This window comes from Paenibacillus sp. FSL H8-0283, assembly GCF_045040675.1.
GTDB classification, from domain to species: Bacteria; Bacillota; Bacilli; order Paenibacillales; family Paenibacillaceae; genus Paenibacillus; species Paenibacillus amylolyticus.
Genome location: NZ_CP150295.1, coordinates 2,937,856 through 2,995,526, shown reverse-complemented (window position 1 = coordinate 2,995,526; position 57,671 = coordinate 2,937,856). Strand labels below are relative to the sequence as shown.

48 protein-coding genes (2 of these 48 only partly in view) are annotated in these 57,671 nt (G+C 44.9%); 8 read left to right on the top strand and 40 right to left on the bottom strand.

Annotation, left to right across the window (positions count from 1 at the left end; translation table 11 throughout):
• Both MHI52_RS13655 and MHI52_RS13650 read right to left on the bottom strand, forming a co-directional pair.
• Window positions 1-3,521, bottom strand: the 5' portion of a protein-coding gene (locus MHI52_RS13655; RefSeq protein WP_405159202.1) for an S-layer homology domain-containing protein. It extends 1,681 nt beyond the left edge of the window; 3,521 of the gene's 5,202 nt are visible here — the first part of the coding sequence; its start codon is at window positions 3,519-3,521; its stop codon lies beyond the left edge, outside the window.
• A gap of 475 nt (window positions 3,522-3,996) precedes the next feature.
• Window positions 3,997-5,553: an ABC-F family ATP-binding cassette domain-containing protein gene (locus tag MHI52_RS13650; RefSeq protein ID WP_017688769.1), complete on the bottom strand. Its 1,557-nt coding sequence runs from the start codon at window positions 5,551-5,553 to the stop codon at window positions 3,997-3,999.
• Between the two features lie 197 nt (window positions 5,554-5,750).
• Here MHI52_RS13650 and MHI52_RS13645 point away from each other — a divergent pair, with 197 nt between their 5' ends.
• Entirely contained in the window at window positions 5,751-6,224 is a 474-nt protein-coding gene (locus MHI52_RS13645) for an SET domain-containing protein (protein ID WP_100528913.1), read from the top strand.
• Between the two features lie 230 nt (window positions 6,225-6,454).
• Here MHI52_RS13645 and MHI52_RS13640 read toward each other — a convergent pair whose 3' ends face one another.
• The 7 genes from MHI52_RS13640 to MHI52_RS13610 form a co-directional block, all read right to left on the bottom strand.
• Window positions 6,455-7,075, bottom strand: a complete 621-nt coding sequence (locus MHI52_RS13640) for a DUF1349 domain-containing protein (RefSeq protein WP_405159201.1) — start codon at window positions 7,073-7,075, stop codon at window positions 6,455-6,457.
• 45 nt (window positions 7,076-7,120) lie between these two features.
• Complete coding sequence (locus MHI52_RS13635) at window positions 7,121-8,467, bottom strand: dihydrolipoyl dehydrogenase family protein (protein WP_405159385.1); 1,347 nt, start codon at window positions 8,465-8,467, stop codon at window positions 7,121-7,123.
• 50 nt (window positions 8,468-8,517) lie between these two features.
• Window positions 8,518-10,032, bottom strand: a complete 1,515-nt coding sequence (opuFB, locus tag MHI52_RS13630; protein ID WP_405159200.1) for an osmoprotectant update ABC transporter permease/substrate-binding subunit OpuFB — start codon at window positions 10,030-10,032, stop codon at window positions 8,518-8,520.
• A complete protein-coding gene (locus MHI52_RS13625) occupies window positions 10,025-10,999 on the bottom strand; it encodes an ABC transporter ATP-binding protein (RefSeq protein ID WP_076249515.1) in 975 nt (324 codons plus the stop codon). The genes opuFB and MHI52_RS13625 overlap by 8 nt, the downstream gene beginning before the upstream one ends.
• Before the next feature lie 220 nt (window positions 11,000-11,219).
• The gene (locus MHI52_RS13620; RefSeq protein ID WP_340390335.1) at window positions 11,220-12,080 is read right to left on the bottom strand and encodes an ergot alkaloid biosynthesis protein; all 861 of its coding nucleotides are present in this window, start codon (window positions 12,078-12,080) and stop codon (window positions 11,220-11,222) included.
• Window positions 12,073-12,516 (bottom strand): nuclear transport factor 2 family protein, encoded by a 444-nt coding sequence (locus MHI52_RS13615; protein WP_340390333.1) that lies wholly within the window; start codon window positions 12,514-12,516, stop codon window positions 12,073-12,075. Before MHI52_RS13615 ends, MHI52_RS13620 begins: the two co-directional genes overlap by 8 nt.
• A gap of 132 nt (window positions 12,517-12,648) precedes the next feature.
• Window positions 12,649-13,233 (bottom strand): TetR/AcrR family transcriptional regulator, encoded by a 585-nt coding sequence (locus MHI52_RS13610; protein WP_339286625.1) that lies wholly within the window; start codon window positions 13,231-13,233, stop codon window positions 12,649-12,651.
• A 168-nt stretch (window positions 13,234-13,401) separates the two neighbouring features.
• Here MHI52_RS13610 and MHI52_RS13605 point away from each other — a divergent pair, with 168 nt between their 5' ends.
• The gene (locus tag MHI52_RS13605) at window positions 13,402-13,764 is read left to right on the top strand and encodes an iron-sulfur cluster biosynthesis family protein (RefSeq protein ID WP_076214772.1); all 363 of its coding nucleotides are present in this window, start codon (window positions 13,402-13,404) and stop codon (window positions 13,762-13,764) included.
• A gap of 415 nt (window positions 13,765-14,179) precedes the next feature.
• Entirely contained in the window at window positions 14,180-14,953 is a 774-nt protein-coding gene (locus MHI52_RS13600) for a D-alanyl-D-alanine carboxypeptidase family protein (protein ID WP_127545626.1), read from the top strand.
• 140 nt (window positions 14,954-15,093) lie between these two features.
• Here MHI52_RS13600 and MHI52_RS13595 read toward each other — a convergent pair whose 3' ends face one another.
• Complete coding sequence (locus MHI52_RS13595) at window positions 15,094-15,333, bottom strand: hypothetical protein (RefSeq protein ID WP_235193803.1); 240 nt, start codon at window positions 15,331-15,333, stop codon at window positions 15,094-15,096.
• A gap of 130 nt (window positions 15,334-15,463) precedes the next feature.
• On the opposite strand from MHI52_RS13595, the gene MHI52_RS13590 reads away from it, so the two are divergent.
• Window positions 15,464-16,096 carry a nitroreductase family protein gene (locus MHI52_RS13590; RefSeq protein ID WP_047842731.1) on the top strand — a complete coding sequence of 211 codons (633 nt, stop codon included), beginning with the start codon at window positions 15,464-15,466 and terminating at the stop codon, window positions 16,094-16,096.
• 269 nt (window positions 16,097-16,365) lie between these two features.
• Here MHI52_RS13590 and MHI52_RS13585 read toward each other — a convergent pair whose 3' ends face one another.
• Window positions 16,366-17,526: a leucine-rich repeat domain-containing protein gene (locus tag MHI52_RS13585; RefSeq protein ID WP_405159199.1), complete on the bottom strand. Its 1,161-nt coding sequence runs from the start codon at window positions 17,524-17,526 to the stop codon at window positions 16,366-16,368.
• Between the two features lie 166 nt (window positions 17,527-17,692).
• Between MHI52_RS13585 and MHI52_RS13580 the strand changes: the two genes are divergently transcribed.
• Entirely contained in the window at window positions 17,693-18,151 is a 459-nt protein-coding gene (locus tag MHI52_RS13580; protein ID WP_340982700.1) for a GyrI-like domain-containing protein, read from the top strand.
• Window positions 18,152-18,236: 85 nt separating this feature from the next.
• On the opposite strand, the gene MHI52_RS13575 is transcribed toward MHI52_RS13580, so the two are convergent.
• The 5 genes from MHI52_RS13575 to MHI52_RS13555 all read right to left on the bottom strand — a co-directional run bounded on the left by MHI52_RS13575 (window position 18,237) and on the right by MHI52_RS13555 (window position 24,248).
• Window positions 18,237-19,481, bottom strand: coding sequence for an aminopeptidase (locus tag MHI52_RS13575; protein WP_405159198.1), 1,245 nt, complete (start codon window positions 19,479-19,481; stop codon window positions 18,237-18,239).
• A 238-nt stretch (window positions 19,482-19,719) separates the two neighbouring features.
• Window positions 19,720-21,312: an acyl-CoA synthetase MbcS gene (gene mbcS / locus MHI52_RS13570; RefSeq protein ID WP_405159197.1), complete on the bottom strand. Its 1,593-nt coding sequence runs from the start codon at window positions 21,310-21,312 to the stop codon at window positions 19,720-19,722.
• Between the two features lie 497 nt (window positions 21,313-21,809).
• Window positions 21,810-22,448 (bottom strand): hypothetical protein, encoded by a 639-nt coding sequence (locus MHI52_RS13565; protein WP_405159196.1) that lies wholly within the window; start codon window positions 22,446-22,448, stop codon window positions 21,810-21,812.
• A 24-nt stretch (window positions 22,449-22,472) separates the two neighbouring features.
• Complete coding sequence (locus MHI52_RS13560; protein WP_405159195.1) at window positions 22,473-23,063, bottom strand: matrixin family metalloprotease; 591 nt, start codon at window positions 23,061-23,063, stop codon at window positions 22,473-22,475.
• A gap of 180 nt (window positions 23,064-23,243) precedes the next feature.
• Window positions 23,244-24,248: an aldo/keto reductase gene (locus MHI52_RS13555; protein ID WP_405159194.1), complete on the bottom strand. Its 1,005-nt coding sequence runs from the start codon at window positions 24,246-24,248 to the stop codon at window positions 23,244-23,246.
• Between the two features lie 201 nt (window positions 24,249-24,449).
• On the opposite strand from MHI52_RS13555, the gene MHI52_RS13550 reads away from it, so the two are divergent.
• Window positions 24,450-25,295 carry an AraC family ligand binding domain-containing protein gene (locus MHI52_RS13550; protein ID WP_353883748.1) on the top strand — a complete coding sequence of 282 codons (846 nt, stop codon included), beginning with the start codon at window positions 24,450-24,452 and terminating at the stop codon, window positions 25,293-25,295.
• A gap of 69 nt (window positions 25,296-25,364) precedes the next feature.
• Here MHI52_RS13550 and MHI52_RS13545 read toward each other — a convergent pair whose 3' ends face one another.
• From MHI52_RS13545 to MHI52_RS13485, 13 genes are all read right to left on the bottom strand, one after another.
• Window positions 25,365-25,763 (bottom strand): Asp23/Gls24 family envelope stress response protein, encoded by a 399-nt coding sequence (locus tag MHI52_RS13545; RefSeq protein ID WP_076214747.1) that lies wholly within the window; start codon window positions 25,761-25,763, stop codon window positions 25,365-25,367.
• 28 nt (window positions 25,764-25,791) lie between these two features.
• Entirely contained in the window at window positions 25,792-26,871 is a 1,080-nt protein-coding gene (locus MHI52_RS13540) for an AI-2E family transporter (protein ID WP_076318067.1), read from the bottom strand.
• A 35-nt stretch (window positions 26,872-26,906) separates the two neighbouring features.
• Window positions 26,907-28,364: an ATP-binding protein gene (locus MHI52_RS13535; RefSeq protein ID WP_405159193.1), complete on the bottom strand. Its 1,458-nt coding sequence runs from the start codon at window positions 28,362-28,364 to the stop codon at window positions 26,907-26,909.
• Window positions 28,342-29,049 (bottom strand): response regulator transcription factor, encoded by a 708-nt coding sequence (locus MHI52_RS13530; protein WP_036608597.1) that lies wholly within the window; start codon window positions 29,047-29,049, stop codon window positions 28,342-28,344. Before MHI52_RS13530 ends, MHI52_RS13535 begins: the two co-directional genes overlap by 23 nt.
• Before the next feature lie 234 nt (window positions 29,050-29,283).
• A complete protein-coding gene (locus MHI52_RS13525) occupies window positions 29,284-30,729 on the bottom strand; it encodes a 4-hydroxyphenylacetate 3-hydroxylase family protein (protein ID WP_405159192.1) in 1,446 nt (481 codons plus the stop codon).
• 173 nt (window positions 30,730-30,902) lie between these two features.
• On the bottom strand, window positions 30,903-32,861 hold the full coding sequence (locus MHI52_RS13520) for an ABC transporter permease (protein WP_047842722.1): 1,959 nt from the start codon (window positions 32,859-32,861) through the stop codon (window positions 30,903-30,905).
• Window positions 32,836-33,606, bottom strand: a complete 771-nt coding sequence (locus tag MHI52_RS13515; RefSeq protein WP_405159191.1) for an ABC transporter ATP-binding protein — start codon at window positions 33,604-33,606, stop codon at window positions 32,836-32,838. The genes MHI52_RS13520 and MHI52_RS13515 overlap by 26 nt, the downstream gene beginning before the upstream one ends.
• Window positions 33,607-33,919: 313 nt before the next feature.
• Window positions 33,920-34,903 (bottom strand): sensor histidine kinase, encoded by a 984-nt coding sequence (locus tag MHI52_RS13510; RefSeq protein WP_405159190.1) that lies wholly within the window; start codon window positions 34,901-34,903, stop codon window positions 33,920-33,922.
• Window positions 34,900-35,604: a response regulator transcription factor gene (locus tag MHI52_RS13505; protein WP_047842720.1), complete on the bottom strand. Its 705-nt coding sequence runs from the start codon at window positions 35,602-35,604 to the stop codon at window positions 34,900-34,902. Before MHI52_RS13505 ends, MHI52_RS13510 begins: the two co-directional genes overlap by 4 nt.
• 41 nt (window positions 35,605-35,645) lie before the next feature.
• Window positions 35,646-36,962 carry a beta-N-acetylhexosaminidase gene (gene nagZ / locus MHI52_RS13500; protein ID WP_405159189.1) on the bottom strand — a complete coding sequence of 439 codons (1,317 nt, stop codon included), beginning with the start codon at window positions 36,960-36,962 and terminating at the stop codon, window positions 35,646-35,648.
• A gap of 398 nt (window positions 36,963-37,360) precedes the next feature.
• The gene (locus MHI52_RS13495; RefSeq protein ID WP_405159188.1) at window positions 37,361-38,464 is read right to left on the bottom strand and encodes an NADH:flavin oxidoreductase; all 1,104 of its coding nucleotides are present in this window, start codon (window positions 38,462-38,464) and stop codon (window positions 37,361-37,363) included.
• Window positions 38,465-38,796: 332 nt separating this feature from the next.
• Window positions 38,797-40,110 (bottom strand): hypothetical protein, encoded by a 1,314-nt coding sequence (locus tag MHI52_RS13490; RefSeq protein ID WP_339286614.1) that lies wholly within the window; start codon window positions 40,108-40,110, stop codon window positions 38,797-38,799.
• A gap of 181 nt (window positions 40,111-40,291) precedes the next feature.
• Entirely contained in the window at window positions 40,292-41,341 is a 1,050-nt protein-coding gene (locus MHI52_RS13485; RefSeq protein ID WP_076249528.1) for a 2,3-butanediol dehydrogenase, read from the bottom strand.
• A 386-nt stretch (window positions 41,342-41,727) separates the two neighbouring features.
• Between MHI52_RS13485 and MHI52_RS13480 the strand changes: the two genes are divergently transcribed.
• Window positions 41,728-42,765, top strand: coding sequence for a LacI family DNA-binding transcriptional regulator (locus MHI52_RS13480; protein WP_036670663.1), 1,038 nt, complete (start codon window positions 41,728-41,730; stop codon window positions 42,763-42,765).
• Between the two features lie 134 nt (window positions 42,766-42,899).
• Here the strand turns inward: MHI52_RS13480 and MHI52_RS13475 are convergent, their stop codons facing one another.
• On the bottom strand, window positions 42,900-43,868 hold the full coding sequence (locus MHI52_RS13475; protein WP_405159187.1) for a D-2-hydroxyacid dehydrogenase family protein: 969 nt from the start codon (window positions 43,866-43,868) through the stop codon (window positions 42,900-42,902).
• A gap of 80 nt (window positions 43,869-43,948) precedes the next feature.
• Window positions 43,949-44,530: a TetR/AcrR family transcriptional regulator gene (locus MHI52_RS13470; RefSeq protein ID WP_036670661.1), complete on the bottom strand. Its 582-nt coding sequence runs from the start codon at window positions 44,528-44,530 to the stop codon at window positions 43,949-43,951.
• A gap of 284 nt (window positions 44,531-44,814) precedes the next feature.
• Here MHI52_RS13470 and MHI52_RS13465 point away from each other — a divergent pair, with 284 nt between their 5' ends.
• Window positions 44,815-46,035 carry an MFS transporter gene (locus MHI52_RS13465; RefSeq protein WP_405159186.1) on the top strand — a complete coding sequence of 407 codons (1,221 nt, stop codon included), beginning with the start codon at window positions 44,815-44,817 and terminating at the stop codon, window positions 46,033-46,035.
• A 1-nt stretch (window position 46,036) separates the two neighbouring features.
• On the opposite strand, the gene MHI52_RS13460 is transcribed toward MHI52_RS13465, so the two are convergent.
• The 9 genes from MHI52_RS13460 to MHI52_RS13420 all read right to left on the bottom strand — a co-directional run.
• The gene (locus MHI52_RS13460; RefSeq protein WP_237175782.1) at window positions 46,037-46,198 is read right to left on the bottom strand and encodes a hypothetical protein; all 162 of its coding nucleotides are present in this window, start codon (window positions 46,196-46,198) and stop codon (window positions 46,037-46,039) included.
• A gap of 32 nt (window positions 46,199-46,230) precedes the next feature.
• Window positions 46,231-46,686 (bottom strand): SRPBCC family protein, encoded by a 456-nt coding sequence (locus MHI52_RS13455; protein WP_405159185.1) that lies wholly within the window; start codon window positions 46,684-46,686, stop codon window positions 46,231-46,233.
• 161 nt (window positions 46,687-46,847) lie between these two features.
• Window positions 46,848-47,933: an HD-GYP domain-containing protein gene (locus tag MHI52_RS13450; RefSeq protein WP_047842713.1), complete on the bottom strand. Its 1,086-nt coding sequence runs from the start codon at window positions 47,931-47,933 to the stop codon at window positions 46,848-46,850.
• A 283-nt stretch (window positions 47,934-48,216) separates the two neighbouring features.
• The gene (locus MHI52_RS13445; RefSeq protein ID WP_405159184.1) at window positions 48,217-50,052 is read right to left on the bottom strand and encodes a UbiD family decarboxylase; all 1,836 of its coding nucleotides are present in this window, start codon (window positions 50,050-50,052) and stop codon (window positions 48,217-48,219) included.
• A gap of 215 nt (window positions 50,053-50,267) precedes the next feature.
• The gene (locus MHI52_RS13440) at window positions 50,268-51,605 is read right to left on the bottom strand and encodes an ATP-binding protein (protein WP_405159183.1); all 1,338 of its coding nucleotides are present in this window, start codon (window positions 51,603-51,605) and stop codon (window positions 50,268-50,270) included.
• A gap of 2 nt (window positions 51,606-51,607) precedes the next feature.
• On the bottom strand, window positions 51,608-52,276 hold the full coding sequence (locus MHI52_RS13435; RefSeq protein ID WP_253507983.1) for a response regulator transcription factor: 669 nt from the start codon (window positions 52,274-52,276) through the stop codon (window positions 51,608-51,610).
• Window positions 52,277-52,305: 29 nt separating this feature from the next.
• Entirely contained in the window at window positions 52,306-54,270 is a 1,965-nt protein-coding gene (locus MHI52_RS13430; RefSeq protein WP_405159182.1) for an ATP-binding cassette domain-containing protein, read from the bottom strand.
• A gap of 385 nt (window positions 54,271-54,655) precedes the next feature.
• Window positions 54,656-56,608: an S-layer homology domain-containing protein gene (locus MHI52_RS13425; protein WP_405159181.1), complete on the bottom strand. Its 1,953-nt coding sequence runs from the start codon at window positions 56,606-56,608 to the stop codon at window positions 54,656-54,658.
• 90 nt (window positions 56,609-56,698) lie between these two features.
• Window positions 56,699-57,671 carry the 3' portion of a dockerin type I domain-containing protein gene (locus MHI52_RS13420; RefSeq protein ID WP_405159180.1) on the bottom strand. It continues 86 nt past the right edge of the window, so the window shows 973 of its 1,059 coding nt (coding positions 87-1,059); its start codon lies beyond the right edge, outside the window; it ends in the stop codon at window positions 56,699-56,701.

Genomic DNA, 57,671 nt, shown 5'->3' with positions numbered 1-57,671 from the left:
CCGGGGTTCAGTTCACTGTCCGTATACTCCCTTCCATTGCCGTTATAGACCACCTTATACTCTCCTTGCTCACGATCTGAGCGGTAGAGCTTGTAGCTTGCTGCACCAAGATGAGCATCCCAGCGAAGCGTTGCGCTCGTTGAATCTAACGCATCAGCATTAAGGCCAGCACTATCATTTGCAGGTGGCGCCGCGTCAGGTTTAACGATCATAATCCAGCTAATCATCGGGTCCTGCGATGCCGTATTGCGCACGGTCAACTCCAGCTTGTTGTCCGACACGCTGATGTCTTTGTGGGCTCTAACGCTGGCAGGTGTAAAAGAAACTGCACCGGTATTGGTGCCATTGATGATGAAATTCGCTCTGCGCGATGCATTGGTCCACGGATCGTTGAATCCGGCGTATACGTCGTATGTCCCGTTTGGCACATCAAATCTGTAGGTTAAGTCCGTGCCTTTAGGTGAATTGCTGACATTTCCACCGTTCAGATAACGTACGGTCGAGAATATATCCCCGCCATTCGAACCGGATGCCAGTGCATCTGCGCTGACATAACCCCAATTACGTCCCTCAGCCGGAGCGTACATCTGATCGGCCGTTCCCGGGTTGGCAAGCGTTCCTTTCATATAAGCACCCATGAGGCTGTAATCAGCCGTTTCGTAACCTCCGCTGTTCACGAAATATAGTGTATTCTCCGGAATGACGTTTACGTGAACTGCCTGCTTTTTGTTGTTATATTCCGGTGTGGTTACCTGTAATGTGAGCGGTCCTGGCTTAGCAAAATCTTCTGCCGTCATGGCCCGGTTATCAATCGTCCATACTGCTGGCGTTGATACCAGTGCTCCACCCTCGCGCACATTCAATGTTGTTGGCAGGGATGGGACTTTGCCTAGCGCCACGGCTTCTGGCAACGGATCAGCAATATCAACCTTGCCCATCGAATTCAGCAGATCAGGTGTCCAGCTGTTATACCACTTGATCGCGATGTCGGAGCCTATTCCAAACTCAATTGGCAAGAACACGTATTTTGCAGCATCATTCGAGAAATTGCCACCATTCCACGTATCCCCCACGTAAATGAATTTGCCTTTTTCCGGGTCGACCGGAATGACGGAAGTGGTCTGTGTGCCAAATGCTTTGCCTGGATCGGGATCACTCGGCAACGTACGCACGAACGGATTGGTCTGCGTTGACCACGGGCCAAAAATGTTATCCGCAACCGTCACTTTGTTTTCGTTAGGGGCCCAGCCAGAAGCTCCGGAAGTCAAAATATAATATTTCCCCTGATACTTGAACATCGCTGGTGCTTCGCGTTGCCCTCCCGGGAACACACGCACGTAATCGACGCCGTATTCCGCCTGATAGGTGGAATCTCGTACCGGATTGCCTTTGTCATCCGTTCGTCCTTCCTTATGCCACCCTGTTACGTCACTGTAGTCTTCATTCAGTTTGGAGATATAGAGCGTCAGGTTTTCTTCGCTGGAATAGATCAGATAGCCGGTGCCGTCATCATCCTTGAACAACGTCATATCACGTGCCATACCCTTATCGGTTGGGAAGAAATCTTTCTCCCCTTCGGGAGCTCTGTCCATCCGGTAACTCTTCTGATATACAAAAGGTCCTGTTGGAGAGTCACTGATAGCGTAGCCAGCCCGTGCTTTTCCGTAGTTCGCATTATTGTTGTACGGGTCCTTGTCTCCGTCCATATGAGCCCACATCACGTATTTCTTCGTTTTGTCGTTATAGATGACCTTAGGCCGCTCAATGATCCGTCCTTTGCGGATATCTGCCCAGATATCCACGCGGTCCTCACGCCCCGCATACAATTCGGAGATCAACGGGTCATTGTCAAAATCATCCATGGATTGAAGTGTCGTTAGAGCCATGCCTCGGTCCGTCCAGTTCATCAGATCCTTGGATGAATACACACGCACACCAACAGCTGGCCAGCCGCCCTTATGATATTCGCCATACCAGTAATACGTCTCCGTCTGTTCATCATAGAAAAAGCCAGCCCCATGCGCATCAATCGGCTTCCCGTCCAGATCTGGCCACAATTGTCCTGGTGTAATGCTTGTGCGAACTGTGGCAACACCCAGCGGTGCGGATGCTGGAGAAGTTATGCCATCCACGGTCGCCTGAATGATGTAGAAATATCCTGTGCCCATCGTCAGACCGCTATCGTTAAACGTGTTTTCAATGCCACTATAGACCTGTTGATACGTACCCGTAGCACTGGTTGCACGAGACACGGTATACGTTACATCAGATCCAGGCAAGACATTCCACCCCAGAGAGATTGATGTGTCCGTCACAGCTGTGGCAGCGAACTCTGCTGGAGAGTCAATGGAGTATGTCGTGGCTTCTGCAACAGTGAATGCTGACTCACCAGCTGCGTTATAGGCTGTTACGCGATAGCTGTAGCTGGTGCCCGGCTCAAGTGCATTATCCGTGAATGTGAGCCCTTTCCCTTCGTATATCTGCTCGTATTGCTCACTGCCAGATTCGGCCCGAACCACGCGATAACCAGTTGACTTGTCCACGGCGGGCCAAGATAGCTTCACACTCGTGGCATTGAGTGCTTCGGCCTTTAATTCGCCCGGAGCCTGTGGTGCTGCGGCTGTCGTCCGAACTTCCAGCGGAGCAGTCCATAATGATTCGGTTAGGCCTCCGTATTCATAAGCGAGCCTGTAATAATACACCGTATCCCCGCTCAATCCTTCATCCATGTGTTCCAAAGTTCCGGTACTGGTTACCAGAGAATAACCGCCTTCAGGCGTAGAGGAACGGTACAAGCGATAGGCTGATGCTCCCGCGATTTCAGACCATTGCAGTGAAACCGAAGAAGCCGTCTGCTCAGCAATAGAGAGCTGAATATCGTTCCCAGGCGGTTGCTCGGCAATGGTCACGTCATCTGCATGTACCGACTGCCACTTATTCCGAATGCCCACAGTACCTGACCCGTATGTAGGATCGACCAGATCAAATACCAACCGATCGGAGCCGTTTTCCGCGATATACCCGCGAATGGTGGTACCTGATAACACCACTTTGAGCGTGTACCATGTATCTTTGGCAAAAGCATAGTCCACCGTTTTCAAAGTTGTGTCTGATCCGTTCACCCGTTTGGAGAAAACGAGTTTATTATTGGGAACCTGCATTTGAAAATAGTAAAAGTTGCTCTTATCCTGAAACCGCGGCAATATTCCCGGATACCCCTGACCGGCTCCCGTGTAAAAGCGCATGGACACGGTCATGTCCGACATGGAGTCTCCAGTAGAGATGATGCCTTCATTGGTATCGCTCTGGAAAAGCGTAAAGTTGGACGCATCTGTCGGGTCAGCGAACACTTCCCAGTTGCCTGAGCTTACGTTCCACGCGGGTGATTCCGTGAAATTCCCATCCGAAAAATCGTCCTGCAACAACGTGGCGGGTATACTGCTCAGATCGGCATACGCCTTACTCGGTAGCATCAACGGTCCCGAAGACAGCGCAAGTGTTGCTGATAACATAAATATCATGGGTTTCCTGAGTTTATCCAATGTTCATTCTCTCCTTTGGCATGAAAGATGAAAGCATGGTTCATGTATGCGCGGTGTTGTTGTTCAGCCTATCCTCAGCAACCAGTGGTCAGTAACGAGCTTTTGTCCACCTCCTTATTTTAATGGAACCGGTTTCATTGGAGTGCAAAAAAAAGACCCTTCTTCCCTTCTAAGTGCAATGATACCCATACGGAATACCGTGTTTTCTTTGCCCCTATGCAGTGAAACAGGTTTTTAATATATAAATGTAATCGCTTTCCTGAATTATATTATTGCCTTATTCAAGCTGTCAACTGTGAATTGGGCTCAAACATTTTTCGTTAAAACCACGCAAAAAAGGCGCGAGTTCTGCCTGTTTTGCAAGCAAAATTCGCGCCTTTTCTCACGCTTCGAGCTTGTTCGCAAGCTCGCACATGATTCGTAATCAAAAGCGGACTTTTTGAACAACCTCTATTTAGAATACTTTTGTTGTCCACGACTCACAGTTCCACGTCTCCGTAACGACATCACGGTAGAATTCCGGTTCGTGGGAAATCAGAAGAATACTGCCTTTGTAAGCCTTGAGCGCACGTTTCAACTCTTCCTTGGCATCAACGTCCAGATGGTTCGTCGGCTCATCGAGCACAAGCAGGTTGGTTTCATTATTGATCAGCTTACAGAGACGCACTTTAGCTTTCTCGCCACCACTCAGTACAGCTACCTTGCTCTCAATGTGTTTTGTAGTCAAACCACATTTTGCAAGTGCAGCGCGCACCTCGAATTGGGTATAGGAAGGGAACTCCTGCCAGATCTCTTCAATACATGTATTGTAGTTGGCATCCTTCATCTCTTGCTGGAAGTAACCAATCTCCAGATGTTCACCACGTTGAACGGTTCCTTCCAGAGCTTGAATTTCACCCAGAATACTGCGCATCAGCGTTGTTTTACCGATTCCGTTCGCACCAACAAGGGCAATCTTCTGTCCGCGCTCCATACGCAGATCCAGTGGTCTGGACAACGGTTCGTTGTATCCAATTACAAGACCTTTGGTTTCGAAAATGAGCTTGCCGGATGTTCTTGCATCACGGAAGTTGAACTGCGGTTTCGGTTTCTCCTTGGCGATCTCGATGACATCCATCTTGTCGAGTTTCTTCTGTCTGGACATCGCCATATTACGTGTAGCAACACTTGCTTTGTTCCGCGCTACAAAATCCTTGAGGTCAGCAATCTCTTGTTGTTGGCGTTTGTACGCCGACTCCAGCTGCTGTTTTCTCATCTCATGCACTTCCTGGAAGTGATCATAATCGCCCACATAACGAGTTAGATTCTGGTTCTCCATGTGATAGATCAAGTTGATAACACTGTTCAGGAACGGAATATCGTGAGAGATCAGAATAAAAGCATTCTCATATTCCTGCAAATAACGTTTCAGCCATTCGATATGCAATTCATCCAGATAGTTCGTAGGCTCATCCAGGAGCAAAATATCGGGTTTTTCCAGCAGCAGCTTGGCAAGCAGTACTTTGGTACGTTGTCCACCACTCAGGTCATTGACGTCTTTATCCAGACCGATATCCGTCAGGCCCAGACCACGTGCAGTTTCATCCACTTTGGCATCGATCATGTAGAAATCCTGGTTTGTCAGCGTATCCTGAATCGTACCTACGTCTTCAAGCAGTTGTTCAAGCTCCTCCGGGGTAACATCGCCCATTTTGCCATACATATCATTCATTTCCTGTTCCATGTCAAACAAATACTGGAACGCGCCGCGAAGTACGTCACGGATCGATTGGCCTTTATTCAATACAGCATGCTGGTCCAGATAACCAACCCGCATCCGTTTGGACCACTCCACCTTGCCTTCATCCGGCTGAAGTTTTCCTGTGATAATGTTCATGAAGGTGGATTTACCTTCACCATTGGCCCCGATCAGACCAATATGTTCGCCCTTCAACAGGCGGAATGAAACGTCGTTAAAGATAGCACGGTCACCAAAACCGTGACTTAATTTTTCTACATTTAATATGCTCATTCATGACACCTTTTCTATATAGACTTAATTCTTTGTATATTATAAGCGTTATATCCTGCACAACTCAACGCCATATTAAAAATTATTCCACCTTTTTGTCTGAAATTTGCCTTATATGAAAGTATGGGTTAAAATTTTGCCTTAACGAATTACTATTATATAGAACGGAGCTCTTCGAAGAGCATCAGGTGAAGATTATGATTGAAGTGAAACAATCCAAGTTGGGTGATGGTGGTGAGTTTAACCGCGGGGTATTTGCTACCGTTGATATTGCCAAAGGAACGCTTATCCATCAGGCACCCGTTGTGCCTTACCCAAATGAAGATCATGAGCATGTCGAAAAAACGATTTTGGAAGATTACGTGTTCGAATATGGGGCGAATCATACCGCAATTCTGCTCGGTTACGGCAGTCTGATCAACCACTCTTATGAACCTAACGCTACTTACGATATCAATTTTGATAACCACACCTTTGACTTCTACGCGTATACAGACATCAAAGCTGGCGACGAAATCGTAATCAATTACAACGGTGAGGAAGACAGCATGGACCCGTTATGGTTCCTGGACGATTACGAGGAGCGTATGCTGGAGTTCAATAAGTCCAATGATGATGAGGGTGAAAAAGAGACTGAACCCCATTCCCTGGATACGGACACGAGTAAATAAACGTTAAACTCAAGTAAAGTTCGCAAGCACTCTGTTGTATGTGCGAAAAGAACTCACTGTACCCGGTGAATGATGAAATGAGTAACTGGAGACTTTTCACAGTCCAAAGTTTAAACACACAAATAAGCAAGTCCTCCGTTAATGGAAGACTTGCTTATTTGTGTTGTCTTGCTTTCTAAGCCAGATACACCTGTTCATGTTTTATTGTTTATCGTGCATCTTAACTTGTTTTAATCTGTAATCGGCGGATCTGTATGCAAGTCTTGATCGGGTGTCGTGGATCTCCACTTGGTAAAGGCTACCTCAAACCCTGCTCGCTTTGGTGAACACAGAAATGGACCTGCATGTTTGTTCGTTGGATAGGCAAACCGTGCAACCCGAATCGTACGCCAAGGATGCTCATCTGTGCGTGCACGAATGACAACAGCCTCATTACTGTAGGAGGCTCTGATTGTTACGATTCGTCCACCCCACTCTGGCACAGGAGAGAGTGACCAATCGGAATACGTATCCGTCACGACGGCTCCAACATGTGCCACACCATCATTGACCTCAACTCCGGCCTTGATCCATTGGTCTTCTCCGTACCATAACATTAATCCCGCCTGGTCATATAATTCGGTGAATGAGCTTAGATCAAACGATACCTCAATCGCTTCCGTTCCGTCCCATGGAGCAAGCATGGCGTGTCCATCCCGATGACAGAACCCGTAGAATGTGTTCTCCCAAAAGTCACTGCCTTCCCTAGCTTCCACAACGAAACGATCCCCATTCATCCGTGCAGCAACGGGTTCCTTAGTCCACTTGCCTTCATGAAGCCCAATAAAATCCGATGACATCGTTATTTTCATCCTTTCTTCCGTCCCAAAGGGGGGTTCATCCTCACTTCATCACTTCTAAATTAAAGAACCCAGATCCGATGCAGCAGTAGGATATGCAAAATTCATGGTGTTTAACTGATTGATAGTCAGATTGAACTGAATCGCCATTGCAAAAAGGTTAATCAATTCTTCTGTTTTGCTCCCGAGCACATGCGCGCCCAGAATACGCCCGGTTGATTTATCGATCACCACTTTGGCCATGGCAAATTTTTCATGAGTTCGCTTGTAAGTATACCATTTCGACATATCATTTACCTGCACCTCGTAGCCCTCTTTTTTGGCTTGTTCCGTGCTCATACCTACAGCTCCAAGGGCAGGGACAGTAAACACAATGGAAGGCATCACCTTATAATTAGGTTTGTGTTGATTTCCCTCCAACAAATTGAACGATACAGCCCGGGATTCCTGACCTGCTAACGGGGTTAAAGGCAACCCTTTAGTATCCGTTACATCGCCAGCAGCATACACTCTCGGATTACTTTCACTTTGCAAGTACTCGTTCACCGTAATCCCCTTTTTGCTGTAGCTGACGTTGGCTTTCTCCAATTCCAGCCCATCCACATTAGGAACACGCCCGGCTCCATGAACGACAAGTCCGCACTGCCACTGGTGATCTGCACCATTACGTGTGCCATGAACGACATAGGCGTTCCCCTCTTGCCGTATGGACTTCACCTCCGCGTTCAAGTGAACATGAATGCCGATCTCTTTTGATTTTTGCAACAAAGATTCTACAAGCTCCACATCAAACGACTTCAGAGGCTGTTCACTCCGATGCAGGATATGGACTTCCGTCCCGGCTCTGGCCGCAATATGCGCAAACTCAAATGCAATGTATCCGCCGCCTACCAGAACTAAACGATCCGGCAACTGTTCCAGATCCAGAAAGTCATCACTATATATAAGATGCTCCGAGCCCTCAATCTCAAGTGGCGCAGGTCTTGCACCGGTAGCAATCAGAATGTGTTTCCCATGGAGAACTTCTTCACCAACTCGAATATGATTTTCATCGACAAATGAAGCTTTACCATGGAACGTATCCATTCCGGCCTGTTTGAATTGATCTTCACTTGCTCTAGGTATGCTCTCGGTAAAGGTGCGTTTAAAGGCCATAAGTTCAGACCAGTTGATGGTCGCCTGTCCCTGAATTCCTTTCCCTTGCATCCGTTCATTCCAGTCAATCAGCTCAGCCGCTCCAGCCAGCACTTTCTTGGGATCACAGCCGCGCAGTGCACACGTTCCGCCGAACTCACGTTCATCAATTACAGCGATTTTCCAGCCAGCTTCAGCGCAACGGGTGATTACAGAACTTGCCGCGCTTCCTGTGCCAATCGCAATCAAGTCATACGTTTCTTGTGTCATCATGGTTCCTCCTCATCCTTTTGGTACATCTATTGCAGGGATGCCTGAAGTTACAGCAATCCAGCTTGTTTAAGGTATTCTCTTGCCACCTGTTCAGGATTCTCTCCCTCTACGTTCACGTCATAGTTCATTTGACGCATCTCGTCATCCGTAATTTTGCCAGCAAGCTGATTCAGCACCTCAACCAGTTGTGGATATTGATCTGCCGTTTCTTGACGAAGCATCGGCGCACCTTGATACGGTGGGAATAACTCCTGATCATCCTCCAGCACAACGAGTTCATACTGTCTCAACTCACTGTCTGTGGAGTAAGCATCAACGAGATTGATATCTCCGCGCTGAAGAGCACCATAGCGAAGCTTGGGTTCCATTGTTGCAACGTTCGGGAATTCAATCCCATACTTTTTCTGTATGCCAAGGTATCCGTCTTCCCGATCCGAGAATTCCAGCGTGAATCCTGCCTTTATCTGCTGTTCCACCGGTTTGAGATCCGAAATGGTCTTGAGATTGTATTGATCTGCGATGTTCTTTGGAACGGCCAACGTATACGTATTGTTGTAATCCATAGGGTTCAGCAGCACCATGTTGAACTGGCTCAGCATTCCATCTCTTGCTTGTTCGTAGACCTCTGTTCGATCCGTACTCACAGCCGTTTCCTTCATAAATTCGGAGATCGCTGTCCCCGTGAATTCGGGATAGATGTCAATATCACCCGACTTGAGTGCATTGAAAAGGAATGGTGTTTTGCCTAATCCGGGTTTTAGTTCAACGGTCAGGTCTGTATCTTTTTCGATTAACAATTTGTACATATTAATGAGAATTTCGGGTTCCGCCCCCAATTTCCCGGAAATGACGAGATCCTTCTGTCCACCACGTGCCACGAAGGGAATGGTAATCACAAGTATCGCGATTATTGCCAGCGAACCAAGGGTAACCAATGTTTTCTTAAAGGATAACCGCTGGAACTGACGTAATAGTACATCAAACAAAATCGCCAGCAATGCGGCCGGAATGGCTCCAAGGATGATCAATGCCGTATCGTTCCGATCAATGCCCAGCAAGATTAATGCACCCAAACCTCCTGCGCCAATCAAGGCGGCAAGTGTCGCCGTTCCTACAATAAGCACCATCGCAGTCCGAATTCCGGCCATAATAACAGGCATCGCCAGTGGCAGTTCCACTTTGATTAGACGTTGCCAACTATTCATGCCCATCGCATTCGCTGCTTCCACCATGGAAGGATCAACTTCGGATATGCCTGTGTACGTGTTGCGGAGTACGGGAAGCAGTGCATACACCACCAGTGCAATGATTGCAGGAAGTGTGCCTATGCCGAATAACGGAATGAGCAATCCGAGAAGCGCCAAGGACGGTATCGTCTGCAACACAGCTGTAACCCCGATAATTGGTTCAGCTACTTTTGGTTTGCGTGTAAGGTATATACCTAGCGGAATAGCGATGACGACAGCAAAGAACAATGCGATAAATGAGATCTGAATATGTTCCAGCAGAGCAGACAACAACTGACCTTTGCGCTCACTGAACACCTCCGTGAACCTACTCATGTCCTTCACCTCGTTCCTGTAACTGACCAGACCAGTATTTCATCAGATCAACTCGACTGATCTCGCCAATAATCTGGCGGTTACGTTCAACCAGCAGATGGTCATGGGAAGCCATGATATCAACTAATTCCGTTAACGTAATGGATACAGGAACGGCAGTTTTGGCTGATTTCGGCACATGACCCGGTGAGAGTGGTGACATGATGGATTCGAGATCAAAATCAGATTGTGAACTCGTATCGGTGTTAGGACTTCCAACAAATTCACGTACGAAGTCATTAGCTGGCTGTCGGATCAGTTCTTCCGGGGTGCCTACCTGCAAAACCTGTCCATCCTTCATAATGCAGATGCGATCCCCCAGCTTCATCGCTTCCTGAATATCATGGGTGACAAACACAATTGTTTTTTTCATCTGACGCTGGATATCCAGAATATCGTCCTGTAATTTCTCCCGACTCATTGGATCGAGTGCACTGAACGGTTCATCCATCAAAACTATCTCGGGATCGGCAGCGAGTGCACGCAACACACCAATTCTCTGCTGTTGTCCTCCGGATAACTCGGACGGTTTACGCTCACTGTATGTATCTCCGTGCAAACCAACCATGTCCAGTAACGTATGTACACGCTCCTTGATTTGATCTGACTTCCACTTTCGCAGTTCAGGAACAACTGCGATATTTTCGGCAATGGTCATATGCGGGAATAGTGCAATCTGTTGCAGTACATATCCGATATTCCAGCGCAACTCGTGAATGTTGTATTCATCGATTGGGCGTTCATTAATGCGCACTGTTCCATCTGTTCGTTCAATCAGGCGATTGATCATTTTGAGCATGGTGGTTTTGCCACATCCACTCGGACCAATCATGACGAACAATTCTCCCTTGTTAATGTTGAGGTTAACCTGACGCAAAGCCGTTGTTCCATCAGGATATTGTTTCGATACATTTTCGAACTGAATCATTCGCTCTCTTCGCCCCTTTATCTAGGGCGTGTTTCAGACACGCCCTAACATTCATCTTCATCTATTTCCCCAAAAGTGTGTTCGTATAATCACTGCTTTCCTTAGTGTCCCTTGTTAGGGAGAGATCCATATTCGAATCAACGATGTCAACATGCTTGTAGACATGCAAAAAGACGGGCACTAGGCACCGTCTTCTCATAATATGAAAATGTTTCTTCCATTATTTCCATACTTCCATATGATTCTGAATAAATTGCTCGAATGAAATCGGGTTATTCCCCGTTAATTTTTTCACCGTATCCGTCGTTTGATCTTCTCTCCCCTCCTCCCGGATAGGCACATCCAGTCCTGCGAGGGCAGCAGCGTATTCTTCTGACATTCCTGCGCGAATCATGCTGTTCCTCAATTCATCATCGGACAAAGATTCATGTTGAATGGACTGACCCAGTACATGGCTCAAGACGTCTGCAACCTGTCCATAGGACAACGTCTCCGGCCCTGTAATGATATGCTCCGTATTATGAGGAACAACATCTGTCAGAGCATGGAACGCAACTGCCGCGATATCATCTGCACTAACAAATCCAATTTTCCCTTCACCCGTAGCACTGTATATTTTCCCGAGTTGTTTCGTCGTCTCCCGATGCGGTCCCTCCGTAAAGTTCTCCATAAAATAGGAAGGCTGCAATACAGCCCACTCAGGAGCATGGGCTTTTATATACTGATGTACTTTGCCAAAAATAGGACCATTTCCATCAATTGAAGCACTGCCAAGCAAGACAAATCGCTTAATGCCGCTCCATAATGCTTCCTTGATGAATGGATTCATGACGTCTTCTGGGCTCATATCCATTGCTGGCACAACAAGGTACACCTGATTCACATTTTTCAGCGCCGGCGCATATGTCTCGGAATCATACCAATCAAAATAGACATAATTATCGGCAGAACCAGAAAGAGATGGTTTAGTTCTTCCTGCCAAACGCACCGGATAATGATGCTTTTGAAGTATGGCCCCAACACGGCTTCCTGTCTTTCCATTAGCTCCGGTAATAAGTGTCAACGGTTTATCATTAATCATGCTTGTTTCCTCCTAAGTCCGATTCGAGTACGACCATCGGATTCCAATAGTCTTTATAATGTGTAATTTTTCCATTAGAGTGGCTCACTACAGAGATGTACGTTTGGTTGTATGGCTTGCCTGTAACTAATGAACGCCCTTTACAAGTAAATTCAGCCACAAACTGTTGTTTCGTGGAATCAGCCAAGATCACCGGTTCAGAAAACTGCTGAATTTCAATCATCCCCAGTAAATTATGAAGATGATTCGTAATTGCGGCTTTGCCTTCCAGTTTCTGAGGATATCCTGCTGGTGCATATGGGAATTCGAAAATAGCGTCAGATGTATATAGCTCCAACCATTGTTCTAGTTTTCCCTCCAGTAGCAATTGAGTAAATCCATGCATGATCCGATACGGTATACTATTGCCCGCTTCCAACTGCTGAGATTGTGTCATCCTTATTTCCTCCTTCAGTTTGTTTCGTGTTCTTTTTCCAGACCAATCGGTCTATAATAGTCAAAAAATAAACGCCTTAAGCGTCCATTTTCAAGAAAACGTAAAGAATTCTTACTCGAATCATGTAAAACGCTAATCCAAAGCCCTTAGGGTCATCTGTACAAAATCTCGTAGCGCTTCTGCGCTTGCACCGCTCTTCGCTGTAAAGGTCAATGAGAGTCGGGAATAATTTAGAAAACGGGCAAGCCCGGGCAATTCTTCCTCAGCGTGCCTCAATTCGCCACTCCTCTGGCCTCGTAACAGCGCAGTATGGAAAACATCTTCCATTTGTTGGTTAGTGGTTTGAATAAAGACCGCGATTTCGTGATTTTGTGGTGCCTGTTCAACCGCGCTATTAATGATGAAACATTCATTACGACGTTCGTTGTCTGTCAACACGTTAACCGCTTCGTTGAACAACTCGGTCACGCCTTGCCTCACACTTGTGCATCCGTTTAATAGTCTGATCCCCGCCTCTGTCTTCTGCTGAATATAGAATTTAAGAGCAGAGACAAATAAATCATGTTTAGTTCCGTAGGTGTCATACAGGCTTTGCCGCGCAATGCCAAGTTCACTCAGCAGTAAGCTCAAAGATGTACCTTCATAACCGTACGCTCCAAATACAGACGTTGCTTTTCTTAGAACGCTCTCCGTGTCGAACTCCTTGGCTCTTCCCAATTTAAGACCTCACCTCCCTATTCATTAACTAAAGAATACCTTTTCCAGACTGATCAGTCAAGAAAATAAATGCTTTGATTTTTGCCAAAGTGGTATAATGGGAATAGAAGCTGAATGAATTCTTTTACCATTTACCAACCATGACCACATATAAAGGAGTGTACCTATATGTATATTCAAATTACAGATTTGGCTGCAAAACGATTGACGGAAAGCTTGAATGACCAACCCGGATATTTCAAAGTGATCTATGACTTGGAAGGTTGCGGATGTAACGGAGTTATCGCTATTATCATTGTTGATGAACTTGCGGCTCTCGACGCGCAGATTGAAACCAATCTGGTTCCGTTCTATGTTGATCCGAAGCAGCAGCTGAACCTAGAACAACACATGAAGCTGGATACGGAAGAAAATTATCCTTCTTTTAAACTAAGCAGTGATTCTGGTGTGCTCAGCGCCAACGTTCGCGTTCGTGACACCCGTGCAGTAACTGCAGGAAGCTCCGGTGGATCCGACGCCTGCATGCTGTAACACAGTCTCCAGCATGGATTAACAACACTCTCTTTACAACAAAAAGCCGTTGCATCTAATGCAACGGCTTTTTTACCGTTCTTTTCCTTATATGCCTCTATCAGAGTTGCAAAAAAGACTCTATAAAAGATGAACTAAACATTTACACGAAACGGAGAGGACAGAAAAAACCTGAAGAAACGAAGTGTTCGCCTTTATCCCAAGATTTTCACCATTATAAAATTGAATCAAAAAAATCAGGGGATAACAGCGATCGGAAGGTTGTTCTGTCATCGAAGTGGCAAGGTAAATATCCTCTAGTTAGATTTTATAGCAAACTTTGTTTACAACTCGGAAACAATTGGAGAACCTATGGATATAATCCTCTAGTATACTCGGTATATAGATTCATATATTCCGAGGAGGAACACACATCATGAAACCTTTTACTCGTAAATCCATCATATCTACAATTCTCGTAGGCTCTGTTGTAGCAGGTTCTGCATTTACTACGTTTCCCATCACTTCAAGCCTGAATCCCGTCGCGTCTGCTGCAAGCTCTAGCTTCACTCAATTTCTGCATGATAATGCACCTGGTCGTACGATCAAAACGATTAAAAATGTGGCAACTGTGACCAATGTGTCCAGTACAGTTGTGCTTGTCAATAAAAAGAGAAATCTGCCTTCAACTTATGCACCTCAAGATTTGGTTGTACCTAATATTCCTTTTAGCTTCTCAGGTTCCAGTCCGAAGAAACAGATGCGTAAAGTGGCCGCAACCGCGATAGAGAAATTATTTGCGGCTGCCAAAAAAGACGGCATCGATATCAAAGCGGTGTCTGGCTATCGCTCGTATGCGACTCAGAAATCAATCTTTGACCGTAATGCCAGCATCAAAGGCGAAGCTGTTGCCAATAAAACAAGTGCTCGGCCAGGACAAAGCGAACATCAGACCGGTCTAGCTATGGATATCTCCAGCGCTTCGGCTGGTTATGATCTTCAGCAAAGCTTTGGCAACACCAAAGAAGGCAAATGGCTGAAAGCCAATGCCCACAAGTACGGCTTCATCATCCGTTATGGCAAAGATCAGGAGAAATTGACTGGTTACTCCTATGAGCCATGGCATGTACGTTATGTCGGAGTATATATTGCTGGTGAGATTACCAACCAGAAACTTACGCTGGAGCAGTATTTGGAACGTGCCAAATAAGGCAAGTTTGAACCCAAAGCTTAGACAGTTATAATTATGTGTTTAGATAAAAGAAGCGTGACTATAGATAACATGACTGAAGGAGAAGATGGGGCCGCAACTGGCCCTCTTCTGCTTCAATTTTTCATTTACACACTTCATCATGTCCCAACGATTTTTCTAAAGACCAGTGGCAGTCTCTTCAGACCTTCTGTTCCAGCCCAAGAGCCTACTCCTGCAAGTATTACATTATGGCACAAATAAAGTGCGACATTGTACACGATAGGGCCTAGAATAATCTCCACGACTACAAAACGTTTTAACGTCGAAGATTGGATCACATATACCCGAAATTCATGAGGGTCATGTCCTCCCATATACCTTGCGATCAATGCTTTCATGAATCACCTCTAGTGTTTTATTTTAGCGTATGGCAGACGATCCTTGTCTTATTCTAAAATAATACTTACATAAAGTAACTAAGTGTGTTATAGTCGGTTCATAAATCATACATAAGCGAGGGAAACTACCATGAGTGAGTTGGAGAATCTAGTCAAAAACCGTAGATCGGCCGTTATTTTTGAAGAAGGAATTGAAATTTCGGATTTGGAACTGCAAGAAATGTTTGCCCTGAACAAATTTGCACCATCTGCCTTTAACCTGCAACACACGCACTATCTTGTGATTAAAGACGAGGAACAGAAAGAGAAAGTCTATGAGGCTTCCCAGCAATATAAGGTAAAAACAGCTTCTGCAGTCATCGTGGTATTGGGCGACGTCAACGCGCATCATCATATCCGCACGATTAACGAAGGCCTGCTGAACCTGGGCGCTCTTACTCCGTTCCAATACGAGCAGGAATCCCAAAGTGTCACCGAATTTTACGAATCTCGCGGCAGATTCTTCCAACGTGAGGATGCGATTCGCAATGCCAGCCTGTCTGCCATGCAATTGATGCTGATCGCTCAGGATCGCGGTTGGGATACTTGTCCAATGATTGGCTTTGACTCGGAAGAACTGCAACGGAGTCTGGAAATCCCTAACCATTACGTACCCGTTATGCTGATCACCATCGGCAAAAAGTCGGAAGCCAAACAGCGCCCACGCGGTTACCGTAAACCGATTAACGAATATGTTAGCTTTAACAAAATGCACGCTGAATAACATATAATATAACAAATTATATAAGTTGAACTAACATTTACACGATAACGGAGAGGACAGAAAAAACCTGAAAAAGCGAAGCGTTCGCCTAAAAGCTTTCTGAAAGAAAGCTGCATCGGAAGCAAACGCTATCCCCGGATTTTCCCCTTTAGAAAAGGAATGGAATTAAAATCTGGGGATAACAGCGATTGGAAGGTTGTTCTGTCATCGTAGTGTCAGTGTAAATAATCTTTAGTTCAACACAACAAAAAAGCCACGATCTCGTGGCTTTAATACGTTTCATAGATCAACGTATCCAACATGTGAAATTCATCGTCAAACTCCGCATATATGTACAGTCGACCAGCAGGTGTATCCCCCGCATCATAACCCAATCGGAAATATTGATCTCCCTGAAATTCTGCATCAGCCAAAATCAATGTATTGATATCTTCGTCCGGATGAGCCTCGGCAATGGTTTTAAGTGCCTGCTCACCTAGCATGTCCCACCGTTTCCACGTCTCTTCCATATATGGGGACAATATTTCCATCTCTGTCTTGGTTGAAACCTGTGCAGTGAATACCAGTTCTTTATCCTGAATAAGTAAGCTCATCTGATAGTTGGACATCGAGACGTCATACTGAAACAACCCCATACCCGGAACTTCATGATTGGATTCAAACATTAGATTATCTGCATACTGCAGTCTTTCCAGCTTGGGATTAGCGCTATAATCCAACTCGGTTAATTTGTTCTCGGAACAGTACAACTCTTTTAGTTGTACGTTATGGCGAATATCCAGCTTGCTAATATGGTTGTTAAAACAACGGATACTCTCTAAAACCATATTTGAACGAAAATCCAACTGTTTAATATGATTGTGGTTACAACGAAGTTCAATCAAGTTTGGACAACCGGTTACATCAAGTTCCAGCATGTAATTGTTGGCGCAATCAAGTCGCCGCAGTTGTTTATTGTGTTCAAGTTCAAGTGAGAAAAGAGCGTTATAACTGCAACTAAGTTCCTCCAACTGCTCAAGGGGCTCTGAAGCCAGCTCCGACAACATATTCCAATGACACTCCACCGTTATAAGTTTGGAATTATGAGAAAGATCCAATTTGCGAAGTCGATTAAAACTGCAATCCAGCACCTGCAAATCCGAATTGGAACGGAGGTCCAGTGTAAGAAGCTGATTCTCTCTGCAACGTAACGTCCTCAGCTTGTGATTCTGAGCCAGATCCAAACTGGTCAATTGATTATAGGCACAATCCAGCTCTTGAAGACCCCAGAAATACTCGATTCCATCAAGATTGCTAATATTGTGATTTGAGAGTTCTAATATCTCAACCTCACAAACGTCACTCTCCTGAATGAAATCCCGCTGCTCACAAAAACGATCCAACACAACTTTCCTGAAATGTTCATCCGTGAAGGCATAAGTAATATCCATGTCTAACGCCTCCCCCTCTCGTTTTGCTCTATTGGAACAGTCTTCCAACATATTATCACTATTCTATGAGTTTCGTCGCCGGGATTCAACAATTACCTAAGCAAATTCTTTTATACCATGTTAGCATCCAATATGTAAGAGAAATCGTACAGAGAGGAAGATTTTCATGGAAATGGTTATCGAAAACCTCCCATCGTATCGTATCGCCTATGTTCGACAAGTCGGTCCTTACGGTCCAGCCAATGCTCAAGCGATGAATACGCTGAAACAATGGGCAGACAAAAACCAACTGCTTCATGAATCAGCAATTTTATTCGGCATTCCACAAAATGACCCAACTACCACACCTCCTCAGAACTGCAGATATGATGCTTGTATTGTTATCACTGAATCTGAACGTCTGGAAGATGAGTTTGTTGAGATTGGCGAGTTATTAGGCGGAGATTATCTCATCTGTAAGGTGAGACATACGGCAGAAGCTATTCAGCAGGCATGGAATGTGATCATCCCTCATTTACAAACAAGTGGTTATCAGATGGACAACAAGCCGGTTATAGAAAGATATCGTTGGGAACTGCTTAATCAGCATTATTGCGAGATATGTGTACCTGTAAGACCCGTGTAATCCATGTTACGAGGAAAAAAAAGTGACTTCAAGTTGAAGTCACTTTTTCGTTCAGCACTATTACTGCTACTAACTAGATTAGAAATTAAAATGCCCAGTTGCCTTTACGGAATACCGGCTCGATTGTACCGTCTTGTAACTCACCATCGATATCCAGTTCAGCAGAACCGATCATGAAATCAACGTGAGTCAAGCTCACATTGCACTCATGCTTCAGTAACTCTTCATTCGACATGGTTGTGCCATCTTTCATGTTGAATGGATACGCACTTCCCACAGCCAAGTGGCAGGATGCATTTTCGTCAATACCCGTGTTGTAGAAAATACGATTCAGGTTGGAGATTGGGGAGTCATGTGGTACTAGTGCGACCTCACCCAGATAACGTGCTCCTTCATCGGTGGCAAACAGGTTCTTCAAATGCTCTTCACCGGATGCTGCCGTAAACGCTACAACCTGTCCATCCTTGAATGTGATTCTCATCTGGTCTACAAGTTGTCCGTTCAGGTTCAAAGGCATGGTACTGCTGACATATCCATTCACTCCGCTGCGTTTAGGCATGGTGAATACTTCTTCAGTTGGCATATTGGCAACGGTGTATACACCTTGTTTATTTTCGCTACCACCGCCACCCCAGATGTGGTTGTGGACCAATTCAATTTTCAAATCTGTACCTGGCGCACGGTAATGCAGGCTCTTATAGTTCTTTTTATTCAGGAGATCACTCATGGTATTCAGGGTATCCAGATGTTCTCTCCAATTTTGTACGGCGTCTCCGCCATCTACACGGTTCATTTTGAAGATCGTTTCCCACATCACGTTGATTCGGTCTTCTTCCGGGATGTCGGCAAATACTTTGTTCGCCCAAGCTTTGGTTGGGGCCTTGATCAGACACCAGCTAATTTCATGGTTGCGTGTGTATTTGGCATATCCGCGACGTGCGTGTGCAGCTGCCTTGGTAGCACGGGAAACGCTGTCGGAGTCAATTCCGTTATACAGTTCAGGATCTGGAACTTTGATCGTCAAGGTAGCGCCGCCTGCTTCCGCAAACTTCTCCATCATATCCGCTTTCCAGGCTGGATAGTAGTCAAAGCTGTCATTGGAACCATGTTCAAAACGACTGCGGGTAATGTTGTCATCATCGAAGTCCACTTGTACATAGTTTGCACCAGCCGCATAGGCTTTTTGCACAATCAGACGTGTGAATTCAAGCGTTTCGATCGGTGCAGTGACGAGCAGATCCTGTCCTTTTTGAATATTCACGCCAACTTTAACAACTAGTTCTGCGTATTGTTTCAATGACTTTTCAAAGGTCTGTTCAAATTGACTCATGGTTGTGTTCACTCCTGTTTCATATATTATGGCATGGTTTGCAAACTTGGGATCTGTTGAGTGGCCGTTACAGCGAAGGATCGTTCTTTAGATCGTCGTTGTCTCCAAATTTTCTTCATCGTATTTTTCAAAGGTTAAAATTCGGAGACAAATACGACCGCTTTCGCTTCTGTAGAATCGACTCCTTCTCTTTCACTACGTATGCTATTAATGTCCATCATTCGTTACCTAATCTCATTTAACCATTACGTTTTTCTTGTTCGCGCAGTTCGATCCGGCGGATTTTACCAGAGTTGGTCTTCGGCAGATCCGTGACAAATTCGATCTTGCGTGGATATTTATAAGGTGCTGTAATTTCCTTGACGTGGTGTTGCAGTTCACGCATCAGTTCCGGTGAAGCCAGTGAATCGTCTCTCAACACGACAAAAGCTTTGACAATATTGCCACGGATCTCATCCGGACTTGCAACCACCGCACATTCCTTCACACTGGCGTGTTTCATAAGTGCTTCTTCCACTTCAAATGGTCCAATCGTATAACCCGAACTGATGATGATATCGTCACTGCGACCTTCAAACCAGAAGTATCCTTCTTCGTCTTTGCGTGCACGGTCCCCTGTTACAAAATAATCGCCACGCTGACTCGCTTCCTTCCGTCCCTCATCCTGATAATAGGACCGGAACAAAGCTGGCATCTCTTTGTGTACCGCGATATCTCCTACTTCACCCGGAGGCACAGGTTGTCCCTCATCGTCAATAATTTCAATCAATCCAGGTGTAATCGACTGACCCATGGAGCCAATGCGTACAGGCGCATCTTTGAGACTGCCGATTAACAACGTGCTCTCGGTCTGTCCATATCCGTCTCGAATAGTCAGGTCGAAGTGACGCTGGAAGATTTCAATGACTTCCTGATTGAGCGGTTCGCCCGCTGAAACAGCACTGCGCAGATGAGACAGGTCATAATGTCCAAGATCATCGGCTTTGGCCATCAACCGATATTCCGTTGGTGTACAGCAAAGGACATTAATCTGATGTTCCTGCATCAGTTCCAGATAACGCTTGGGCTGGAATGATCCATTGTAGACCAGTCCAGTCGCGCCTCTTCCGAGTACCGACAGGAACGGGCTCCAGATCCATTTTTGCCAGCCAGGTGCAGCCGTTGCCCATACGGTATCCGAAGGTTGAATATCCAGCCATAATGAAGAAGCAATCCGCAGGTGGGCATATCCCCAACCGTGGCTATGTACAACTCCTTTGGGATTACCTGTTGTGCCCGAAGTATAAGCAAGGATGGCCGTATCATCACGATGAGTCTCCACCGCAACCATCTCTTCGGGTTGATTCTGCATTAACTGATGCACATTGACCCAACCTTCAGCAGGTACGCTAACTTCTCCATTCGGTGATGCCACGATTCGATGTGCCAGTGACGGCAGATCCGCGTCCATCTTTTCTACTTCTGAGGTCGTCTCGGACCATACAATAACAGCCCGCGCCTCAGAGTGACGCAGACGATATTCCAGATCTTTTGCCCGTAACATCTCGGAGGAAGGAATAACGGCAATCCCCAATTTCAGACAAGCAATATAAATGACATAGGCAATAATACGGCGTGGTACCATGACCAACACCCGATCACCCTTCTCTAATCCAAGTTCACGCAGACCTCCAGCAAGACGATTCGCCTGCTTAAACAAATCACCATACGTGATCTCTTCCAATTCTCGTTGATCGCTGAGCCATCTAAGTGCAATCCGGTCTGATGGATGATTCTCCATCTCGGATGTCAGGTTATAGCTTTCAGGCGAAATCCACTGTTCAAAGTTCAAATGGAGCCTCTCCTTCGTAGTTCAATTGTATAGCTTCTATATATTATACCCTAAATCCTAGGACCAGGTGCTATGATATAAAATGAATAGCAAAAATAGCCGCCATTATTGGCGACTATTTCAAAAACCTTCGTTCCACTAAACTGAAACTTACTTTTAGTCCTTCTTACTTGAAAGAATCAGTCTTATATGCAACATGATAATTATTATCAAAAAATATAACGAGCACGTCTTTGACTCTGCTATCCTTTACATAGAAGATGTCACTTCCTTGACCTGCAACATTAGATTCTCCATGATTCTGAGGAAAAGGCGAGACTTGTTTAGATATTTCTCCCACCTGATCACCGACTTTCGATGAATCATAATTGGGTCCTTCAATTAGATATAATTGTTCATCCCACATAAATGCCGCAGGGTAACTCTGGTCGGATTCATTCGCACAGGATGAAATGAGAATTAACAACGGGAATATAATAATACATATTTTCGTTAATTTATATATCATCATTCAATCTACTAATTAATTCTTCAACATTATATTTCGTTCCATTTTTGTCATAAACCGCTCCGTCAATAACTTTCAATACACTTTGAGGGCCCCATGATTTACCCACATGATTTGTAAATAATATAACCTCATCACCTTCATTTAATTCTCCTCCATCAGGAACAATTCTCAAATTCTCAGTTTCTCCTCCTTCTTCTTTATACAATATCGTTTGTTCTTCCATCGTCATTCGATATCCTGCACCAGCGATCTTCCCATCCATTTTAATTGGAGTAATAATTTTTACTGATATATCTGTATATAAATCTTCAACGTAGGTTACTTCCTCTTGCTTTGTGAAATCCAAATTGTAAGAAGACTGCTCACTAGAATTAGAAATTAGTTCATTATTGGTTTTTGGTAAATATATTTTTTCTGAAACCGTCTCCCCTCTGGCCTCCACTTTTCCATAAACAATGTTATCCGCTACCTTGGATAACTCATCTAAAGTGTAATTGGGATATGTAGCACTATACTCAATAGTAGGTTTAAATATTGAACTCGCTACTAGAAATCCTGACAAAATACTAATACCTAGAAATGAAATGGTGAACAAAGTATAAGTCACTTTTTTGTTTCTTTTCAATACAATCACCTCTTTCTTTATTTTTTAATACAAAGAGTTTTTAGCATCTTTATCGTATTGGGTTAAACTCCTTGCTTTTGTTTCATTTGTGAAAGAGTAATTATACATAGTATAGTCTTGATCCCCAGAGCTATGTTGAGAGTCAGCATCATGGCAGTGTGCTATACCCAGAGCATGCCCCAATTCATGAGTAGCAACACTTTGTATATCATATGCACCCGCAACAGCACCATCAGCGAATTCATACTTAGTATTAAATATTATATCTGCTCTAGTCATATAGGTTTTACCTGAAAAACTACCTGTAGTGGGAAACATTTTACCAATCCAGGTATCAGCTGGTCTATTGGATGCACTGATATCCCCTGTAGCATTAGTACTGCTGCTATTAAACTGAAATTGCTTTTTAGTGCTTACATCATTCCACGTATTCATACCCTTCTGAATAATTGTTTTCCAAGTGGGGTTTAAAATTGTATCATAACGAATCGGAGTTGAAGCAACATACCACGTATATCCCAAAGATCTAGCCAAAACATTCTGGGTTATTAAAAATGAAGATGTAAACAATAAAATCCCTGTTATAGTAACTAAAAATAAATTCTTTTTGTGCAAGTCAACCACCTCTTTCTTTTTTTCTCACAATAAACTTTTATTGTAATATTTGGAATAGGGATAAAGTCCCATCTCATTTAAAGATAATGCTCATTCAGCTTATTCCCTAAAATTCACATACTTTTAAAAACTCAATACTTCAAATTCAATAAAAAATGTATAACAGTCCAGACTGTCAATTTACCAAGGATAATTACCCATGCCGTCCAAAATGCTTTCGATCTCATTCAACTCTTCCGTTGTCAGGACAGGTGCCTGGAGGGCAGCCACGTTTTCTTCAATCTGGGACACACGGCTTGCACCAATCAATGCAGAAGTTACACGGTTACCGCGCAAGATCCAGTTCAGAGCCAGTTGGGAGATCGTCTGCCCTCTTCGCTCGGCAACCGCCTGAAGCGCATCGAACTTGGCAATCCGTTCGTCCGTGTGTGCTTCTTTTTTCAAATTGCCTGTTGGATTGGCTCGTTCTTCCTTGATTTTGTCGACATATTTATTGGTCAACTGACCGCGGCCGAGTGGACAGAATGCAATGGAACCTACGCCCTGCTCATCCAGTACGTCCTGCAAACCGTCTTCAATCCAGCGATTCAACATCGAGTAGTTTGGCTGATGAACCAGACATGGCGTACCCAGACGACGAAGAATGGTTACCGCTTCTTGCGTCTGTTCTGCATTATAATTGGATAAGCCCACATAGAGTGCCTTACCTTGCCGCACGATGTGATCCAATGCCGTCATCGTTTCTTCCAATGGCGTATCCGGATCTGGACGGTGATGATAGAAAATGTCTACATAATCCAGTCCCATCCGACCAAGACTTTGATCCAGACTGGCAATCAGGTTTTTGCGGGAGCCCCACTCGCCGTAAGGTCCATTCCACATATGGTAACCTGCCTTCGATGAGATAAGCAGTTCATCCCGGTAAGGACGCAGATGTTTTTTATAAATCACACCAAAGTTCTCTTCCGCTGATCCTGGAGGTGGACCATAGTTATTCGCCAGATCGAAATGGTTAATTCCGAGGTCAAAGGCACGCAAAATCATTTCTTCCTGAATATCCAATGTACGGTTGCCACCAAAGTTCTGCCATAATCCCAGCGCAATTTGTGGCAATCTGATTCCGGATTTGCCGGAACGTACATATTTCATCTCATCATATCGTTGTTCACTCGCAGTATAGGGCATCGTTATTCTCACTTTCCTGTAAGGTTTGTTGAATTCCTTTTCATCTTAGACATTTTCCTGGATAAACGATATGGCATTTCACTTTGAACATATGGAATAATGATTGTTATCTATATATACTAATGTTAAATAATTAATCTTTTCAGCTATGTAGTATGTTAAAATGCAAGATGAGACGAAATCGTACAGGAGTGAATACCCTTGATTACGTATATGTTCAAAAACAATCATTTTCAGGAGCTACAGCTCCTTCATTATGGTACGGAAGCATGTACACCAGGTCACCACTTTGGCCCTGCTATGCGAGACTATTACAAAATTCATTATATTTTGAATGGCAAAGGCACCTTCGAAGTTGGTGGCAAAACGTATACCCTGCACAAAGGACAAGGATTTCTGATTGTTCCGCATTCTGTCGTGCATTACGAAGCAGATCAGGATGATCCATGGGAATACAGCTGGGTTGCTTTTCAAGGCAGCAATAGTTCTTCCTTTTTACAGCAGGCCTGTCTGTCCGAGCATCACCCGATCTTTGAATTGGGTAATGAGGATGACGAGATGCGATCCTGCCTGCACCGAATGATCAATTCCCGCAATACGCATAAAGGCTGGGAGATTAGCATGACTGGTTTGCTGTATCAATTCTTCTCTATTTTGATTGATCAGGCTAATTCCGAGCATCTTCAACCGATGCAGGATTATTCGAAGGAAACGTACGTTACGCAGGTAATGGACTTCATTGAAATGAACTATGCCAATGCCATTACCGTTCAGTCCATCGCGGCCCATGTCGGTTTGCAGCGCAGTTATCTGTGCTCTCTGTTCAAGGATCAGATGGGAAGCAGTATTCAGTCGTATCTGGTCCATTATCGGATGCGCAGGGCAGCCGAACTGACGCTTGATCCCGGCCTGACCATTGGCGATATTGCCCGTTCTGTGGGCTACACCGATCAATTGCTTTTCTCCAAAATGTTCAAAAAAGTGATGGGCGAAGCACCCACCTATTATCGCAAACATAAAACAGCACCCTCCCAGTTAAGTTGTTAATTGGGAAGGTGCTGTTTTTGTTAATCGTTTATCCTTACAAACGTTATTCCTTACATTCTTTTCATTGGTTTATACCATCTCCGGCATGGATATGCCAACAACTTGCACTTTGATTTCATCTACCATGACGCCGGCTAATTGTTCTACAGCCTGTTGAACATTATGTTGAAGTTCACGGCAGACCTCGTGCATCTTGTTGCCATATTGAATGTTGATGCGCAGCTGGATGGTTGCCTGATCGTCTTTGACGTGTACGTCAATCCCTTTTTGCAGACTCTTGCCGCTGATACTCTTGGCAATCCCTTCAGTCAGTCCAACGGACATGGAAGATACGCCAGCCGTTGATTGAGCCGCCATCCCTACAATCTTGGACAGCACATCATTCGAAATATGAATGGTACCCATTTGAACAGATTGAGGTGCGATATATTCAGGTTCATTGTATTGTTTTTCGATAATTTCAGACATGTGCTCCACTCCTTCGAATAATTAAATTCTATGCATTCTGCCATTTGTCCTTAAAGAACATGTTATAGATTCGAACCAAAAGAATTTTAACGATCATATAAACCGGGATAATAATCAGGATGGCAATAATTCCACCCAGGTCGCCTGCACCCAACACCAGAATGATGGTCGTGAGCGGGTGAATATCCAGCTTTTTGCCGAATACGTACGGTGCAACCAGGTTGTCCTGAATCTGCTGAGCGACAAGAATAATAATCAGAGACCAGATGGCAACCGATGGTGATACCACGAGACCCATGATCACAATCGGGACGGACGACACAATCGCTCCGATAAACGGAACAAAATTCATGATGACCGCAATTACCGTGAGCAGTAATGCGTACGGCAGTCCAATGATGAGGAAACCGATATACATAAGTACACCCAGCGCCAGATTGACCAAAACTCTTCCCACGATAAAACCACTCAACGCCTGATCAATCTCAATTACAACATCACGGCTGTCATTTTGGAAACGTTTTGGAGCGATATGTGCCAATTTACGACCAAATTTCTCGCCTTGTAACAGCATATAGAACAAAAGGATCGGTAGTGTAAACAAGATGATCGCAAAACTGGAAACAAGTGAGAAGAATCCACTTACGTAGTTGGTCACAAAGTTAAATCCTTTGTTGATATACTCCGTGATCTGGGAGAAAGGTGTCGAGCCCTCAGGGAACAAGGCCTGAATGGCACCATTTTGCTCCAGCTCTCTCAGCTGGTCACTTAATGAATTAATTAAACTTGGTGCGTTATCGACCAGATTGAACAGTTGCTCACGTAACGAAGGCCATAAACCAATGATGAAGAACACTCCCAGAATAGCAATAACCAGATAGATTAGCAAAATACTTAGCGTGCGATTTATTTTCTTTTTCTCCATATAATTCACAAGCGGCCTTAGCAGATAATAAAAGAACACCGACAACATCATCGGCACGGTAATGACCGTGATCATGGTGACGAGCGGCTGAAAGATGAAGCTTACACGTGATAATAAATAGATATTAACCAATATCAGCGCCAGTGCAATACTGAACCGGACAAACGTATTTACTTTGAACAAAATATTTCCCCCCACATGGACATTTCTTCTCTTATTTAATTTGGAATCTCAATGCTAAACACGGTGGTTTCTCGCCCACGCCGGGAAAGGATCAGCCGTCCGCCCATTTTCTCCGTATTACGTCGTGCGATGGACAAACCAAGTCCGGTGCCTCCGGTCGCTGTCCGCGCCTCATCCCCTCGTACAAACGGGTCAAAGATCGTTGACCATAGTTCTTGAGGTATACCCACTCCGTTATCTGCCACCTCTATCACCACATGGGTATGAAGCGGAATGAGTTCGACGCGCAGTTCGGTCCCGATTGGATTATAAGACAGAGCATTGGTAATCAGATTCTGAATGACTCTGGATAACAGCTCCGGATCGTACCTCGCGTAGATCACCTCATCAGGAACAAGTACATGAAGGACAAACTGTTTCTGTTCAATCTCCCCATAGGTATCTGCCATAATCTCGCGCAGGAATTCTCCAATCTCTCTTCTCTGAATATGCATGCGAAAATCGGGCGAATCCACCTTGAGCAGCTCCAGCATATTCTGTATCATGCGTGCAACTTGAACAGACTTGTTATAGATGTATCCCAGATATCTTTGCTGCCTATCCTTGTCCTCCCCACGTCCTTCCACCAATGCCTGCGCATATCCCTGTATGGATGTTATCGGTGTCTTCAGATCATGTGATAAGTCTACAATCAGTCGCTGTTTGCTCTCTTCGGCGTAACGTTTCTCCGCAGAGGTGTTCTCAATGACATCCGCCATGTAGTTGAAAGTCTCACCTATCTGGACAAATTCCCTCTCGGCTGAGATCGACATCCGTGTACTATAATTTCCCTGTATCATCTGCGTAAGACCCGAGGAGAGGATACTGAGTGGTTTTTTGATTCTCCGTGCGACCCAATAGCTATATACAAAGATCAATAACAATACTAAACCTATGCCAATCATAATGTAAAAGGATAATGGATGTTTCAGATTAGTAATCAACTGATTATCATTAATCCGCACGCTGACCAGATCACGCGGGATTTTGAGCAATACATACGCTACCGCTCCTTCTGTCGAGAGAGGAGTGATCGAATAATAGTATTCCTGGTCACTCCGATTTTCCAATCCATCATACAGATCGGCTTCACTGTATTGTGTGAACGCATCTTGCTTGTCTCCCACATGACGAATGACATTGCGATTCGCATCCAGAATCTCAATCCAGCCACCGCTATCCTTGAGACGTTGAATCTCTGTGTCTTTGCCTTTCGACACCGAACCTCCACCGGAATAAAATTCGTTCTCCAGCTCCTCCACATACACGTGGGCTTCAACATTCAGATTCGGGTCTACCACCTGATCCGAAATGCGAAAATCCACGACATCAAGTGAAACCATAAGGTACACAATCAATACCAGTAACAGCAAAAAGAAGTTGAACAACAAGAAGTCCAGTGTCAGGGATGTCTGTAAAAGTCGCTTTTCTCTAGCTTTCCATGGGCGCTTCAATTTTGTATCCCAGTCCCCTTATCGTTTTGAGATATTCCGGTTGTCTGGAGTCACGCTCGATCTTCTCCCGAATGTTGCTGATATGTACCATGATAGTACTGTCCTCGTGCGCATAATAATCGCCCCAGACCGCTTCGTATATTTTTTTACGGGTGAACACTCGGCCAGGTTGATCGAGCAACAATTCCATAATTTTATACTCTGTAGAGGTCAATGTTACAGGACTTCCTGAACGAAAAAGGATACATTGGGATCGATCCAGCGTCAGCTCACCTAATACCAGATTCTGTTCTTTCGCTTCGGGGATCTCCGCTGCATCAAATTGATTAACTCTTCTGAGCAACGCCTCTACTCTGGCGACAATCTCAAGCGGGTTGAACGGCTTCGCTATATAATCGTCTGCCCCAAGTCCAAGTCCAAGGATTTTATCGTGATCCTGACTTTTAGCGGATAGGAACAGTACAGGCATGTGATATGTGGCTCTGATCTGTTTGATCAACTGCAATCCATCCATTACAGGCATCATGATGTCCAGTATGACCAGATCGATCTGTGTTGAACGTATGCATTGTAATGCCTCGGCTCCATTCACCGCAGTTTTAATGGTATAGTCCTTCTCCAGATATAGTTGAAGCAGTTCAACAATCTCTGGTTCGTCATCTGCAATTAATACGGTGTATCTCATGATATTCCTCTCATTTCCTATACTCTATGCCTATCTCTACATTATTACTATATACTACGTCTCTTAATTCAACCTAAATCATTTCTAAAGATAATCTAAATAAATAGAAATAGAGCCCTGGCTCATGCCAAGGCATTAACTAAAAAAGGGCTGTTTTCAGCCTACATTCAAGCTTTTCGTTCTTCATTCAGGCTTTTCAATCTTCATTCGGAGCATTTGTATTAGATCATCAGATCAGTCCTTAAGCGAACGAAGCCACGGCTCAACTTTCCCCAATAAACGTTCCTTGTCATACTGCACATATTGGTTCGCCCGATTGCGCACGGGATCACCCGCGTAGAAACGTTCATATAGATCATGCCTTGCTCCGAGTGGACTTCCGGTCAGCTCCCATGCGAGTTGAAAGAGTCGAATCTTCTCCGGGGCTTGCATCGTTACTCCACCAAGATATTTGCCAATCATGGAACCCATCATTTCATTCATCTCAAACGTACCAGAAGGAATCTGAATCAGACCACCCGCAGCAATGGTCTTCAAAATCTCCACCGCGCGGGGATAATAGCGATTGCCCAGATTACGTGCGGTTTCAATATATTTCAATTCCGGCAGCCAGTTGCCAAATGCGTCCCGCTTGGACTGTGCTTCAGCAGCAATAATCAGTCCCTCGATAGTCTGCATCTGACTGATCAGCTCTCCAAGTTGTTCCTGCACATTCAGGAAAGAGTCCACCCCAATCTCCTTTCCAATGGATGAGGTCACGGCTGTAATAAACTCCAGTTTCGAGTGTAATCGAATGACACTCTGATGGTAGGCTAGACTGGCCGAAGCTGTATTGCAGCGAATCTGCCATACGGCTTCAGGGTTATTGTGCAGTAATACACGTTCCCAGGGCACGAATACATCATCAAAAAATAACACAGCATCCATCTCATCATACTGCCCACTAAGTGGATGTGATTTATCTGTATCTTTTGTGGCAAAAGATTCACGACACATCATGTGCAAGCCCGGACTGTCCGCGGCTACAATTACCATATGGGCCAGCTCTGGCAAGTGGTCCGGAATTCGTTGAACGGGATAAGCAATGATATCATCGGCATAAGGCGCTGCTGTTGCCACCATTTTGGCCCCGCGAATGACTACGCCCTCCGTATTACTTTTGATAATCCGTAGCATGGAATCCTCATCTTCACCAACAGGCAAGGAACGATTAATCTGTGGGTCCCGCTGGACAATTGTCAGGAATGCATCTTTTCGTTTGGCTTGTGCAAAATAATCCGATATTTTGTCTGCAAATGCCGGGTCATGCGCTGTCATCTCATGTCGTGTTGCATACCAACCGGTCAGGCGGGATCGGGCATAATCAGACAATCGGCTCATCACCCCGTACGTCCGATCGGCCCATAATTGAAAAGCATCTGCCCTGCTCTTCACGTCAGGAAGTGAACGGGGCACAAGAAAGGAGCGATGCACGTAACTTCCCGTCTGTTCGTCCCAGTAGGCCACGGTTTCTCTTGTCTCCGGGTCATCCACCAGATTGAACAATCCTTCTATGGTTTGAAGTGTTCCCTGAAAGGCCTGATGCCCAGTTACCTGGATACGCTCTCCGTCCAGCCATACATTCCGCTCATCATTCAAACGTTGAATGTAAGCTTGTCCACGAGACATCGTGATACTCATGATATGTCCTCCCTCTCAGGCACCGGCCTGACATTTCTGTAACTCCATCCTTCTAACTGCTTGAGAAACTATGTAATGATACATTCTGTATCTAATGAAATAGTACTGTGCCTTAGCTAGAAAAGTCAACAGACACCGAACGATGAGTCCGGTGTCTGTTGGGCCATGCTATTTTAGACTAATTTGGAATACATGTGACGCAGATACCGCCAGCGCACGAGTGCAAAATACAAAATCTGCATGGAAGCAAACACCAAGAAGATGCGCAGGCTGTATCCAAAGACCGAGAAATCAACCAGTTGCTGCAACGCTACAAAGGCAACCGAACTGTGGATGACCGCCACCAGAATCGGCAGGAAGAACATAAGCAATAGCTGCCTTGTTACGATCTTACGGAGTTCGGGACGACTCAGTCCCATTTTGCCAATCATGCGATACTGCGCTTCATCCCGTTCTAGATCTGCGTAAAGTCTGAAATACGTGAAACTTGCTGCAAAGGTGAAGAAAACAATGCCGATCAGGCCGCTCAAAATTAGAATGATGCCATTGGTCTGCTTGGAATTAAGCCAGTCCACCACAAGCGCGCTGACCTCGTAATAACCTTTTTCGGAATGATCATCTTGAATGGATTTGATCAATTCAGGAGCAAAGCTGCGTGTACCCATCCAATCTTTCACGATAAATTGTATCGTTCGACTCGAATAGAAACCTTCAGGCATGCCAACTTCCTCGTTGTACGCAGGTCTCATCTTATTAAACAATTCGTCGGTTACGACGTAGAGATAAATTTCATATTGAAAAGGAATCACAATATCGGTACCAGGTGTCGATAGCTGGACAGGTATGTGCTGATTATCAACCTCCAGATTGATCTTTCCTCCCGAGGCTCCTTTTTCAACCTGTTCACGGTACTCCTTGCGCATCGCCAAATTGCTTGGTGTCATAAATGACTCATCGATTTGTTTCAACGTACGTTCTTCATACCCCAGTGCCTTCGCAAGACGGTTATAATCACTCAGTTTGATAATATTCCCATTATTATTTTCACCTATAGGAGCATAACTGCCCTTCACGTAGGGAACTTGATTATCAATCAACGTTTCTTCAATCTGCCGAATATGTCGCTCGGAGTTTGGAGTATACCAGTTATTCATATAACTGAATGCGTACGGATTCGACATGGACGACAACCCCGGGTCAGCAATAGCAAGCATGGTGCCAATTCCCGTAAATGAAGAAGCCGAGATGATACTTACCATGAAAAACATGATGGCGTTATCTTTCATTCTATAGGTAAGTTCAGATAGGAAGAGCAGATTGGTTTTACGGAAAAACAACCTTGGATTTCTTTTCAGTGCCCGAATGATGTATACACTGAGCTGCGTGAACAGAAAGTACGTACCTGCAATAACAACCACGACACTTGCGAGTAATAACGGAAAGGAGAAGCTTATCCATACAAAAGTGAATACTCCTGCATAACCCCCACCAATCAACAATACGGATAACAAGGCGAGTAGACGTGAGGCTTTGGGTTCCGGTTTCGGTTTTTCCTCTGATTTCACAAGGTCAATGAGAGTTCCTTTGCGAATGAGCAAGGATGAGGACATCGCGATCACAACAAACAGCAGCAGAAATGCACCTGCCGTCAGGGCAATGCTTTTTAGCGGAAAATAGAATCGAAGACTGTTCTCAACAGCCAGCATGGAGCCACAGATCAGCAGAATCAATTTGCCGAAAATAATTCCGAGTCCAATCCCGGTAATGATGGAAGCTAATCCGATACACATGTTCTCCATAAACAGAAGTCTGTTCATCTGCTTACGTGTCATGCCTATGATCAGGAAAATACCAAATTCCTTCTTGCGCGTCTTCAGAAATGAACCAACGGAGTAGAGCAGGAACAGGAATGAAAAGATGAATATAATGATCTCTGCAATCACAAACCCCTGATTTGCAAGCAACGTAACCGTTCCACTTGATCCCTTTAACCCCGCTTTCAAATCAGGATGGAACAGGAGCAATGCATAAGTAAAAAAGATCATAACGGAAAATGTACTGCTCAGAAAATGAGCCAGATAAATTCGTTTGTTGCGAACAACGTTATTAATGGCGAACTGGCGAAAATTCATGTCCTGAACCTCCCATTAGGGATAATACATTAATAATCTTCTGGTAAAAGGCTGCGCGATTATCGCCGTAGTGAATTTCATTATACAGTTTGCCATCCTTGATAAAGACAACCCGACTGCAATAACTTGCAGCTACTGCATCATGAGTGACCAGCAACATCGTAGCCTGATCCTCCTGATTGCGGGTTTCGAGAATCTCCATCACATCTCTTGCCGCCTTCGAATCCAGGTTGCCTGTTGGTTCATCGGCCAGAATCAGCTTCGGGGAATGGATAAGCGCTCTGGCAATGGCCGTACGCTGTGCCTGTCCTCCTGATATCTCATATGTCCGTTTGTTCAGAATACCCTCGATCCCCAGCTTGCTTGCCAGATGTTCAACACGAGTGTTCATCTCTGCTAGCGAAACACCGTCAAGAGTCAGTGGCAACACAATGTTTTCCTTGACTGTCAGGGTATTTAACAGATTGAACGATTGAAAAACGAATCCAAGCTCTTTGCGCCGAAACAGCGCGAGTTCGTCCTGATTCAATTCAAACGGATTCTTCCCTGCAATCCGCAGTTCGCCTGATGTTGGATGATCAATGGTTGAGATCATGTTCAGCAGTGTTGTTTTGCCACTACCGGATGGTCCCATGATGCCAACAAACTCACCTTCCTGAATACTGAGGTCAATACCTGATAACGCTTCATAAGATAAGATGCCTTTGTAGATTTTACTGATCTGTTTCACAGAACAAATCTCCATGGTTACAACTCCTTAGTGATATATGAATTCAAAATCAAGTTACTTTTCATGCTGTATGCATGCGTATTGTGCGTGGCCTTTCCTGTACTCTTATGACTATAGTCTATCGAAGTTTCGGCCATTCTCCTATGGTTTAACCTTTCATCAACATGACAATGTTGTAAGGTTGCATCATGAAAATCAAAAAGACGCCTTCGCCCCGATCAGGCAATAGACGTCTATACTTACACTTACACTGTAATATATACTCCACTCACACTTCTTCAACAAAAATACAGAACTCACGTCCCAATCTTATCTTCAACCTGTCACTTCAAGAGTTGAATGTAATTCGGACAGTCGTTCCTTCGCCGTACACAGATTCAAGATCAATCCTATGGTTCATCCGTGTTAACACTTCTTTTACAATATACAGCCCCATGCCTGTGGACTCTTTGAAATGCCGCCCGTTCTCCCCGGTGAAGAAAGGCTGGAATACCCGGTTTAGATCAGACTTCGGAATTCCGATGCCCTGATCCTGCACTTCCAGTATGATGGAGCGTTCGGCTTCATACGCACGCACATAGATCTTTTGCCCGCTGCCCGCGGAGTATTTGATTGCATTGGACAGTAACTGTACCAAGACAAAACGAATCCACTTGGCATCGGATTGCACAACCAGCGCAGAATCGATATGCATCTCTGGATAGACGTGATTGCGAATAAAGAATCGCTTGAGCTCATGGATCGCTTCTTCCCCAGCGGTCTTCAGTATCACAGGTTCGACACTGAAATCCTGTTCGAAGGTATCCAACCGGGCCACATACAGCACAGTCTCCAAGCCTCGCCTCATCTGGTCCGCTTCCTCCCGAATGCTTACGAGCCGAGGATCATCATCTTCCTGACCTTCCACGGTCAACTCAATAACGGATAACGGTGTCTTCATCTGATGGACCCACTGGTTCATGAATGTCAGATATTCTTGCTGCCGTTGTTCCAGCCGATGGAGATGAGCATGGTACTGTCCGTATTGTGAATCCAGCAGCTTTTCCAGCGCCAGTGATAAAGGACTTGTTTCGTTCAATGGTACAAATTCCTTCAGCGAATCCATCGACCGTGACATCCGGGTATAAAATGAGCGATGTGAATAATAACGATACACCAAATATCCGATGTATAAAAATAATCCCAACGCTACGGCATAAGCAGCCGTGACCCAATCGTTGTAACCGTCATACCAGAACACTGCAACAACGGTGAACAAGATGGCAACAACCCAGCACGTTAAAGCGAGATGTTCTCGTATAAACAATCTCATGATGGTGATGAGGCCTTCCAGGTATTGTTCAATCGGTAACCCGAACCTCTGACCGTTTCCAGTGCGTCCGTAATACCAAGTTCGGCTAATCGTTTACGCACCCGAGTAACGTTTACGCTGAGTGTATTGTCATCCACAAAAGAGTCATCCCACAGCTTCTCCAAGATTGTCTCTCTGCTCACCAGCTTGGGACTGCGGCGGAGTAACGTTTCCAGCAGAATCGTTTCCTTCTTCGTCAGCTGTACTTTGCGATCACCAAGCTGAATCTCCAGTCTTTCCAAGTACACGACCAAACCGTCCAGTTCCACCTTGCGTTCTTCATCACGAGCAGCATAGTCCCCATATACCCGGCGCAGCTGACTTCGAATTTTTGCTATAACAATCTCATGCTCAAATGGCTTCGTAATATAATCATCCGCCCCGTTCTCCAGTGCCATGACCTGATCCATCTTCCCACTCCGTGCGGAGATAAACAAAATGGGGCATGTAGACAGCGTACGAATCTGGCGGCACCAATAGAAACCATCGTAACTGGGCAAGTTGATATCCAGAAGTACCACATGTGGCTGTACCTGCTCAAACTGTTGCACAATCATCTCAAAATCCTCGACCAGTACGGCCCGGTCCCCGTAGCGTTCAATATGTGATTTCAATAATCCCGCAATCTTGGGATCGTCCTCTATTATCATAATGGTATACATTATTGGATCTCACCTCTGGCAAAATCATAACACAGGATTTATTATCTAGCATCGATTTGCTTACGCCAATCCACAATATCTGCATTCAATTGCTTCAGGTCTCCGGAAGCTTTCTGATCATCGGATAACTTGTATTGTTGCTTCAATGCCAGGATACGATATACACTTTCATCAATTCGGGACTCGGTGATTTTGCCTGACTTTACTGCACTTATTAGCGTATCAAAAATCGTCTTGGCACTCTCATAACTGTGAGCTACCAACAGAATGTCACTTCCTGCTTTAACAGTTGCTAGGGTTGCCTGGTCCAACTTGTAGTTCTTCGCGATTGCACCCATACTCAGGTCATCTGTGATGACGACACCATCATAATTGAACTTCCCGCGCAAATGTTCACCTATAATGACATCCGATAAGGAAGCCGGATGATCCGGGTCCAGCTTCGGGAACAAAATGTGTGCAACCATGACCGCCTCTACCTGCTCCTTCACTGCGGCCTGGAACGGAATCCATTCAAGCTCGGCCAGTTGTTTTTCCGTTTTATTCACGACAGGGAGATCGAGATGGGAGTCCACGGACGTATCACCATGACCCGGAAAATGTTTCACTACCGGAATAATGCCTTCATTACGTAGTCCCTTCATCTCTGCAATCCCCATACGTGACACCAGTTCTGCCGAGCTGCCGAATGAACGATCTCCAATCACCGGGTTCTTCGGGTTACTATTCACATCCAACACAGGAGCAAAGTCCACATTAAAGCCCGCAAGCTGAACTTGTCTGGCCAGTAATTCGCCCATCGTTTCAGCAAGCGCGCTATCTTTCGTCTCCCCTACTTTTCTACTGGAAGGAATGGATTCCACCGTCTCCGGCATACGGCTCACTTTGCCGCCCTCCTGATCCACACTCATGAAGATCGGTACCGGGTTGGACTGATTCGCTTCCTTGATGGATTGTACAAACTTGGCTGTTCCCTCGAGTGTCGATACATTGTTGGCATAGAAAATAATGCCCCCTACCTTTTGATCGGTAATCATCTGTTTGGCTTGATCATCCAACGTTGTCCCTTGAACACCGGCCAGTATCATCTGTCCAATCTTCTCTTCTAACGTTAATGAACTAAGTTGCTCCTGCACCGGATCGACTTCTTCTTGCGGTGGCGCGGTATTCTGCTCCGGCGATGAGGAAGATTGCCCTGAGTTGGAGCCAGCGTTCGATCCGGTATTCGAGTCCGTCGCGGAGGAAGGTTTCTGTGCTTGGCCACATGCCGATAAAAGCAGAACGATCCCCAGCAGAAGACACATCATATGCAGTGGTTTTCTCCATTTATTGTTCGAGTTGTACCTATAGTTGTGCAAGGATATTCATCCTCCTTATGTAATGTCATCTTGGCAACCCTTGGGTTCAGGCCTAACCTTATCATAAGGTGGTGGATTTTCAAAATAAGTCGTACTGAAGATTGAATCGTTGTTCAGACACTTAAGTGGTAAAAAAAGTGGTTGCACTGGAACCTGAGATGTGGAACTTAATGGTGTTGTGACTAGGCGCGTGTGCGATGTATGTGGAGAATAAAAAGGAGTACCGGTGCAGAAAACGATTTTCTATTGTGAATTTTTCATATGTTGAAATTATTAGTATAGACAAATTGAAAAGCCGCCCAAAGGCGGCCTATTTGTTCGTTTTTGTTTTACTTTTCGTTGTAAATCGTTGCCGTTCAATGTTAGTTCACCTTTCACCAAACGTTATTAGGCTTCTATTAATGGAGTGTTTGCAACACTTCCGTTGTAAATGGAATGATTTCGGATATGCGATCTTCACGAACTTTGGCAGGCCATTCGGGATCACTAAGCAGAACACGACCCAAGGCGATCAAGTCAAATTCATTGTTCTCCAACTTCTCATTTAATTGATCCAAATGGGCATCCCCTGTTCCTTGGTTCTCGGTTGCTCTGTCTACAAATTCAGCTTCAAGCCCTACCGATCCAACTGAAATAGCTGGTTTGCCCGTGATTTTCTGTGTCCAACCCGCAAGATTCAGCTCAGATCCTTCGAATTCCGGTAACCAGAACCGGCGTGTAGAACAATGGAATATATCCACGCCAGCAGCACTGAGCGGGGCCAAGAATTGCTCCAATTGTTCTGGCGTCTCCACCAGACGTGCCTCATAATTCCCCATCTTCCATTGGGAGAACCGGAGCACAATTGGGAAATCAGGACCAACCGCCGCACGACAAGCTTCAATCACTTCAACTGCAAATTGAGTTCGCCGTACCAAATCACCACCATAATTGTCGGTCCGTCGATTCGTCTGCTCCCAGAAGAATTGGTCAATCAGGTATCCATGGGCTCCGTGCAGTTCAATGCCGTCAAACCCGATTCGCTGTGCATCCGCTGCCGCTTGGGCAAATGCCTGTACAAGACCTTGAATCTCCTCTTCCGTTAATGGTTCACGTGATGGTTCACCTGCCATGCTAACCCCTGACGGACTTACAGGATCAGCTTCTGCGTTAGGCAAGTCACCGGAACGACGTGCTGTACCCACATGCCACAATTGTGGCATAATTTTGCCACCCGCTTCATGTACTGCTTTCACTACATTAGCCCATCCTTGCAACGAATCTTCACCATGGAATAATGGAATACTCGCTCCACTAATCGAAGATGGATGATTAATGCCTGTACCTTCCGTTATGATGAGCCCCACTCCACCTGCTGCTCTGCGACGATAGTATTCAGCAACTTCTGGTCCAGGTACACCCTCCGGTGAGAATCCGCGAGTCATGGGTGCCATAACGATTCGATTAGACAATGTTAGCTTGTCCGAGGTGAAAGGTTTGAATAATGCTGAAGGTACGTTCATAGTACATTGCTCCTTTGCAATTGGAAGTGTGGAACTCCGCATCCACATGAAATGCGACATGCTTTTGTATATTGTAACACGTGTAATCCAGTTGACTGGTTTAGGATTATTTCTCTATCCATTTTATAGTTTCTTAATTTTATTTTCAAATTTTCGAAGTTGGGCGTTCAAACTACTCTTATAGAAAAAAAAGAAAGCTACCTTACGGCAGCCTCTGTTGGATCACACTACCGAAGCAGTCTGACATGCACTCTACTACATCTTAAAGTATTTTCCCGGTCACCAATAATGTGGATGTAGCATAGTATATAATCCATAATCTTCCTTCCAATTTAATTAGCATTCACGGGGATATCACTGCGATTCACTCGAAGCAATTTCCCTGATGAAGTTGATAACACATCCGGATCGGTACCCAGACCAAAGTAGAAGTCACCCTCGTTCTCTTCGAAAGACTTGGCATAGGTGTCCTGGTTAAAACGTAAAATCTCATTCCATGTGGTCAGATCAGTGGATTGGTAGACCCGATTGATATACAGATTGGCACTTTGGCGAGTGTACGTAAGCACATACACCTTGCCATCACGCAACAGCACATCGGTTGGGAGCGCCTTGGCATCCGGGAGATTAACTCGCCTTGCCTGATTGATGTCGGTCATGACATTCAAAGATTTGGGCAGCAACTGCCCATCATTGAACACGCCTCCCGCTATATAGAGCAACTTGTTATTGAAGTTAACATTTTTGCCTATTTTATTATAAGGAATCGTGCCCGTTTGATAGGTTAGTCCAGGCAGCATTTTGTTACCATAGATGACAACATCCCGTTTCTCAAGCTTTTCATTAATCTCCAAAATATTAGTTTTGTCATTCCATATTTTATTGGCAGGATACATCATGCCAGATGCATATAACTTGCCATTAAGATGGAACATGGTATAAGCCCGGAAACCAAACGTATTAATGGTCGCATATTTTTGCCAAGTTTCACCTTCATTATGAGAGATTAGAATGGTTGGTTTGGACTCTGTACCCAGCGCGGCAAACATTTTACCCTGATAAGATGCCAAATCGTATACGTGTACACCCAGCGGCAGATTGCGATATTTGGTCCACACCTCTCCATCCAGACGATAGAAGTTACCCAGTTCCCACTGTTCACTATCGGAATCATTGCCAGGAATATATAACTTGTCGTTTAGTACTCTGTAGATATCAATCTGTTCCTCATCCACATACATCTTCGTTGATGGCAAGATGCTCGGGTTGCTATTAGTCACTGACTGGGTCTTGAATTTTGCATTCGCTGTATCATAATAAATGACTGGAATAGGGCCTGAATTAGGAGCTACGCCCAGATTGCTACTATTTCCGTGGCCCAAATATATTTTGCCGTTGTACAGTTGCATGTCCCAGACGTTATTAGCATATGGTGTTTTGGTAAAAGGTCTGCCTAGCAGTTCGATCTTCGATGTTACATCCGCTGAACTGATTGGTGCATTCGACACCTTGGCAAGCCCACGTTCCGTCGCAGGGGGTTGACTCGTTGACGTGGTGTTTTTCGGCTTGGAGTTCCCCATAAGCATCCAGCTCATTCCTGCGACAATGGTCAAAATTACGGCTGTCCATTTTGTATGTCTCTGCATGTCCGCTTCCTCCTTCATTTTTTCATCATCATTACCTTCACACCAAGATGATACAATTTGTATCTTTTTATACTATGTAAAACCACCCGCACATGCAACAAATTCCGCCCTATTTATACAAAAAAAGTAGACAATCACATCTGTTGATGTGCTGTCTACTTGTTCTTACTGTCTGTGATTTCTATTCAGCTTTTACCAAAATCTTAACCTGATTTTTCTCTTTCAACAGTGCTTCAAATCCATGCTCTACCACTTCATCCAACGAAATTCGTTTGGTCACCAGCTTGTCAGCCGGGAAGAAACCTTTATCCATCAGACTGATCACCGCCGGGAACACATCGCGATAACCGATAATGCCATTGACCGTACGCTCTTTCATGACAATTGAGTTCGGGTGAATCGGTGCTTCCTGTTCAAAAATGCTGACGATCATCAACTCTCCACCAATACGTGTTGAATCGATGGCTTGTTGCAGAACACGTGGAACACCAGTTACTTCATAGGCTACGTTAACGCCGCCTTGTGTACGTTGATGGATCTCTTCCACGACATTAAACTGCATTGGATCAATCACAATGGCACCGAGCTCTTCGGCTTTTGCTTTCCGTTCATCCGATAACTCCACCACATAAATATCCGACGCTCCCGAAGCTTTAAGCGCTTCGATGACCAGTAACCCGATTGGGCCTGCGCCAAACACGGCTGCCGTATCTCCCACTTTCAGCTTGCTTTGGCGCACAGCGTGAAGTGCTACAGCTGAAGGTTCAACCAACGCACCTTGCTCATACGAGATTGAATCCGGAATGGCATGTACCATGTTTTCTGCAGCAGTTACATACTCGGAGAATCCTCCTCCGCCTCCAGCGAGTCCAAGGAAACCCATCTGATCGCACAGATTGTATCTGCCCTGTTTACAAGCTTCGCAGTGTCCACATGCATAGATGGGTTCTACCACAACACGATCGCCCGCCTTGAAACGCGTAACACCTTCCCCTACTTCAACCACCTGTCCTGAGAATTCATGCCCCATAACTATAGGAGCTTGTTCCCCTGTTAACGGATGCGGTGCTTGAGCGGGAATGAAGATTGGACCTGCTGTGTACTCGTGCAAATCACTGCCGCAGATACCGCACCATTCCACTTTTATTTTGACCTTTCCTTCTTCAGGGTGAGGTTCATTAATATTTTCGAGACGTAAATCTTTGACTCCATGCCAACGTAATGCTTTCATTCATTTCATCTCCCAGATCATAATTTGTGATATAATCGGAAACGTTTCCGTAAATTAAATATGTCACATTTTAGATACGCTGTCAAACATATTTCTCCACTAATATGGCTATTTCATGATCATATCGAGTTCACTTAAGAATGCTCGCACTTTAATTCAAGTGATCTTAGGGGTATTACAAACGATGTAATCCTTGTTATTAACATATATCATGGCAAATATTATTGTAGTCCCATTGAAATTTAATCAGGCGTTGCCATAAATCTGGCCCATTCACGGGATACTTCATTGTTCAAATGTTATAATCAAGTTATATAACTATCGTGAAGTTCATACATATTCCTAATAATTCGGAATCGTTTCCGATAAAGTGAGGTAACCGTACATTGAGGAAAGAACAGAAACTTACGATCAAGGACGTTGCAGAGCGTGCCGGCGTGGGCATCGCTACCGTATCCCGGGCCATCAACAATTCAGAAGGTATCAGCAGTAAAACACGAGATAAAGTGATGCTGGCCATTGAAGAACTGGGGTTTGTACCCAACACCTCGGCACAGAGTCTGAAAATCCGGCAAACGCACCAGATCGCGCTTGTTGTACCCGACATACGTAACGCCATCATTCCGGAAATCTCCTGGTCTGTAGAGCAAACGGCGAAGCAGCATGGGTACCATGTCGTGCAGATCAATACGGCAGGCAATGCCAGAACGGAGCTTGAAACCATTCGTAATGTCAAAAAATTGCATGTGGACGGACTAATCTTCATGCCTCTGGCGTACCCCAAAACGTTACCCGGACTGATTGATAAAGCGCCGCTCCCTATCTCCATGATTAATTACGGCAAAAAACTGGAACCGGGCATGAAGGCAGATATCGTCTCTCTCTCTCAACCTGAAGGCAAATTGGTAATGGAACATCTGTTCAAGATCGGTCGAACTCGAATTGCATATGCGGGAGCACCGAAGGACATTATTGAAGAACGCTTTCGTGCGTATGAGCAAGCCGTAGGCCATGTGGACATTTCTCTCGTATACTTTGGTGAGGACTTTTCATTGAATACAGGTGCCAATGCTGCAGATTATTTCTATGGACTTACGCATATGCCAGATGCTGTCTATGCCATTAATGATATGGTTGCCATCGGATTGGTTAATCGGTTCAAGGAGTTAGGGGTTCGTGTACCTGAAGATGTGGCTGTTGTGGGTGTGGATAACAATCAATGGACAACCGTCACGTCTCCTCAGATTAGTTCTGTGTCCATTATGGGCGAAGAAGTCGCCAGACTTGCTACTGAGCTGTTGTTAAAACGAATTCGGGAGATGAGCACGACCGATTACGAACACATCCAATTTGAACCACGCTTAATCGTTCGTGAATCAAGCGTCGCCATGATTCATTCCTCCCAGCGAGGACCACACAGTTAAGCTATTCCTTCATTTGTTCTACTACACAGATATACTAATAAGGTGTTGCTCAGGTCTAACTCTTTCCTGGCAGCACCTTATTTGTCGTTGATTCTATATAACTATAGCAGAGTCATACTCCGCATACGTTCATTCTAAGAAAGCAGTTGTCTGATCGGTGTTCCCTTCAGGAACATCGCTATATTCTCTACGGTATGATTATAATAGATCTCATAATTGCCACGAGTCACATAACCCAGATGCGGTGTTGCCAGGACGTTGGGTAATGTTCGCATCACATGGTTAACTGGTAACGGTTCCTGCTCATATACATCCAGACCTGCACCAGCAATCACACCACGCTGCAGTGCCTCTACCATAGCTTCCTGATCGACAATGCCCGCTCGCGACGTATTGATGAGTAGCGCACTCGATTTCATTAGTTGAAACTCGGCTTGTCCGATCAGATTCCGCGTACGATCACTCAATACTAGATGAATGGATACGATGTCGCTCTGTGCAAGCAATTGCTCCTTGGTCTCGGACCAGATCACACCATGTTTTTCGGCTTTCTCTTGTGTCAGATTCTCGCTCCAGGCCATCACATTCATACCAAATGCTTGTGCGATCTCAGCCATGCGAGTGCCTATTTTGCCCAAACCAAGCAATCCAAGTGTTCTCCCATGCAAATCCAATCCTACTGTGCTCTGCCAGTTACGATTGGAGCGAAGTGCATTATTTTCCGTAACCAGTTGTCTGGACAGCCCCAGAATCAGTGCCCATGTAAGCTCCGTCGGCGGATTAGAGCTTCCCTCAGTTCCACACACAATGATCCCGTTCTGCTCTGCAGCCTTGAGATCTATCGAAGCGTTGCGCATACCACTTGTAATCAGAAGTTTTAGCTTAGGGAGCTGCGAAATGACCTTCTCTGGAAACGGTGTACGCTCCCGCATCAGGACCACAATATCAAAATCCTGCAATTCCTGAATGACTTTTTCTTCCGAGCCCATATAGTTGTTGAATGTCTGAATCTCCACCTGATCCATCAACGGCCCCCAGTCCGCCGACGTCAGCGCAACGTTCTGATAATCATCCAAAACGGCACAACGCAACTTCGTATTCATTTCTGATCTCCTCCTATATCTGCTCAATTCTTGTATATATTGTAGCAACTCCGCATCACTTTAAACAGAATAATTCCCTATTAATGTAACAAAGACAGCGTAACTTGGATGCTCTGCTCTACAAATAAGCGGTCTGGTCCTGATTTCATCAGAACAGTCAGTCCAATCATGGATACAACCAGAGACTGTGCGACCGCACTCGCGTTCATGTCAGTAGACAACTCCCCGCTCTGTTGCCCTCGTTCTATCGTTTCTTTGAAAAGAACACCCAGGTACATCTGATGCTCCCGTGTAAGGACAGCGAATTTGGGATCATGTGGAGCCAGCTCAACCATCGTATTAATGCAAAAACAGCCGTGACTAGGCTCGGTCACACTCCCCTCTGCTCCAATATGTTCAAACAATCCACGAAAGGCTTCCCGCACGGAGGAGCCCTGTTGAAGTCTGGCTCTGACTTGAGCCGCGTGCTGAGTGGTATACCTGCGAAGTGCTGTTTCAAATAATTCCTTTTTATCGCCAAAAGCCGCATACAGACTGGGACGTTGTATGCCCATTGCGGTCGTCAAATCATTTAAAGACGCCGCTTCGAACCCTTTGTCCCAAAACGTATGCATCGCTGCATCAAGTGCTTTATCCGTATCAAATTCCCGTTGTCTAACCATACAATTCACCTCTTTATGTATCGATCAGTATGTTTATATATTTTAACCTCACTCTTATTACAAAGTCAAAACCTAATAACCGGAAAGGAGTTTTTAGCTATAAATGAATCGAAAAATCTGGAATAGAAGCGATCGCATCGTTATTTATCGTCGTATTCTCTGGTAAATAATCTTCAATTTAACCCTCACCCATTTCTCTGTTGACAAAATTCACGCAAATAAAGTATGGTTATCCCGAAACATAACATACCGATCAGTACAGAATAGAAAGGTGACATCCATTTATGCAAACTTCTTCTCCAGATGCACAATTATCCAATAAGGATCGTCCTGCCATGTCACGGTTAGTTGCTCTTCTTTTTGCCGTGTGCAGTGGACTTGCGGTCGCCAATATCTATTATGCTCAGCCTTTGCTGGACTCCATCGCTCAAGAATTCAGCCTCTCTCCATCATCCATAGGGATTGTCATCACAGTGACTCAAATATGTTATGCCTTGGGGCTGTTCCTTCTTGTTCCGCTTGGTGACCTCTTAAATCGTTGCAAGTTGATCATCATTCAAATGCTCTTATCCGTGCTTGCACTGGTTCTCGTAGGAACCGCACAATCCAGCTCACTTTTATTCGCGGGCATGGCTGTCGTTGGTTTATTAGCCGTCATTACGCAAACGCTCGTTGCCTTTGCTGCACACTTGGCAGCCCCTTCCGAACGTGGTCGCATTGTCGGGTTGGTAACCAGCGGGATCGTCATTGGCATTTTACTTGCACGAACGGTTGCAGGTACGCTGAACGATTGGTTCGGGTGGAGATCGGTATATCTCTTCTCCGCCAGCCTTACATTACTCGGAATTGTCGCCTTATTTTTTGTTCTCCCAAGGCAACAATCCCCACAAGTAAAACAAAGCTACTTCCAATTACTCGGTTCCGTCTTGCAACTGTACCGTGAGTTGCGTGTGTTAAGAGTACGAGGTGTGCTGGCCATGCTGATTTTTACAGCCTTCAGCATCTTATGGACTTCTATGGTACTGCCACTAAGTAGCCCTCCACTGTCCCTGTCTCATACAGTCATAGGTGCATTCGGTCTCGCAGGAGCGGCGGGAGCATTGGCTGCTGCCCGTGCAGGTAAACTTGCCGACCGGGGCCTTGGGCAGAAAACAACCGGTGTCGCCCTTGTCATTCTGCTCTTGTCCTGGCTACCCATCGGTTATGTCCATCATTCTCTCTGGTTTCTGATCCTGGGTGTTATCCTGCTCGATCTCGCCGTGCAGGCCGTACATGTTACCAACCAGAGCCTGATCTACGAAGTTCGTCCCGAAGCGCAGAGCCGCCTGACGGCAGCTTATATGATCTTTTATTCCATCGGCAGTGCAACCGGCTCCATCGTTTCTACCCAAGTGTATGCATGGGCAGGCTGGACAGCCGTTTGCTGGTTAGGTGCTGGCGTTAGTGCAGCAGCCCTTGTATTCTGGATAATCGATCGTTATATGCATTGGAATCACGATCGTTGAATTAGTCCAGTTTATCCCACACCACAATAAAAAGAGTTGCCAACGGACCAAATAACAGGGAAATCAGAAACCAGTTCCGACCACTTCTGTTTTTTCCCTGAGCCAGTCCGGCATTAATCAAGGCAAGTGTGCCCCACCCTACAAAATATTCATTATCCATCAAATGTCTTCTCTCCTCTATCCCTTCAATTCTGGCTACTGCTCAAGCATATCTTTGAGCTTACGATTACGATCCTCCAGAAATGCCTGCATGTATCTCTTTAGCACAAGTCGCTCCGTTGCCCATCCCTGTAATCCAAGTGGAGCTTCGAATCGAAGTGTGTCTCTCATGCAAGTCATCTGATCCCCAATTACGCTGAAATGATGTTCATGTCGCATGCTCTTGAAAGCCCCTTTCTCCATCTGATCCACAAATACATACGGTCGTTCAAACTGCACAATTCGGGACTTCAACTTCTGTCTGACCCCAAAATGAGTAGCCTGAAATGTAACGGTATCACCTGCTCCAATTCTTCCTGTTGTTACTCCTGCAACTGCTCGCTCTCTTGTATGTTGCCAGACGGTCTGAGTATGTACATCAATATCCCGAGCATAGTCAAAGCACCGTTCAATCGAGGCATGTATCGTAATCTCGGTTGTCACTTCAATCATGGCGATCGCTCCTTGGCAGGAAAAATAATGTCTTTGCAAAGTATACGCTTGCTTCCTTGGTCGAACAACACATCTAGGATGATATAACAAAAAACGGGTCCCCTGTCTTCGTACAGGAGGCCCGTCCTCAATATAAGTAAGGAATACAGATCATATTTAGATTAAATAAGCAATTCATCAATGGCAAGCGTACGCTCTTTGGAGAGATCGCGATATTCTTCAGACTCCACTTTGATGAGTGGTTTGAAAATATCAGATGTATTGTTCATGACAATAACACCCTTTTCTCCATTGCTGAGCAGTACCTGTTTCCCGATGAAATTAGGAAGCAAATGTTGCATCAATGCCTGAACCGGTTTTTCATTCAATTTACCAAATCCCATTCCATAGATATCTCTAAGGTTATTGATCAGATTTGGATTGCTTCCTCCGTGGTTCCCGGATCTCATGCCTATATAGATATCCGCTACAGATACAATCTGTGTATATGGATGAATTTCACTTTTCTCAAGTTGCATCGGATAACCCGACCCATCTTCCCGCTCGTGATGTTGCAGAGCAACCAGTGCTGTCGCTTCATCCGTCATCGAATTTTTGATAATTTCATGGCCATATATAGTGTGACGCTGCATTTCAAGCTGCTCATCAGCCGTCAACGGTTCTGTTTTGTTCCGAATCCGGTGGGAAACTTTGCACTTTCCAATGTCATGCAGATAACCACCGCGACTAATCTGATAACTCTCCTTCTGAGAATATCCAAGCCAATTCGCAAGGTAGAAGGACAACAATCCTACCTGGATTGAATGTGTATAGTTATTGACATCATCCCGCTCCAGCATCATCAGGAGATGAACGACATCTTTCTGCTCATCCAGTCCTTCAACCATCGGTTGCAGTGCATCATCCACCATGGTGGCGTTGAACTTGCCAACGGTCAGAGCTTCGAGAAAAGCATTTTGATAATTATGTACAGTCTGAATAAATTGGGACTTCAGCTCTTCTTCAGGCGGTTCTTCCTTCGTAGTTATCCCCGAAGCATGCTTTGCGGCTGCTGCAAAAAATTCTGCTTCAGTGATTTCCTCTTCGCGTGATTCAATATCTACATAATCTACACGGTGCTGCATAAGCAAGGTGATATCCTCACCTTTGATCACAGTTCCCTTCCCGAGAACGTGTAATCCTGCATCGCTGAATGTATCCGCAGTTAGACGGTCTCCGTCTTGCAGGTTCATAATATGGATTCTCAAATCGGTATTCCCCCTGAACAATTCATTATAGTAACAGCACCCAACGGAACGGGGCCACAAAAATACCTATACTTCTTTATATCGTTATAATTCTTCATTTCATACATAGTTCAAACGACCTTAATCACAATGGTAAATACGAACGCCTAAGACTTTATCCTCACTCCAACATCCAAATTAGTCCCGGTTTTAAACTTTTACACACTTTTGTGCCTCATTGCCGTATCAGAGTAAGCCAAAGAAGTTCAAACGCTCCGTTTGAACTTCTTCAAGACATCTCAAATTAGATTTTGATCGAACCCAGACTAGCACCTTTAACAAAAAATCGTTCAATGCTCTTCTCGACCGAAGCATCGGGAATCAGCGGCGGTGCCTGATGGGGTTTGGTACGTGCATCAATAATCACTTGATCACAGCCCCAATGCTTGTGGTCATATCCGCTATTAACCCCGTACATGTCATGTGAAGGGTTGCTGCGAGTAAAGGTTGCCCATAAGAAGTTGCTGAGGTTAGCACTCAGGAACGAACTGTCGTCACATAGAATGATCATCGGACACGAGTCCAGACCTCCCTGTTCTTTCAATAGAGACGTGAATGCTTGCATCTCCTGTGCTGTATCCGCATAACTCGTAAAGGCCGATGTCTGGATCGAAACGATACCCGGCATGATGAGCTGTGGATTCTCATAACCACGAATGTTTTTCAAAGACTCTGGCACTTCCGAACACAGCTCCCGAATCTTGTCGCCATACGCTGCAAAAACGACCTTGCTGCCGCTGTTCAGTCCTGTACCCGAATAATCCAGTGTATCAATCGTCGTATGGGTATGGAAATGAATATCCCGCTGCATATCCATACGTTCCAAAATATAGGTCAGGAATTCAACTTCCTTGTGGGTATCCAGAGGTTGCTGATCCTCAGCAGTAATAAACAGGTACTTCGCCAGACTGAGCTGACCGGTACCCAAAATACGATTGGCAATCGTAAGCAACTCTGTCGGCTGCTTCACCGCCTGATATGGGGTGTAACGTTCACTGCCGATGGCAAACAGTAATGGATGTACCCCTGCCGCATCGACCGCATGCACTTCTTTGACACCTGGAATCTCCTGTTTGATCGCGTCTCCAGTAATCTCATGAATCAAATCACCAAAAGCCGTATCCTCTTGCGGTGGACGACCAACAACCGTAAACGGCCATATGGCATTAGGTTTGGCATAGACTTTATGCACACGCATTAGTGGGAATTCATGTGTCAGACTGTAATAACCCAGATGATCACCGAACGGGCCTTCGGGTTTTGTCTCACCTGGGTAGATATCACCCGTGATGACAAAATCAGCATCATTACTGATGCAATATCCGTCCTTGTAACTGTACCGGAAGCGACGTCCAGCGAGCAAACCGGCAAATGTCATCTCACTTAGTCCTTCAGGCAAAGGCATAACCGCTGAAAGTGTATGTGCAGGTGGACCACCAATGAAAATACTAACTTTCAGTGGTTCTCCCTTTTTGACAGCTTTGGCTTGATGTATACCAATTCCGCGATGAATCTGATAGTGTAACCCTATTTCCTTGTTCATTTCAAAATCATTGCCATCCAGTTGAACCCGGTACATCCCCAAGTTTGAATTCATAATTCCTGGTTTGTCCGGATCTTCCGAATAAACCTGTGGTAACGTCACAAATGCCCCACCGTCCATAGGCCAGTGTTTGACGAGTGGCAGATCCGAGATTTGAATCTCTTGCGCGGACACCGGCAAGCTTATAGATTTCTGTTTTGGCAGCGCCTGCCACGCAGCAAGACCTGTTTGGACATGCTGAAATGGCGTCTTAAGCGCCTTCATAGGATCGTCACGAACTGCCATGACCCGTTGTACGCCTTCCAGCGTACCGCGGAACATGAACTTGCTTCGTTCCACCGTGCCGAACAGATTGGATACGGCCTGGAACTTTGAGCCTTTTACATTTTCAAATAACAAAGCAGGGCCTTTAGCCTCGTGCACTTTCATGTGGATCGCTGCCATCTCCAAATGAGGATCAACCTCTTCTTTGACCCGAATCAAATGACCGTGCTGCTCCAGATCGTTAATACAATCTTCCATATTGCGATATTTCATTGGATGGCTCCATTCTCTGTATGATAAATTGATTAAGTTCATAGATTCACATAACGTCTCTTCTATTTTATCAAATGATCCACTGCTAAACAAAACTATATGTGAAATTTTGTCGCAAATACAGATATCAAAAAAAAAGCAATCTGGCAGCAATCTGAATCCTGAACGCACAGGGACCAATTGTTTCCATACTGCTCTCTCTGTTCTGGGTTGCCTTAAGATGTAGGTGTAATGGTCGATCTGGGGATCGTGACAATAAACTGTGTACCTTTTCCTACTTCGCTCTCTACATCAATTGTACATTGATGCAATTTCAATATTTTAATCACAATGGACAAACCCAATCCATTCCCTCGAAGCGAGCTGCTTCGCGCTTTGTCCACCATGTAGAATCGATCAAAGATATACGGGAGTGCTTCCTCAGGTATTCCTTGTCCAGAATCTCTAATCAATACCTTCACAAATGAAGATGACTTCTCAATTTCAACATGAATGGCACCTTGTGGACCGGTGTATTTGATCGCATTGTTTATTAAATTTTGCCAGACCTGATCAAACAAATCTTTGTCCACTGTGATCTCGCAGGGCAACAAATCCAATTCGATCTGTATGTCCTTCTGAGCCCACTGCGGCTCTGCCAGTAAGATCGCCCTTCTTAATTGTTCATCTACCTGGAATGTGGTGAAATGAACCGGATGATGCTCTGAATCCAGCGAGGCTAGCCGAAGCAGATTATCACTGAGCCTCGATAAGCGCAGCGTTTCTTCATATATAATATCCAAATGCTCTTTCTGCTCTTCTAATGGAATAACACCATCTTGTAGTGCTCTGGTGAATCCTCTAATTGATGTGAGCGGAGATTGCATTTCATGAGAGACGTTGCTGACAAAGTCATCACGAACCGAATCGATTTTTTGCAACTCACTGGCCATATGATTAAAGCTCTCCATCAGTTCGCCAAACTCATCCTGATTATTATGTTTCAAGCGGACCGACAGGTCACCTGATGACATCTCCTTCGCCGCAACCGTTAATCTCTTAATCGGTTTCACAATATACCCGGACATGAACAGGATTAATAAGCTGCCAATGACCAGAACCGTTAACAGTGAGGTTAAGAGTGTGTTTCGCAGTGTATGAAAAAGAGATGAGAAATCACTTTGAATCAGAAATGTGCCGATCCCCTCGTTTGTTCCGGGAACACCTATGGTCGCGATTCCATCTTTACTGGACAGAAAAATGGCATCCGTTGTACCCGCCTCGAATAACGAATGCACTTTGTCCTCTGGCAAGGAAGATAACACTTCACTTTGTTCATTCACGGGAGTGATATTTAAGCCGTAGCGAGCAAAAATATCCAAGCTTGATTTCACTTTTTCCGGATCATCAATCAGGTTAATCAGTGTAGCGAGATCTTGAGCAAAAGTAACCATAAAACGATTCGGTGTCTTTTCCTGGGACCCGTTATTTATCATAAAGGAGAGAATTAAACTCACCAGAACAATCCCGATAAACGTAGCTACGATACGAAGTCGCAGGCTTTTCCTAAACATTTTCATACCCGCTCCAGCCGATAACCGAGTCCTCTTATCGTTGAGATCACTAACTCAGGAACATGTTCAAGGCGTTCCCTTAACCGTTTGATATGTACATCAACCGTACGCTCATCTCCTTCGTAATCGATGCCCCATATGTCATCTATAAGCTGTGTACGTGTGAATATTTTCCCTGGCGAACTCGCCAGAGAAAATAACAATTCACATTCCTTCTTTTTCAATTCGATAGATTGTCCATCCGCGATGACCATCAGGTTGCCCAAATCAATCGTAACACCGCTGATCTGAATCATGTTTGATGCACTTTTGTTATATCGTTTCAATAATGATTTTACACGCAGGATTAACTCCACAGGATCAAACGGTTTAACCAGGTAATCGTCTGACCCGGCATTAAATCCTCTGACTTTGTCCTTGGATTCTCCCTTGGCAGTCACCATCAGGATGGGAATATCCAGATAAGACCGGATATCTTCCGTCAGTTCAATACCGTCTATTCGCGGCATCATCACATCCACAATCGCCAGATCAACTTTTGTATGCGAGAGGATATCTAACGCCTCTTGACCGTCTGGTGCTTCCAGCACGGAAAATTGATTCTTTTCAAGATAGATTCGGATCAATTTGCGGATATGGGAATCATCGTCCACCACCAGAATTGTGTTCATGTAGCCATTATCCTTTCCAAAATTGATATTTATTCGTATCGTAAGGATTCCATCGGGTCCAGCTTCGCTGCTTTTGATGATGGCATCAAACCGGCAACAATACTAATCGCTGTACTTACCACGATCCCAAACAAGATATAATATCCCGAGAGATTAATGAGTTTGGCTCCAAACGCATTGTCCAAAAGAATGTTTAACACATAACTAATGATCACTGCAAAGATTACCGCAATAATACCACTAAATACGCCTAATAAGGCAGATTCGGAGAAGAATATTCGCTTGATATCTTTCTTTCTTGCTCCAATTGCCCGAAGTATTCCAATCTCCTTCGTCCGTTCCACGACACTAATATAGAGTACTACCAGTATCATAATACCGGATACGATCAACGAAATGCCTGCAATACCCGCGAGTACAATGGAAGCCATACTTACATATGTGGTGATATTCTCCATGACCTTGGCCATTTGGGAGCCTGCGAAGCCAGCATCCACTGCAGCTTCATTGATATCATTTACATATTTCATATCGGTCGCATAGGCGTTAACTTGAATCGGCCCGATTGTTATTCCTTCGTCTGTATACATTTGCTCCAACGTCTCTGATGAAATGTATCCCGGCGATTGTTGCATTGGAGATCGTTGATCTGCGGCTTCATAGATCCCTGAGATCGTTACTTCTTTCTCCAAAGTCACTGGTTTATTATTACTATCCATCTCATTGATATATAGAAACACGGACTTGCCGATCATGGTTTCAGCTTGATCATTTCCGCTTAATTGTTTCGCTGTATCGAGAGGTAACAGCATCTGATTTTCTACCGGCAGAACACCAGTTGTCATCAATGCTGGATCAAAAGCATCCGTTAACGTTGTTAACTGTGTGAGTCCTACACTTTGTTTTTCATTCACCATAGTGGATTTGCCTGTAATGGTCGTAATTGTCTCTACATGATCTACATTAGGAAAATTGCGAATCGTCTCAACATCAGCTTCGGTGAACGGTTCACCTGGTGCCATCAAGGCCTCGGGACCTTGCATATCCTTGGCTTCTTCACTCGGCTTTGTTATATCCACAAGCAAAGGGTCCATACTTGAATTGATTTCGTCATTCATATACGTCGTTATACCATTCCCCAAGGAGAGCATCAGCAGTACACTTAATATACCTATAGATCCACCCAAAGCGACCAGTACATTACGCTTGCCGTTGAGTTTCATATTTTTAAGTGCCATCTTGAATGAAGCAAGCAAGCTCAGGCTTCGGGAAGAATCCTGACCACTCTCGTAAACAGCCGTAGAAGGATCTTTCAGGTGAATATCGTCACTAATACGCCCCTCTTCAACCTTCACAATCCGTGTACCGGAGTCAGCGACTTTCTGCGAGTGAGTTACGGCAATCACCAGCATTCCCTTTTTGGCTATACTGTCGAGCAAAGCGAGGATTTGATCTCCGTTTTCCCTATCCAGAGCACCCGTCGGTTCATCTGCAAGAATAATATCCGGATTGTTGGATAACGCCCGTGCGATGGAAACGCGTTGCTTCTGACCGCCAGATAACTGGTTGGGACGTTTGTTCAGATGATCCTTCAGTCCCACCTCTGTCAATATATCAACAGCACGTTGGTTGCGATCCTTCTCATTGGTATCCGTCATTTGCATCGCAATCGTTACATTTTCGAGGACAGACAGATGCGGGATCAGATTGAAATTTTGAAAGACAAAGCCGATATTATTCTTCCGATAATCATCCATTTCCTTCTCTGTCATGGCACTTAAGTTCTTGCCACGAACAACGACGTCCCCTTCATAATCGGAGTCCATGCCACCAATGATATTCATCAGTGTCGACTTACCACAGCCAGATTCGCCGAGGATGGAGACAAATTCCCCTGTCTCAAAACTTAAGTTCAAACCGTGGAGTACCGGAACTCTTTCTTTTCCATATAAGGTGTATGATTTCTTCACATTTTTAACTTCTAGTATTTTCATATGGATCTCTTCCTCTCCTGATCATGCACGATATCTATCTATTTGATGTTTATATCGTAACAAATCAGTATGAACTGATAATGAACTGGACCATTGCACCTATAAGAGGTTGTTCGAAAGAACTATATACAAAAAAACCGAATCCTTAGATATAAGGATTCGGGTTGTCTTATTTCGTTATTGCATTTGATAATATAAGTTAAACTAATCATTTACACGATAACGGAGAAGACAGAAAAAACCTGAAAAAGCGAAGCGTTCGCCTTTATCCCCGGATTTTCACCTTCGGAAAAGGGATTCAAAAAATCTGGGGATAACAGCGATTGGAAGGTTATTCTGTCGTCGTAGTGTCAGTGTAAATAATCTTTAGTTCAACTTATAAAGTTTAGATTAATCCCGCTTTTGCCAGCAGCCTTTTCACAATCGCTGCCGACTGCGCACGACTAATGTCTGCATCGGACATCAGTTTGCCATCAGCACCTTGTACCAGCTCTTGTTTAATCGCGGATGCAACTGGCTCTGCTGCCCAAGCCTGTACTTTAGCGCTATCGCTATATGTGCTAAGCAGACTTGTTGTCTCTGACGCGTCGGCCTGTGCCAGACCGACCAGTTTCATCGCACGTGACACAATAGTCAGCGCTTCAGCACGAGAAATTTCGCTATTCGGACGGAAGCTGTCGTCAGCATAACCTGAGATTAGGCCGTAGGACACAGCCGTCTGAACCTCATCCTCATACCAGCTACCAGTCTTCACATCTGTGAACGACGCCGCTTCTGTACTGCGCGGGGAGTGCAGCCCCAAACCTCTTAACAGAACAGCCGTAAACTCTGCCCGTGTAATACTCCGGTCTGGCGCAAACACGTTCTCACCGGTACCTTGTACGATCAGACGGGATGCCAGATCCTGTACGTCATCCCGACTCCAGTGACTTGATACATCGCTGAATGTTGCCGGATGATAGATCAGAGCGTAAGTGCTGTTCGTCAAGCTGTTAATAATAGCAGAATCTTGCACGTTACCTTTGATAACCTTTGTCGGTACATGCAGAAGGCTGCCATCTGGCTGAAGCACAACTCCTGTCGTGATCTTTGAACCATCGACACCTTCTGGCAAAGTAATGGAGCGCTCTACATAAGAGTTGAAACGATCTACATTAACTTGCTGTCCATTCCAGATCGCTTTTACTTCAAAATCAATCGGAGCTGCGATCACCGTTGTGTTCTCCAGCTTATCCGCTGCAGCCTGAATTGCTGTTTGTTTAGATGTGGCACTAGGCACAATAGCGATTTGGATTGTGATATCTTCCAATGGAACCGTGCTTCCGAATTGGTTCAGAATCTGATCCACCTGAATCTGGTTAGCTGGAAGTGTGTACGTACCGCTATCAGTCTGAATGACAACTTCGGCATTACTTCCTTCCATTGTTTTGACCAACTTGCCGTTCAGTTCACCAACGACCGCACCCTTGCCAGTACCTGTAATAGGCAGCAGAAGCGTTTTTAGTCCACTTCCAATCTGATTGATGACTTTGTCATTATCCACATGAACCGTGGTGGTAACCTGATTGTTTACCGTTGATGTGCTAGCCGTAGCAGACTGTTCCTGTTTCTGACCGTTCACATAGATGTCTACGCCTTTGGTTACTGCCGGAGTCGATGGAACTGGGGTAACGACTGGTGAAGTTGGTGATACACTTCCTCCTCCTCCACCTGAAGAGTTACCAGGATTCGGTGTAGGTGTCGAACCAGAATTGTCGCCACCTGAGTTTGCTGCTGTTATTGTGATTGTTCCACCAAACAACTGAGCGCCACTATTGTGTTCTACATTTGTAAAATGCCAATGTTCTGAATCAGTTTGATCTACGGATAGCTGTTTCGTTCCAGGCGCCGCATTGCTTTTGGCTTTGATTTCCATATCAAATAATTGGGTTTCATCTACAATTGAGTGGTCACCCCCAGTAAAATCAACCCAGATGATCCGTACCCAGCCTTCCGCATTATTAATTTGGTACTGGAAGTCTGCTACACCATCTTCATTTGGGGATGTGCTGATGACGTTGACAGATTTAGGCGTGATCCGAACAATTTCCAGTGCAGACGTATCATAATCAATCTGCATATTATAAGCTTTCACCCCGAAATAGGACTTCTTCAATGCAACAGGTACATGAACGGTCTGCCCTGCCTGTACACTAACATTTGCAAACTGCACCTGTGATGGTTCTGCCGGTTCTGCTCCAGCTACATTTGGCAATATGAGTGAAGAGAGTAATGTCAGTGCGATCAGACCTGACATTGTTTTTCTGATTCTAGGACGTTTCTTTTTCGGTTGAAACATGTGATAGCCTCCATGTCTGTATCAATTGATAGATCGTATGGTAAAGATAGAAAATGTATTGTTATTCGTTATCTAAAATAAAAAATTGAATTAATCAAGGCGTTGTATTTTTTCTTTTCCAACAATGTATACTTTTCTAGGCTCCGTATTCGAGTCCCAAGTGGACTGAGTAATAACTTCGAGCACAAGATAATAACCTTCGTCCTCATCTTTAACGGTATACTTTGCTCCTGTTTCCCCCTCGATTGGCACCATATCTTCTCTCGAAGCTTCTGTTGCGCGGTACCACTGGTAAGAAGGAGTATTAATGTAATCATTGTAATCAATATCCATTATATAATGACTAAAGCCAATTTCATTTCCAATTAACATGGCATTCTTCAATTCACCATTTAGTACATACGGCGCATCATCTACTTGCTTAAAGGTCAACACATAGTCATTGTTTTTTCCACCAAGTGTTTTGCCTTTGTATCCTATTAACAAAGCATCCATGTCCCCCAGAGTGGGTTCCGTATTACGATCTACATCCATTCGGTTCATCTCTACATAAGAAAAGCTGCGGCGAGTCATCATGTTACGAATATAATTGAAAAGGTCTACGGCATCCAAAGAATTCACTTTTCCGTCTGCATTTACATCCCCTTTTTTACTAATGTAAAGTTCAATGTTATCCGTAACAGTCTCTGGTGCACCAGAGATCATATAATTCGCTTTCAATTCGATGTTGATTTTGCCGCTTTGGCGAGGAATAACCACCAATGTACTGACAGGCGTTGTCATATTCTCATCCTGTCTCGTTTCTACATACGCCTCAGCGATGCTGTTATCACTTGAGCTGGCTGTAGGCGGGCTATACTCATCGGATCGAAATTGTGTACTTAGATTGATTCTGATGATATTATTGGTGGTTACCTCAATAGGCACTTCGGGCACAAAAGAAGGATTATCTTGTGCCGATGAATAACTTAACCAGTTAATGCCATCGTTAAGAACAGGTTGTGAAATCTTAATCTCCGGACCAATGACTCCTGCGTTAGCCTGCGGGAGCGTTCCACCTATA

Bases quoted from the DNA above. Each gene is read 5' to 3' on its own strand.
- MHI52_RS13650 (WP_017688769.1), bottom strand. From the start codon at position 5,553: ATGAGCATATTAAATGTAGAAAAATTAAGTCACGGTTTTGGTGACCGT.
- MHI52_RS13645 (WP_100528913.1), top strand. From the start codon at position 5,751: ATGATTGAAGTGAAACAATCCAAGTTGGGTGATGGTGGTGAGTTTAAC.
- MHI52_RS13640 (WP_405159201.1), bottom strand. From the start codon at position 7,075: ATGAAAATAACGATGTCATCGGATTTTATTGGGCTTCATGAAGGCAAG.
- MHI52_RS13635 (WP_405159385.1), bottom strand. From the start codon at position 8,467: ATGACACAAGAAACGTATGACTTGATTGCGATTGGCACAGGAAGCGCG.
- opuFB (WP_405159200.1), bottom strand. From the start codon at position 10,032: ATGAGTAGGTTCACGGAGGTGTTCAGTGAGCGCAAAGGTCAGTTGTTG.
- MHI52_RS13625 (WP_076249515.1), bottom strand. From the start codon at position 10,999: ATGATTCAGTTCGAAAATGTATCGAAACAATATCCTGATGGAACAACG.
- MHI52_RS13620 (WP_340390335.1), bottom strand. From the start codon at position 12,080: ATGATTAATGATAAACCGTTGACACTTATTACCGGAGCTAATGGAAAG.
- MHI52_RS13615 (WP_340390333.1), bottom strand. From the start codon at position 12,516: ATGACACAATCTCAGCAGTTGGAAGCGGGCAATAGTATACCGTATCGG.
- MHI52_RS13605 (WP_076214772.1), top strand. From the start codon at position 13,402: ATGTATATTCAAATTACAGATTTGGCTGCAAAACGATTGACGGAAAGC.
- MHI52_RS13600 (WP_127545626.1), top strand. From the start codon at position 14,180: ATGAAACCTTTTACTCGTAAATCCATCATATCTACAATTCTCGTAGGC.
- MHI52_RS13595 (WP_235193803.1), bottom strand. From the start codon at position 15,333: ATGAAAGCATTGATCGCAAGGTATATGGGAGGACATGACCCTCATGAA.
- MHI52_RS13590 (WP_047842731.1), top strand. From the start codon at position 15,464: ATGAGTGAGTTGGAGAATCTAGTCAAAAACCGTAGATCGGCCGTTATT.
- MHI52_RS13585 (WP_405159199.1), bottom strand. From the start codon at position 17,526: ATGGATATTACTTATGCCTTCACGGATGAACATTTCAGGAAAGTTGTG.
- MHI52_RS13580 (WP_340982700.1), top strand. From the start codon at position 17,693: ATGGAAATGGTTATCGAAAACCTCCCATCGTATCGTATCGCCTATGTT.
- MHI52_RS13575 (WP_405159198.1), bottom strand. From the start codon at position 19,481: ATGAGTCAATTTGAACAGACCTTTGAAAAGTCATTGAAACAATACGCA.
- MHI52_RS13555 (WP_405159194.1), bottom strand. From the start codon at position 24,248: ATGCCCTATACTGCGAGTGAACAACGATATGATGAGATGAAATATGTA.
- MHI52_RS13545 (WP_076214747.1), bottom strand. From the start codon at position 25,763: ATGTCTGAAATTATCGAAAAACAATACAATGAACCTGAATATATCGCA.
- MHI52_RS13530 (WP_036608597.1), bottom strand. From the start codon at position 29,049: ATGAGATACACCGTATTAATTGCAGATGACGAACCAGAGATTGTTGAA.
- MHI52_RS13525 (WP_405159192.1), bottom strand. From the start codon at position 30,729: ATGAGTATCACGATGTCTCGTGGACAAGCTTACATTCAACGTTTGAAT.
- MHI52_RS13520 (WP_047842722.1), bottom strand. From the start codon at position 32,861: ATGAATTTTCGCCAGTTCGCCATTAATAACGTTGTTCGCAACAAACGA.
- MHI52_RS13515 (WP_405159191.1), bottom strand. From the start codon at position 33,606: ATGGAGATTTGTTCTGTGAAACAGATCAGTAAAATCTACAAAGGCATC.
- MHI52_RS13510 (WP_405159190.1), bottom strand. From the start codon at position 34,903: ATGAGATTGTTTATACGAGAACATCTCGCTTTAACGTGCTGGGTTGTT.
- MHI52_RS13505 (WP_047842720.1), bottom strand. From the start codon at position 35,604: ATGTATACCATTATGATAATAGAGGACGATCCCAAGATTGCGGGATTA.
- MHI52_RS13495 (WP_405159188.1), bottom strand. From the start codon at position 38,464: ATGAACGTACCTTCAGCATTATTCAAACCTTTCACCTCGGACAAGCTA.
- MHI52_RS13490 (WP_339286614.1), bottom strand. From the start codon at position 40,110: ATGCAGAGACATACAAAATGGACAGCCGTAATTTTGACCATTGTCGCA.
- MHI52_RS13485 (WP_076249528.1), bottom strand. From the start codon at position 41,341: ATGAAAGCATTACGTTGGCATGGAGTCAAAGATTTACGTCTCGAAAAT.
- MHI52_RS13475 (WP_405159187.1), bottom strand. From the start codon at position 43,868: ATGAATACGAAGTTGCGTTGTGCCGTTTTGGATGATTATCAGAACGTT.
- MHI52_RS13470 (WP_036670661.1), bottom strand. From the start codon at position 44,530: ATGGTTAGACAACGGGAATTTGATACGGATAAAGCACTTGATGCAGCG.
- MHI52_RS13465 (WP_405159186.1), top strand. From the start codon at position 44,815: ATGCAAACTTCTTCTCCAGATGCACAATTATCCAATAAGGATCGTCCT.
- MHI52_RS13455 (WP_405159185.1), bottom strand. From the start codon at position 46,686: ATGATTGAAGTGACAACCGAGATTACGATACATGCCTCGATTGAACGG.
- MHI52_RS13445 (WP_405159184.1), bottom strand. From the start codon at position 50,052: ATGAAATATCGCAATATGGAAGATTGTATTAACGATCTGGAGCAGCAC.
- MHI52_RS13440 (WP_405159183.1), bottom strand. From the start codon at position 51,605: ATGTTTAGGAAAAGCCTGCGACTTCGTATCGTAGCTACGTTTATCGGG.
- MHI52_RS13435 (WP_253507983.1), bottom strand. From the start codon at position 52,276: ATGAACACAATTCTGGTGGTGGACGATGATTCCCATATCCGCAAATTG.
- MHI52_RS13430 (WP_405159182.1), bottom strand. From the start codon at position 54,270: ATGAAAATACTAGAAGTTAAAAATGTGAAGAAATCATACACCTTATAT.
- MHI52_RS13425 (WP_405159181.1), bottom strand. From the start codon at position 56,608: ATGTTTCAACCGAAAAAGAAACGTCCTAGAATCAGAAAAACAATGTCA.